The organism is Mycolicibacterium tusciae (assembly GCF_002086795.1).
GTDB classification, from domain to species: domain Bacteria; phylum Actinomycetota; class Actinomycetes; order Mycobacteriales; family Mycobacteriaceae; genus Mycobacterium; species Mycobacterium tusciae.
Genome location: NZ_MVIM01000004.1, coordinates 170,513 through 228,183, shown reverse-complemented (window position 1 = coordinate 228,183; position 57,671 = coordinate 170,513). Strand labels below are relative to the sequence as shown.

The window sequence follows — 57,671 nt, the reverse complement described above, 5'->3', positions numbered from 1 at the left end:
GCAACGTTCCCGGTGACCTGCACCAGCCGCCGCCCGTGCACACGTCGGACTACGTCGGCCGAGCACCGGGACCGCTGCGGATCGCGCTGTCGACCAGGTTCCCGTACACCGCCTTCCGGGCCAAACTGCACCCCGAGATCCGTGCCGCGATGGCAGCCACCGCGGCACAGCTCGAAGAGCTCGGGCACACGATCGTCGAAGCCGACCCCGCATACAACCTGGCCATGTCGTGGAGCTTCCTGTCGCGCTCGACCGCGGGACTGCTGGACTGGGCCGACCGCCTGGGATACGGCGTGGACCTCGACAAGCGCACGAAGGCCAACATGCGGACCGGCTGGATGCTGTCGCAGCACACGCTGCGCAGGGCGCGCGCCCGCGAGGCGGCGTCGCACCGCCGGATCGAGTGGATCTTCAACCTCGTCGACGTCGTGCTGGCACCGACCACCGCCCAACCACCCCCCAACGTCCACGACTACGACACCCTCAGCGGGTTGGCCACCGATCGCGCCATGATCCGGGCCTGTCCCGTCACCTGGCCGTGGAACCTGCTGGGCTGGCCCTCGATCAACGTGCCCGCGGGGTTCACGTCCACTGGTCTGCCGATCGGGGTGCAATTGATGGGTCCGGCCAACAGTGAGCCGTTGCTGATCTCACTGGCCGCCGCGCTCGAGGCGATCAACGGCTGGGCCAACAAGCAACCGGAGGTGTGGTGGACGCCGTCGATGGCACCGGACCCGGACCCGACCGGCCGTTCCATTGAGGAGATCAGGCCTGGCGAAGTGGCGTAGTGTCATCGCCCATGAAAGCGTGGCACTTGGCATACGCACTCCCGGTCCTGGTGGTGGCGGCCGGCAACGTGCTGGGGACACCGACGGCGGGCGCTGACAACAAGCGGCTCAACGACAGCGTGGTCGCCAACGTCTACACCATGCAGCACCAGGCCGGGTGCACGACCGACATCAAGATCAATCCCAAGCTGCGGCTGGCCGCACAGTGGCACACCAACGACGTCCTCAACAACCGGGCGCTGAACGGCGACATCGGTTCCGACGGGTCGACTGTGGCCGACCGCGCGCGCAACGCCGGCTACGCCGGACCCGTGGCCGAGACGACGGCCATCAATCCGGCGCTGGCGATCAGCGGCATCGAGTTGATCAACCAGTGGTATCACCGGCCTGACTACAACGCGATCATGTCGGACTGCTCGAACGTCGACATCGGCGTGTGGTCAGCGAATCTGATCGACCGCACCGTCGTCGTCGCTGTCTACGGCAAGGGTGACGGCGCACCTCCCGTGCAATCACCGAACCGGCCGTTCGGACAGCCGGGCGCCGGCTTCCCGGGCTGAAATCTTTGTTCGGGAGGATTCATGAGCATCAATTGCACAAGGGTCGCCGCGCTGACGTTCGCGGCGGCCGCGGTATCGGCCGGTATCGGCATCGCGCCGGCATCCGCGCAATCACAGACCGTCGTCTACGAGGTCACCGGATCAGGCACGGTGTACTCGATCGACCTCGACCCGGGCGGCCGCATCCCCGAAGACACCGCGACGCCGTTCACCCAGACCGTGTCGATCGGTCCCGACGTCGCATTGCTGCAAGTCGTCGTGGTCACCAAGACCGGTAGCCAGGGATGCCGTATCACCTTGGACGGCGCGGTGGTCGCCGAGCAGGCGCCGGGCGACGCGGCGCACTGCATCGCGTACCTGTGACCAACGGCGCCGGATCGTTCTTCCAGTGCTCAGAACCCCAGACGCCCGAGCTGTTTGGGGTCACGCTGCCAGTTTTTGGCGATCTTGACCCGTAGGTCGAGGTAAACCTTTGTGCCCAAGAGCTTTTCGATCTGCGTACGGGCCGCGGTGCCGACGTCACGCAGCCTGGCGCCGCCCTTGCCGATCACGATGCCCTTTTGGCTGTCGCGCTCGACGTAGAGAATGGCGTGCACATCGATCAAGTCGTCCCGCCCTTCACGTGGCTCGACCTCCTCGATGACCACAGCCAGTGAGTGCGGTAGCTCGTCGCGCACACCTTCGAGTGCGGCCTCGCGGATGAGCTCGGCCATCAACACTTCTTCGGGCTCGTCGGTGAGCTCGCCGTCGGGATAGAAAGCCGGACCCGGCGGCAGCTGTGCGGCCAGCACGTCGGTCAGCACGTCGAGGTTCTCACCGGTGGTCGCCGACACGGGAACGATCTCGGTGTCCCGGCCCACCAGCTCGCTCACCGCGATCAGTTGGGCGGCAACGCGATCGCGTGCCAGCTTGTCGGTCTTGGTGACGATCGCGACCAGCGTGGTCCTTGGCGCGATCGCGCGGATCTGCTCGAGGATCCAGCGGTCCCCCGGCCCGATCCGCTCGTCGGCGGGGATGCACAGCCCGATGACGTCGACCTCGGAGTAGGTGTCCTTCACCAGATCGTTGAGCCGCTGGCCCAGCAGCGTGCGCGGCCGGTGCAAGCCCGGGGTATCGATCAGGATGATCTGAAAGTTCTCGCGGTGCACGATGCCGCGGATGGTGTGCCGGGTGGTCTGCGGCTGGTTGGCGGTGATCGCCACCTTGGTCCCGACCAGAGCGTTGGTCAGCGTCGACTTGCCGGTGTTGGGCCGGCCGACGAAACAGACGAAGCCCGAACGAAACTCGGTCACTGCGGGTTACCCGCCCGGTCGGTGACGATGACGACGGCGTCCGCCGACAATTCACGTACCGCGGCTACGCCGGCGTCGTCGACACTTCCACCGACCAGCACGGCGGCCTCCAATCCGGTCGCGCCGCTGGACACCGCCGCCGCGACGGCGGCCTGCAGCGCGGTCAGCTCCAGCGAGTCCAAAGCGACCGGAGCGCCGGCGTAGGTGCGCCCGTCGAGGTCGCGCACCGCCGCACCGCAGGACGCCTCGGCCCGGCCCATCGCGCCACGCGCCAGCGTGACCAACTTGGCGTCCTCGGTATCAAGCTCACTCATCGTCGCCCTCCGGCTGTTCGTTCGGGCTGACGAGGACGGTGCCGATGTGGACACGTCCGCGATGATCCCGTCCGCCCTCGGCGAGCAGTCGCAGCCCGTCCCACGTCACTTCGGCACCCGGCAACGGGACACGGCCCAACTCGAAGGCCACCAGCCCGCCGACCGTGTCGACGTCGAGGTCCTCGTCGAACTCGATGTCGTACAGCTCGCCGAGATCCTCGATCGGCAGTCGCGCCGACACGCGGTATCGACGCTCGCCCAGTTCTTCCACCGGTGCGACTTCGTCGGTGTCGTACTCGTCGGCGATCTCACCCACGATCTCCTCGAGCACATCCTCGATCGTGACCAGTCCGGCAATCGCACCGTATTCGTCGACCAGCAGCACCATGTGAACGCGGTCGAGCTGCATCTCGCGCAGCAGCGCATCCAGCGGCTTGGAGTCCGGTACGAACACCGCGGGCCGCATCACCTCGGACACCTTGGTGTCGCGTCCGCCGTTGTTGGAGTAATACGTCCGCTGGACAAGGTCTTTCAGGTAGACGACACCAATGATGTCATCGACGTTCTCGCCGATCACCGGGATGCGCGAGTGTCCGCTGCGCACCGCAAGCGAGGTCGCCTGACCCGCCGTCTTGTCACTCTCGATCCACACCATTTCGGTGCGCGGCACCATCACTTCGCGAGCCGGGGTGTCGCCGAGCTCGAACACCGACTGGATCATCCGTCGCTCGTCGTCGGCCACCACCCCGCGCTGCTGTGCCATGTCGACGACTTCACGCAGCTCGATCTCGGACGAGAACGGCCCGTTGCGGAAGCCGCGGCCGGGAGTCAGCGCGTTACCGAGCAGCACCAGCAGGCGGCTCACCGGGGTGAGCACGATCGAAATCGCTTGCAGCGGAAGCGCAGCCACCAGCGCGATGGAATAGGCGTTCTGCCGGCCGACGGTCCTCGGTCCGACGCCGATCGCGACGAAGCTGACCACCGTCATGATCGCCGCGGCCGAGACCAGTCCCCAGCTCACCCCGAAATAGTCGTCGAGGAAGGCGGCCAACAGCACCGTCGCGCTGACCTCGCAGGCAATTCGGAGCAAGACGCAGAGATTGATGAAGCGCGGGCGCTCGGCCATCACCCTCGCGAGCCGCACCGCACCAGGCCGCTCGTCGCGCACGAGTTCCTCGACGCGCGCCATCGATACCGTGCTGATCGCCGCGTCGGTCGCGGCGAAAAGGCCGGCTACGCCGACCAATACGATCGCGCTGATCAACTGACCGAGATTGTTCACTGTTCGTCGAAGAATCGGGACTTGTCCAACAGGCGCCGATCCTTCTCGGACTGGCGGTCCTGGTGGTACGCGTCAACCTGGTCGGCGACCCACTCTTCAAGCAGTTGACGCTGCAGCGCGAACATCTCCTTCTCCTCGTCGGGTTCGGCGTGGTCGTACCCGAGCAGGTGCAACACGCCGTGCACCGTCAACAGTGCGAGTTCCTGGCCAAGCGAATGACCCGCCGCGGCAGCCTGATCGGCGGCGAACGGTGGGCACAACACGATGTCACCGAGCATCGACGGCCCCGGTTCGGCCGCGTCGGGCCGCCCGCCCGGCTCGAGCTCGTCCATCGGGAAGCTCATCACATCGGTGGGACCGGGCAGGTCCATCCACCGCATGTGCAGGTCCGCCATCGCCGACGTGTCGAGCAGCACCATCGACAGTTCGGCGGCGGGGTTGACTTTCATCTTGCGGATGACGAATCGGGCAATGCTGATCAGTTCCTCTTCGGAAACGTCGATGCCCGATTCGTTGGACACCTCAATGCTCATGGGCTTGTTCCGTTACCGCCGCGGCCGACTGACTGTGTTCGATGTCGCCGGCCTTCCGGCTCCAGAAGCACGTCGCTGCGCCCTGTTCATCAACTCGGGCTCCTCGGACTTCGCATACGCGTCGACGATGTCGGCCACCAACCGATGCCGCACCACATCGGCGCTGGTGAGCTCGGCGAAATGGATGTCGTCGACGCCGTCGAGAATCCGCATCGCCGTCCGCAGTCCCGACGAGGCGCCACCGGGCAGGTCCACCTGCGTGATATCCCCGGTGACAACGATTTTCGACCCGAACCCGAGGCGAGTCAGGAACATCTTCATCTGCTCGCTGGTGGTGTTCTGCGCCTCGTCGAGAATGATGAACGCGTCTGACAGCGTGTTGTGCGTCAGCAGGAAATCTTCTGTGACATATAGCGAGTCCTCAGCCGCCACTCGAATACAGACCGCCTCTTCAGTCCCGGCCGATTCGATGCGATCGATGTAGCGCTTGGGGTGACCGCCACCTGCTTCCTCGTACTTCGCGGCTTTCCGTCCGAGGCGAAATGGCTGTACACCCTGAGGAAGTCGGATATCGAGGATATGTGCATCATGCCGATGATGGACCTCGCGGCCACGCGCCAAACCTGGCTTCCGGCCCTCAGCTTTGCGAGTGCGGGTATAGACGACTCCGCCAACCGACCGGACGAGGAAGATCACGTCGTCACGCAGACGATCAGACACGGTGGTGAACTGGATTCGACATGTCCGCCCCTGTTGGCAGACCGGGCCGCCGTCAGAATCGAAAAGACCCTGCAAGACACTCAATCGGGTTTCAGCCGTATTGAATAGGTACTTCCTCGGGACGAACTTTGTGTCTGACCTGGCCCCTGCCAGACCCAAATCGCGCATCGCCTGCGTGATTGGATTCTTGATCGTCGTATCGCCGCAGTTGCCTGCCTCTCGGACGAGGACGTAGTCAATCTCAGACTTCCGCCTCACCGCAATCCCAGGAATTAGACGCACCAGCTCGTCGACGAGTTCTGGATCAGTGGTGGCAAATGACGGTGACGTCTTACTCGAGAACGACCCGTCACCCAACAGTAAACCGAGAGCGTAAGGATCGAGCGGCACCTGCTGCGGCTCGAAGTCCACCGGTTCACTTAACAGTGGAAGTTCGTAGCGATGGTAGTGGGCCGCGCGAAGATTGCCGATCATCTCTTTGGTCTGCACCACCCGTGCGGGCTTGCCCCGGCGGCGATCATCGCGCGTGTACACGGACCAGAGGTGGTCGCCAGAGGCCAACGTCGATGCGCCGTCTTGGGTGTGGACTCGGTAGATCTCTTTGAAACCCTGTGGGTAAACGCCAAGCACTTCGGTTGCTCGGCCGTCAGATCCGATGACGAAGTCGCCGACCTCGAGATCCCCGATGGCCTGGAAGCCCTCTGGCGTCAGCACCTCGGCGGATATTGGCTGCGCCCGGCCCCGCATATATGCCAGCGGGGCGACCTCAATGATGCCGGCGTTCATCAACTTTGGGATCGACTCGGGATCCATCATGTCGTAGAGCGCGTCGTAGAGCGGCCGCAGATAAGGGTCGATCTTCTCGCTCAACGTGCCGGGCAGGAACCCAAGGCGCTCACCGGCCTCCACCGCGGGCCGGGTGAGGATGATCCTGTTGACCTGCTTGGACTGTAATGCGTTGACGGCCTTGGCCATTGCCAAATACGTCTTACCGGTACCCGCAGGGCCGATGCCGAAGACGATGGTGTGCGCGTCGATGGCGTCGACATAACGCTTCTGGTTCAACGTCTTCGGGCGGATGGTCTTGCCACGCCGCGACAGGATGTCGAGGGTCAGTACTTCCGCGGGTGATTCATTGCCGGTTCCAGTGAGCATGGCGACGCTGTGCCTGACGGCATCGGCGGTGAGCCGCTGTCCGCTGGCGACGATCGCGATTAGCTCGGAAATCACCCGCTCGGCCAGCGCCACATCGGCGGGCTCACCGGACAGGGTCAGCGCGTTACCGCGGACATGGATGTCGGCAGCGAGGATGCGTTCGAGTGCGCGCAGGTTTTCGTCGGCGGATCCAAGCAGGCCCACGACGAGGTCGGGCGGAACATCGATGCTGCTGCGAACGGTCGCGTCGGAGTCAGCGTTCGTTTCGCTGGGCGTCACGTGCGGTTTTCTGCCTGCTTTCTGGTTTGGCCTGCTTGTTTGCCTGGGAGTACCCAGTTTACCGCCGGGTACCGATGCAACCCAATGGTTAGGCCGCAGCCCGGCTCATGACCAGCGCCGGGTGAGCACACCGAGCGCCCCCAGCGCGACCGCCGCCGCCGACGACGTACGCAACACCGTTGGCCCGAGCCGCACGACCGTGGCACCCGCTCCCGACAGCGCGGCGATCTCCTCGTCGTCGATGCCCCCTTCCGGGCCGACGAGCAGAAGCAGCGTCTCAGCATCGGCGACGGGCACCTCGGTGATCGGCTGCGTCGCGGATTCGTGTAGGACGAGCACCGGCGTGGTCGCCATGTCGCGCACCCGCTCCACCAGCTCCTTCGTCGATACCACGCCGCTGACATCGGGGATGTACGGCCGCCGCGATTGCCGTGCCGCCGACGTGGCGACGGCCCGCCAGCGGCGCAGCCCCTTGTCCACGCGGGCCTGTCCGTCCCAGCGCGCCACACAGCGCGCCGACTGCCACGCGACAAACGAGTCGGCACCTGCCTCGGTGGCCAGCTCGACGGCCAGCTCGGAGCGGTCCGACTTCGGGAGCGCCTGCACGACGGTGATGCTCGGAGTGGGTGCCGCAACGGTCCTGCGGTCGCACACGCGGGCCGTCAGCATGCCCTTGCCGACATCTTCGATGACGCAGCGGGCCACCGCGCCGGCACCGTCACTCAGGTCGAGTTTCTCGCCCGGCCGGATGCGCCGGACGTTCGCCGCATGGAAGCCCTCGTCACCGTCGACGACGGCGAGCTCACCTTCTGCGGGCAGCGCGTCGACGTAGAAGAGTGCCCCGGTCACGGTCTCTCAGCGACCGGTGAACGTTTCGCGCAGACGGCTGAAGAGTCCGCCACCGGACGAATTCGCATGCGCGGTCCGCACTTCGGCGGTGTCGCGGCTGCGCTTCTCCTTCAGCTTGCGCAACAGCTCGATGTCCTCGTGGTCCAGTCGCGACGGCACCACGACGTCGATGTGGGCGTGCAAATCTCCGCGCACCCCGGAGCGCAGGTGCGGCATCCCATGTCCGCGCAGCGTCGTGACCTGCCCCGGTTGGGTGCCCGCCGCGATCGTGATCTCGGTCGGGCCGTCGAGGATCGCGTCGACGGTGACGGTGGTGCCCAGCGCCGCGTCGACCATCGGCACCGAGATGGTGCAGTGCAGATCGTCGCTGTCGCGCACGAACACGTCGTGGGCCTTCTCGTGCACCTCGACGTAGAGGTCGCCCGCCGGCCCGCCGCCGGGCCCGACCTCGCCCTGTGCAGCCAGCCGGACGCGCATGCCGTCACCGACGCCCGCGGGGATCTTGACGCTGATCTCGCGTCGTGCCCGCACGCGACCGTCGCCACCGCACCGATGACACGGGTCCGGGATGACCTCGCCGATCCCGCCGCAAACCGGACAGGGCCGTGACGTCATCACCTGGCCGAGCAGCGAGCGCTGCACGGTCTGCACCTCACCGCTTCCGTGGCAGGTGTCGCACGTGACGGGCTTGGAGTTGCCGTGGGTGCCCTTGCCCTGGCACAGGTCGCAGAGGACGGCGGTGTCGACGGTGACCTGCTTGGTCACGCCCGTCGCACATTCGGAAAGGTCCAGCCGCATCCGCAGCAGCGAGTCCGAACCCGGCCGAACCCGGCCGATCGGCCCGCGGGAGGTGCCGCCGCCGCCGAAGAACGCCTCGAACACATCGCCGAGGCCCCCGAAGCCGCCGAAGCCGTTGCCTGCGGAGGCCGCCGATTCCAGCGGATCGCCGCCGAGGTCGACGATGCGGCGCTTCTCGGGATCGCTGAGGACCTCGTAAGCGGCGCTGATCTCCTTGAACCGCGCCTGCGCCTCCTCGTCGGGGTTGACGTCGGGATGCAGTTCCCGGGCCAGTTTTCGGTACGCGCGCTTGATCTCCGCGTCACTCGCATCTCGGCTCACGCCGAGCATCCCGTAATAATCGCGTGCCACGCTGACCTTGCCTGACCTTTCCTGCTGGTTCGTGTCTATTCGTCGCCGGTACTACCGGCTACCCAACACTTGCCCGATATAGAGAGCAACCGCGGCGACATTGGCGATAGTTCCGGGATAGTCCATTCTGGTGGGGCCCAGCACACCCATGCCGCCGTACACCTTGCCCGAACTTCCGTATGCGGTGGTAATCACCGAAGTTCCGGCCATCGCCTCGGCCTCGGTCTCGTGGCCGATCCGCACGGTGATCTTGCCGGCCTCCTGTTGCGCCGCCAGCAGTCGCAGCACCACAACCTGCTCCTCGAGCGCTTCGAGGACTGACCGCAGCGACCCGCCGAAGTCAGCGGTGTTGCGGGTCAGGTTGGCCGTCCCGCCCAGCACCAGCCGCTCCTCGCTGTGCTCGACGAGCGTCTCCACCAGCATCGTGGCCGACCGCCCGACGGCGTCGGCCAGCCCGCCGTTGCCGTTGAGCTGCGACGCCAGATCGGCGACCGCGATCGACGCGGCGGCCAGCGGCTTGCCTTCCAGCGCCTGGCCCAGCAGATCGCGCAGCTTGGCGACGTCATGCTCGTCGAGGGGATCGCCCAGTTCGACGATGCGCTGGTCGACGCGACCTGTGTCGGTGATGACGACAAGCAGCAGCCGAGCCGGTGTCAGCGCGACCACCTCGAGGTGGCGCACCGACGACGTCGACAGCGTCGGGTACTGCACGATCGCGACCTGGCGGGTCAGCTGAGCGAGCAGCCGCACCGCGCGGCGCAGCACGTCGTCCAGGTCGACGCCGGATTCCAGGAACCCCAGGATCGCGCTGCGTTCGGCCGACGACAGCGGCTTGACGTCTTCGAGTCGGTCGACGAACTCGCGGTAGCCCTTTTCAGTCGGCACCCGGCCCGAGCTTGTGTGCGGCTGGGCGATGTAACCCTCGGCCTCCAGTACCGCCATATCGTTGCGAACGGTCGCGCTGGAGACGCCGAGATTGTGGCGCTCGACGAGTGACTTCGAGCCGATCGGCTCCTTGGTGGCTACGAAGTCGGCGACGATCGCACGCAGCACCTCGAATCGTCGATCTTCGGCGCTACCCATGCGTTCACCTACCTTTCTCGTACCGTTTGATTCATTTTACGGGCATCATCAGCGGCGATACCGCACGGCGGATGATTGCGTTGCGAACCAGCCGTTTGCGATAGCCTCGGCGAGTGATGCGTTTGCCTCGGGGGACGACGCGGGGGTTGGTTGCGCGGTGATCTTCAAAGGCGTTCTCGACGGAAGGCCCTACCCCGATCACGGGCTGTCGCATCGACAGTGGGCGCAGATCCCGCCCCGACAGATCCGGCTCGACGAACTGGTGATGACGACGACCGTGCTGGCGCTCGATCGGTTGCTCTCGGAGGACTCGACGTTCTACGGCGACCTGTTCCCGCACGCGGTGAAGTGGAACGGCGACGTCTATCTGGAGGACGGGCTGCACCGCGCCGTGCGTTCGGCGCTGCGCAACCGGATCGTGCTGCATGCGCGCGTATTCGACATGGATGTGCCCATGTCCGAACAGGTATCGATCTAGCGGGCGTCGAGGAAGGCGAGCACCGCCGAGTACGCGGCGGTGATCCTCACCCGTCTCGGGCAAGCTCAGCTTGTTCATGATGCTGCGGATGTGCTTTTCCACCGTGCCCTCGGTCACCCAAATACGGTGCGCGATACCGGCATTGGACCGGCCCTCGGCCATCAACGCAAGGACCTCACTCTCGCGCTCGCTCAGCACGCTCAGCGGGTCGTCCCGCTTGCGCGCCGAGACGAGTTCGCGCAGATAACCGATGCGGTCCCCCGCGGCCAGCAGATCCATCGCATCGTCGACAGCGATGTGTGCGGACAGCACCATGATCGCGGTGCCCGGCAGTTCTTCCCGGATCTGTCGGGCGGCGTCCAGGCCCTCGCTGGTGTTGGTGGGCGGCATCCGGATATCGGTCACCACGAGGTCGGGCGTCATCGCGCGGACCAGGTTGAGCAACTGTCCGCCGTCGTCGGTCTGGCCCACGACCTCGAATCCGGCGCCCTCGAGCAGGCTGGCCAAACCGGCCCGCAGCAGGACGTCGTCGTCGGCCAGCACCACTCGCGTCGGCTCGGCCATCAACCCACTCCTTCCTCCACGCGTGGCGCCGCAACGTCTTTGCGGGGTCGGGCCAGTAGGACGATGCCGGTGAAAACCTGCCAGCCGATGATCGTGTACACACAGGCCCGTTCGACGAGGCCGATGTGCGAAAAGTCGGCCGCCCACCTGGCGTACGTGTGCAGCATCGCGGCGAGCACCAGGCCCGCCACTCCAATCATCACTCCGATGGGCAGATACCAGCGAGCCGACACAGCACGGCCAACCACCACCGAACCCACCACGATCGCCGCGTTTCCACCGCCTATCGCGAGAAATGCGCCAAACCCGTGCAGCCATTCGTGACCGTCGTTCCACAACGGCGAGAAGCCGTGCACGAATCCGACGAGGAAATTGCCGACGGCGTTCGTGGCCGTCAGCAACAGAAACGCCACGCCGGTCCGTCGTCGATGAACGGCGCGCACCGCGACCACAGCACCGGCGAGAAACAGTGCGCCCTGAAGATAGAAACCCCAGTTCATCAGCGTCGCGCGGGGTGACCATTCGGGAACGCCCAACACGCTGATGTACTTCGCGGTGTAGCTGTAGGACGGGATCGCGGCCGCCGCGATGGCCTCGAAACCGATGAAGATGACGGCCGCCGATATCCACAGCGCGGCGACAACGCTCAGCGCGCGCCGGGTGGTCACCGCCCTAACGGTAGATCAGCTGGGGCATGTCAGCGGGGCGGAATGCACCCGCCGGGCGGGATGCCCCGGCCGCATGCAGGTTAGGCTAGGCTAACTAATTGCGGGTTTCTCGCCACCTCTACGGAGGTCGGGCACGGCGGGGGCCTGTCGTGATCGGACACTCGCCGAGCAGAGGACTTTGGACATGGGAAGAGGCCTGCAGGGAGCCCTGCTGCGGAGCTTTGGGGGACGTGACCACCAGGCCACGGTCACCGAAGTCGTGCGGGTGGCGCCGCACTTCGTCCGGATCACCATGTCCTCACCGACGATCTTCCAGGACGTCGTTGTCGAGCCGACGGCGTTTCTGCGTTTCTGGTTTCCCGACCCCGAGGGCAGCGACAGCGAGTTCCAGCGCATCTACACGCTCGTCTGGACCGAGCCGGAGTCAGGCAGATTCGCGGTGGACATGGTCCTTCACGAGCCGTCCGGTCCGGCCAGCCACTGGGCGGCCAGAGCCGAGCCGGGGATGACCCTTCCCGTCGTCGCGCTGGGGTCCAAAGGATTCGCGGTTCCCGAAGAACTGCCCGCCGGCTATCTGCTCATCGGCGACTCGGCGTCGATACCCGCGATCAACTCGATCCTCGCGGCGCTACCGGACGAGGTGGACGTTGAGGTGTACCTCGAACGGCACTCCCCCGACGACGAACTCATCCCGATCAACGACCATCCACGTCGGGCACTGCACTGGGTGGACAGGACCGACGACCTCGCCCTCGCCGCGGCCATCGAGGACCGCGACTGGTCGAACTGGGCGGCATGGGCGGGACCGGAGGCAGGCTCGCTCAAGCACCTGCGTAAGCGCATGCGCGACGTGTTCGGATTCCCGAAGTCCGACCTGCAGGCACAGGCGTACTGGACGCAGGGCCGCGAGATGGGCAGCCGCCGCGACAACGAGGACAAGCCCGCGGCCGAAGAGTCCCAACACGGTGCCGTCGAGGAGAACAAGGCGGCACCCGTCTTCGCGGAGGCACCCAGGGGACGGTGGCGTTCGCAGGCCGCCAAGGATCTATTGGCTCCGGTGAAGCCGCAGCTGATCGCGACCGGCATTCTCGAAACGCTGATCACGCTGATCCAGTTGGCTCCCTTCATCGTTCTGGTCGAGCTGGCCAGGCAGCTGCTGGCGGACGCCGGTGACTCCGCGCTGCGCAGCACCCTGATCGTCTTCGTGGTGCTGCTCGGAACGGGCGCCGCGCTCAGCGCCGCACTGTTGTTGTGGCTGCATGTCGTTGACATGCGTTTCAACGCCGCTGTTCGTCGACGACTGATCGACAAACTCGCGCGGGTACCGCTGGGATGGTTCATCCGACGCGGATCGGGCGCGGTCAAGAAATTGATCCAGGACGACACCCTTTCGTTGCACTACCTCGTCACCCATGCGGTGTCCGATGCCGTCGCCGCCGTCGTCGCGCCGATCGCGGTGCTGGTCTACCTGTTCGCCGTCGACTGGCGATTGGCATTGGTGCTGCTGCTGCCGATCCTGGTGTACCTCGTCACCACGTGGACGATGGTGTACCAGAGCGGTCCGAAGATCACCGAGGCGTCGCGGTGGGCCGAGCGGATGAACGGCGAGGCTGCGGCCTACCTCGAGGGTCAGCCGGTGATCCGGGTGTTCGGCGGCGCGGCGGCGTCGTCATTCCGTCGTCGCCTCGACGAGTACATCGACTTCATCAACGTCTGGCAGCGGCCGTTCGTCGGCAAGAAGACGTTCATGGACCTGGCCACTCGGCCGTCAACGTTCCTGTGGCTCATCGCTTCCGCGGGAACCCTGTTCGTCGTCTCCGGCGTGATGGAACCGTTGACCCTGCTGCCGTTCCTGATCCTCGGAACGACGTTCGGTACCCGCCTGCTCGGCATCGCCTTCGGATTCGCCGGTCTGCGCGAGGGGATGCAGGCCGCCCGTCGCATCGCCGTGACCCTCGACGAGGACGAACTGGCCACCATGAACGCAGACGACGCCGCGGCGACGGCGCCTGCCGCCGAACCGGGAACCGTCACCTTCGACAACGTGGGCTTCGGCTACCGCCCCGGAGTCTTCGTCATCCACGGCGTCACGCTGGCACTGCGGCCGGGGACCGTCACCGCGCTGGTGGGCCCTTCCGGCTCCGGAAAGTCCACGCTGGCATCACTTCTCGCGCGATTCCACGACGTCGACTCCGGCTCGATCAGCATCGACGGGCGCGATGTGCGCACGTTGGAGCCCGACGAGTTGTACACGCAGGTCGGTTTCGTGTTCCAAGATGTCCAGCTCATCCGGGGCACGGTCCGAGACAACATCGCGTTGGCCCGACCCGATGCGAGCGACGCTGACGTCGAGGCGGCGGCGACGGACGCACAGATCCACGACCGGATCATGCGGCTGCCCAACGGATACCAGACGGAGCTCGGTGCGAGCAGCCAGCTGTCGGGAGGCGAGCGTCAACGGCTCACCATCGCCAGGGCGTTGCTCGCCGACACCCCGATCCTGATCCTGGACGAGGCGACCGCGTTCGCCGATCCCGAATCGGAATACCTGGTGCAACAGGCATTGAGCCGCCTCATCCACAACCGCACGGTGCTGGTGATCGCCCATCGGCTGCACACCATCACCGAAGCCGACCAGATCGTCGTCCTCGACGGCGGGCGTATCGCCGAGATCGGCTCTCACACCGAACTGCTCGCCGCCGACGGCCGTTACCGGCACCTGTGGGAGAGCCGAGGCGAGACCGGAACACACGCGGAAGCACTCACCGGAGAGGCCGCCCGATGATCGTCAATTTGATCCGGCTAGTCCCGCCCGGGTACCGCGGCGCACTCACGGGTTACGCAGTGTTGACCCTTGTTTCGGTGATCCTGCGCGCCACCAGCGCGCTGCTGCTGGTACCGCTGCTGGCCGCGCTGTTCAGCTCGACACCCGCCGATGCCCTGCCGTGGCTGGGCGCGCTCACCGGGGCCACCGTCGGCGGCTGGATCGTCGACATGATCCAGGCGCGTATCGGCTATCGCATCGGTTTCGCGTTGGCGAACGACACTCAGCACCGGATGGCCGACCGGCTCACCGACGTCCCGCTCGGATGGTTCACCACCGACAACACAGGGATGGCGCGTCAGGCGATCGCCGCCAGCGCACCGGATCTGGTGTCATTCGTCGCGAACCTGCTGACACCGTTTCTCGGCGCGATACTGCTGCCCGCGGCGATCGCGCTCGGGTTGTTCTTCGTCTCATGGCAGTTGGGCGTGGCGGCGGCCATCGCGCTGCCCCTGATGCTGGGCGCGCTGGTGGCCAGCCAGCGGATCGTGCGGGCGGCTGACGCCGCCGACGGTCGCGCGCACAGCGCGCTCACCGAACGCATCCTGGAATTCGCCAGGACGCAGCAGGCGCTGCGCGCCAGTCGGCGGGCGACGGCAGCGCGCAGCCAGACCGGCGAGGCGGTGGCCACCGCACAAGGTGCCACGATGAGGCTGCTGCTGTTCCAGATTCCCGGGCAGCTGATGTTCAGCGTGGCAAGCCAACTCGCGCTGATCGTGCTGGCGGGCACGATCACGACCCTGGCGGTGCGAGGTCAGATCGGCGCCCCGGAGGCCGTCGCGCTGCTGATCGTCACCGTGCGGTTCCTTGAACCTTTCAACGTGCTCGCCGACCTGGCCGGAGCCGTCGAGAACTCACGTGGCGTGCTCAACCGGCTGCGCAGCATCATCGACGCCCCCCGCGCGGCGGTCGACGGCGGCGTTGCCGCCACCGGAAACCGCGCGCCGCGAATCGAGTTCCGCGATGTGGCTTTCCGCTACGACGGTGCCGCAGACGCCGGTGACGTGCTCACCGGGCTCGACTTCGTGCTCGAACCCGCAACGACGACTGCGATCGTGGGCCCATCGGGTTCGGGTAAGAGCACGATCCTCTCGCTCATCGCGGGATTGCATGCTCCGACCCGCGGTCAGATCCTCGTCGATGGCACCGATATCGACGAACTCGATGCGGCCACGCGGCGGGCGCTGGTGAGCATGGTGTTCCAGCATCCGTATCTGTTCGACGGCCCGATCATGGACAACGTCCGCGCCGGACACCCCGACGCCCGCGACGACGACCTCCGAAACGCCATGGCGCTGGCCCGCGTCGACGAAATCGTCTCGCGCCTACCTGACGGCGAGTCCAGCCGGGTGGGTGAGGCGGGCGCGGCGCTGTCCGGAGGTGAACGTCAGCGGGTCAGCATTGCGCGAGCCCTCGTGAAACCGGCTGGAATTCTGCTGATCGACGAAGCGACCAGCGCGCTGGACACCGAGAACGAAACGGCCATCACCGACGCGATCAGAGACGATCCACGTGGCCGCACTCGCGTCATCGTCGCGCACCGGCCGGGAGCGATCCGCAACGCCGACAATGTGCTGTTCGTCGACTCCGGGCGCATCGTGGAACAGGGCGCCATCGATGAGCTGACCCGACGCGGCGGACGATTCGCCGAGTTCTGGCGCCGGCAACAGCAGAGCGCCGGCTGGCGCATCGCGGCCGACGCCTAGCTCACCCCGCGTACTCGCGCAGGCTCCAGTCCGTTGTCTGTCACGGCGCTTGATGGTCGCTCGGACGGGCCTCGCTCCGTGGCGTAGTCGGCACCGAGTATCCGGTCCGAGAGCATTCCAAGGCAGGACAGGTTGGGAAAGCCCGGCCCCTGGGTGAGCCCGGACAGCCCGGGCAGGAACAGCTTCGGCGTGACGCCGGTGATGGCCAGGTCGTCCCCGATGAACTCCTGCAGCGCGTCGCCGGTCAGCGGGCCGCCGAGGCTCAGTTCGAGCAGATCCAGCACATCCTGGCCCAGCAGCGGCAGGAACCACAGCGCGTCGGCGCCCGACCCGTCGATCACGAGATCGAATCCGTGCACGGTCTCGAAATTCTCACTTCCCTGATTCGTGCTGAGCGTCAGGCGGATTCGGCTGTCGCGTGCCACCGCATGCGCTACGCGGCCGCGAAGATGGCGAATCCGGTCGTCGGACAGCAGCGCATCCTGCACCCGCGCCGAGAACACGCCGCGGTCGGTACGTGCCAGCGCGTCACGGCGCTCGTTCAGCGTGAGGCTGGTCCAGCCGGCGGGGTCGGAGAACAGTTTGTTCTCGAAGAATCCCTCACCGCGGGTGAACAGCGTGACTCCGGGCGAGATGACGGTGATCGTCGAAACCCTGTGCCGGAAAAGCTCATTGAGTATCGATGCTGCGGTCTCACCTCCCCCGATCACCGCGACCCGCTCCGCGGAGATCAGCTCGTTGCCCGCGGCCCGGTGCCAGAACTGCGCGATCGAGAGCACCCGCGGGTTGCCCGGCAGGATCGACCGCTCGGGCTGACCCGGGCCGGTGATCATCACACCGTCCGCGAGCACCGCGTCATCCGACGTGTGCAGCGCCCAGCGGGGTGTGGCGGCGGTGCTGTCGACGGAGATCCCGGTGACCTCACCGGAGACGATGTTCATCTGACAGTTGGCCGCGACCCAGCGCAGGTACTGACTCCACTTGCGATGGGTGGGAGCGGGCCTGCCGCGGTCTACCCATTCGGCGAACTGGCCGGTCGAGATCAGGTATGCCTGCCAGCTGTGCCGCGTCATGCGCTCGTCGAGTTCGGCGTTCCGGCGGGGCACCAAAGACGAGCGGTACGGAAAGCCGACATCCTTCTCGGGGCTGGTGCCCAGGCGGTGCTGACCGTCGGTCCAGCCGCCCTCGGCCTGCCAGTTGGCGGCGACGCCGGTGCGTTCCACCGCAACGACTCTGGGCACGTCGACGCCCATGTCGTTCAGCTCGGCCGCTTTGGCGGCGACGGCAATGGCCTTGGCTCCTGCGCCGACGACGGCGAGGGTGGGCCTCATGGTGCAACCTCTCGTAGCGAGTCCTGCCACATCGACTGCAGGGTGGCGACGTCGTCGGCGGACAGGATCTCCGGCAGCGCGCGCCACTGAGTGCCCAGCACCGGCCGGTCCGCATCGCCGATCACCGCGGCCAGGATGGTCAACTCATGTCGTACAGCGAGTTCCGGTTCCGGCCGCGGCGAAACGCGCGCCAACAGTGAGCGATCGGGGATCAGCTCGCCGCCGGTGCCGACGTGCACTCTGCCGAGAAAGTTCAGCAGCACCTGCGGGTCGGCGTACCCCCGCAGCCGCTGCGCGGTATCCGGACGCAGGTAGCGCAGCAGCCCGAAGTCGATACCGTCGCCAGGCATCGCGTCGATCGCACCTGGCGCATTCATCCGCAGCGGATAGATGGCGGTGAGCAGACCGACCGTGTCGGAGGTGTCGGTGTCGCTCATGATTCCGTCCGCGCGGCCGTGCGTCTCCAGTGCGAGCAGGGGCGGTGGCTGGTCCTGACCCCGATGCGCACGCCACCGATCGATGGTCCGGGCGGCCGCGGCCGCAAGGATCTTCTGCGCGGGCACGGCACCACTGAGAACACGCGCCGACACCTCGGGATCGGTGAGCGACATGGTGACGACGACGTCGGCGATCCGGTCGGTCTCCGGCCGGAGGCGTCGCGTGCCCAGCACCGGATCGGCACCCTCGAGTTGGGCCGCCCAGAAGTCGCATGTGTCCAGTTGGGCGGCGCGCTCGGCGAGCAACCGGGACCACCGCCGATAGCTGGTGTGCTCCGTCGTGGGCAACGGATCCAGACCCGATTTGATGGTGTGCCACGACGCGTCGAGCTCACCCAGCACGATCCGCCACGATGCGGGGTCCAGCGCAAGCACATGTGCGACCAGCATGAGCACGCCCGGGCCACCGGGCTCTCGCAGCCACACCGCGGACATCATCGATCCCCGTTGCGGGTCAAGCCGTTCCACCGCATGTGCGGAATGCTCGGCGACCGCGTCGACCATGTCGCCCTCGACCCACACCTCGGTGAGAAACCCTGCGGGCTCGTGTTCGACAAGCGTCATCGTTTCGATGTCCAGGCGGCTGCGCAGGACCTCGTGCCCGTTGACGACGGCTTTGAGCATGCGGTCCAGGTCCGCGCGGGTGATCCCCGCCGGCAGCCGGACCGTCTCGGTCTGCGCCAGCCGCCGCGGTTGGCCGTGCTCGTAGAGCCAATGCACGTTGGGCGGCACCGGTATCGGCCCGGTTCCCTCGTCACCCCGACTGACGACGGTGACGGACTCGTTGTCGATCGCCGCGGCCAGCTCGCGGATGGTCGCACATTCCAGCATCAGCCGTGCCCGCAGGGGAATGCCGCGCCTACGCGCTCCCTGCACCACCGAAAGCGCGACGATGCTGTCGAGGCCGAGCTGAAGAAACTCCGCGGTGACATCGATCTCGACGCCGTCGAGTAGCTCGCTCAACACAGCGACGAGCGCGGCCTCGGTTTCGGTTTCCGGCGCCGCCGACGGACCGTCGTCTACCGTAAGCGCGGCCAGCGCGGCCTCATCGATCTTGCCGTGCGACGTCAGCGGCATTTGGTCGACGATGACGATGCTCTGCGGAATCATATAGCGCGGCAACCGCTTTGACAGCAGGTCTCGCAACTCGGCGAGGTCAGGCGCTGGTTCAGCGGCCGCATAGGCGATCAATCGCGGCCCGCCGCGAACCCGCTCCCGTACCGCGACATGTGCGTGACGCACCGCGGGATGCGTGTGCAGCACGGCCGAGATCTCGGCGGGCTCGACACGGAACCCACGGATCTTCACCTGCGCGTCGGAACGGCCGAGGAACTGTAGCGCCCCGTCGGGCCGGCGTCGCACCACGTCACCGGTCCGGTACATCCGCTCGCCGGGAACGAACGGGTCGGCCACGAATCGGCCCGCGGTCTCGCCAGGCCTGCCGAGATAGCCGCGGGTCAGTTGGCGACCGGACAGGTAGAGCTCGCCGGGCACGCCGTCGGGCGCGGGCCGCAGCCACGAATCCAGTACGTAGGCGCGGGTCGCCGACGTGGGCACACCGATCGTCGGCTCGGGATGATCGGCGATGGGCGCGACGACGGCTTCGACCGTGGATTCTGTTGGTCCGTAACAGTTGTAGGCCGTCATGCCCGTGCGAGAGCATTCGTCGCGGATCAGGTTCCACGCCGGAATGCCGATCGCCTCACCCCCCAGTGCGAGCACGCCGAGGGGCACCGTGGCGAGCAGTCCGACCGCGTGCAGCTGGGCGAACATCGACGGGGTCGTGTCGATCAGGTCGATTCCGTACCGCGCGATGAGCTCGACCAATGATTCGGCATCCCGTTGGACGTCGTCGTCGACGATGTGCACCGAGTGCCCGTCGAGCAGTGCCGCCAGCGGCTGCCAGGCCGCGTCGAAGGTGAACGACCAGGCATGCGCGACGCGCAGCGGATGGCTCAACCGGGCCGCTGCGGGCCGCAGAATGTGCCGGGCGTGATCCTCGGCGTACGCGAGCAGCGCCTGATGGGTGCCGATGACGCCCTTCGGTCGTCCCGTGGTGCCCGAGGTGAAGACGACATAGGCAGCCTGGCCGGGATGTGCTGCGACGGGCTGGAATCCGTCGGATTGCCCGGCGGCGGCGGCCGACATCAACACGTCGTCGACGATCACCGCCGCACCGCACTGGGCGAGGATGTCGGCGATCCGGTCGGCAGGCATGGCGGGGTCGAGCGGGACGATGACGGCGCCGGACTTCAGCACCCCCAGCATGGCTATCACGTATTGCGGGCCGCGCGAAAGCTTGATCGCCACCGGGTCTTCGACGCCGACCCCGCTACCCACCAGCAGGGCGGCCACCTGGTCGGCGGCCTCGTCGAGTTCGCGGTAGGTCAGCTCGCCGCCGGACCAGCTCAGTGCCCGCGATGCCAACCGGGTGTAGGCGACGTCGGTGAACCTGGTGTGCACCCCGGTGTGTTCGGGTGCCCCATCGATCTCGGTTCGCGGCTGCTCCCCGTCGAGCAGGACGCTGATATCGCGAAGCGGACTGTCCCACTTGGCGATCAACAGCGCGACGGTGTCGAGCAATCGTCGACCCAGGCTTTCGGGCGTCATCGACCCGAGTGCCCCGTCGACCACCTCGACGAGCACCGTCAGCTGGTCGTCGACCATGTGGGCGGCGAGGGTGACGGGAAAGTGCGACAGGCTCTCGAGCGCCGCCGGGCGGAACGTCGCGCCGTTGGCCGTGAACTCCCCTCCTCCGACCAGTCCACCGGGCGGGAAGTTCTCGTACACCAGCAGGGTGTCGAACATCTCGCCGATCCCGCCGAGCGATCGCAGTTCGGCATGCGGCAGGTAACTGTGGTCACGAAGCTTCGCCGCCTCGCGTTGCAGTGCAACACATTGCGCGCCCGCGCCGGCCGCGGGATCAAGCCGCACCCGCAGCGGCACGGTGTTGATGAACAGTCCGACCATGGTCTCGACCCCGGTCAGCTCGCTGGGGCGACCCGACACCGTCACGCCGAACACCACATCACTGCGATCCGTGAACGCGGACAACAAAGTCGCCCAGGCCATTTGCACCAGGGTGTTCACGGTGACCCCGCGCGAACGTGCCGCCTCAGCCAGCGCGGCGGTGGTGCCGGTGTCAAGCTTCAGCTCGGTGCGACGGGGCGACCCGCCTTCGGGCTCGACCGCGGAAAGGGTCGGCGACAGCAGCGTCGGACCATCCATACCGGCGAGGTGTTCGCGCCACAGAGTGCGGCTGGCGTCCTGGTCTCGCGCTGCGAGCCAGCCGATGTAGTCGCGGTACGGCCGCGGCGGCGGTGGCAGGACACCGGCGTCCCCGCCTGCGCGGTACATGCCGATCAGCTCACCGACGAACAGCGGCAGCGACCAGCCGTCGATGATGATGTGGTGCGCGACCACCACGAGACGCCAGTGCGATTCGGGCACCTCGATGAGCACGAAGCGGATCGCGGGCCCGCGCTCGAGGTCGAACGGGCGAAGTCGTTCGTCGAAGTCCAGCGCGTCGACCTCGTCGGCGGTCGCGGTGATCGTGCGCCACGGCAGGTCGACCCGGGTGGGGACCACCTGGACGGGGCGGCTCAGGTCACTGCGAAAGAAGCTGGCGCGCAGGTTGGGGTGCCGCGCCAGCAGGTGCGCGGCGCAGGTGCGCAACAACTCCGGATCCAATGCGCCGAAGATGTCGGCGGACATCGCGATCACGTAGGGGTCGTCGCCGCCTTCACCGTTGCTCAGTTGGGCCAGCGAGAACAGCCCCTGCTGCAGCGGGCTGAGCGCCATCACATCTTCGACGGCCACCTTGGCATCGGTCTTGGTGCCGGTTGGGGTCACTGCGCACCGTCGCGGGACGAGTTGAACATCGATGTCACCGCCGCCAGTTCGTCGGGCGACAGCCCCGAGGCGGCCATCGGCTCGTGGCGGATATCGGCGGTTTCGGGCACGCTGCCGACCGCATCGATGGTGGCCGCCAGTTCCTGGATCGCAGGATGCTCGAACACCATTCGGGCGGTCAGCGCCAGTCCCGCGTCGCACGCCCTCGCGGCCACCTGCACCGCGAGGATGCTGTCGCCGCCGAGGCTGAAGAAGTCGTCGTTGCGACCGACCTCGGGCAGGTCGAGTACATCGGCGAGCATTGCGGCGAGGACGCGTTCGGTTTCGGTGTGGGCGGGCTCAAACGGGCCAGCCGGACCTGTCGGCGCCGTCGGCTTGGTGGCTTCGATGTACTCCACCTCGCCGTTGTCGGACCAGCGCGCCCGCTTCCCTGTCGGTCGCAGGTGTGCGCCTTGCTCGTCGACGTGGTGGTCGTATACGTCGCCGATGACACCGACTGCCACGGGATCCCGCCATTGGTCGAGCACGCTGATGCCCGCCGCGGCACTGAACCCGTACACCCGTTGCCGTTCCTCGCGATCGGCGATCTGGATGTCGCGCAGCCGCTGATCGGGATCGTCGGCGAACGCGGCCAGCACACGGCCGAGCCAGCGGACCAACCGTTCCGCGGTCGTGCGCCGGTACAGGTCGGTGCGGTAGATGACGTGCCCTCGATAACCGTCGTCGCCGCCGGCTGCTCCGGCAATTCGAGCAGTGGCGAAGAAGTTGACCGACAGGTCGGCGTGCGCGACATCGAACGGCGGCTCGAGCGCAGTGAACACGGTGTCACCCTCGGCCGAGGACTCCACGACCTGCCCGGCGGGCAGAGCCTCACGCACGTGCACGACGACACCGAAAAGCGGGTTGCGAGAGAGTGACCGGGCCGGCCGGACGGCGTCGACCACCTGATCGAAGGGCAGGTCCTGGTGGGCGTAGGCGCCCAGCGCGGTGTCGCGGGCCTGCACCAGCAGTTCGCGCAGTGTCGGGTTGCCGGTCAGATCGTTGCGCAGCACGACGATGTTGATGAAGAACCCGACCAGTTGATCGAGCTCGGCCTCGGTGCGGCCGGCCACCGGAGTGCCCAGCGGGATGTCGTTGCCCTCACCGGCTTTGTGCAAGGCCACGGCGACGGCCAGCTGCAGCAGCATGAACTCGGTGACGCCCAGCTGCTGGCTCAGTTCGGTGAGCTGCGCGCGGATCGCGCCGTTGATGCCGAACTCGACGGCATCACCCTCACCGCTGAGCACCGGCGGGCGCTCGAGGTCGGGAGTCAGCCCCGGATCCTCGGGCAGACCTTCCAGCCGGCCGCGCCAGTAGTCACGTTGTGCCGCAACGGGTCCGTCGGTATCGGCCAGCAGCGCCGCCTGCCACGCCGCGTAGTCCGCATACTGGACGTTCAGCGGTGCGAACGACGGCGCCTGACCGGTCCGGCGGGACCGGTACGCGGCGAGCAGATCGTTGAACAGCACCATGGCCGACCAGTGGTCCGCCGCGATGTGATGCACCACGAGCGACACCACATGCGCGTCGGGTGTCGACAGCACCGTCGCGCGGACCGGCAGCGCGCCCTCGAGGTCGAATATGTGCCGCCGCTCGTTGTCGAGTTCGGCGTGCAGCCATACCTCGTCGTCACCGCGTGCCCGCCGCACCGAGACCGAGGCCTCGTCGGCGGCGTTCACGATCTGGTAAGGCACGCCGTCGATTTCGCGATAGGTGGTGCGCAGCACCTCGTGCCGGGCGACGACGTCACGCACCGCGCGGACGAACGCGTCGGCATCGCACGGCCCAGTGAGCCGCGCGGCGAACGGGATGTTGTTGACGGGGTTGGGACCGTCGATGCGGTACTGGAACCACATCCGCAGCTGCGACGCCGACATCTGCAGCGGCCCATCGTGCGGGATCGCGGCGAGCCGCGGACGCCGCGAGTCGGATGCCGACATCGAGTTGATGCGCTCGGCCAGCTTCGCGACCGTGCCGAGCTCGAACACCTCGCGGACGCCGATGTCCACGTGGCACTGCGACCGCACCGCGGCAACCAGTTTCGTGGCGAGCAGCGAGTGACCGCCGAGGTCGAAGAACGAGTCGTCCGCGCCGATCCGGTCGCGGCCGAGCAGTTCGGCGTACAGGCCGGCGACGCGCCGCTCAGTCCCCTCGGCGGGTTCGCGGTATTCGGCGCCCGCGCCGGCCCAGGAGTCCGCGTCAGGTTTCGGGAGCGCGGCGCGGTCGATTTTGCCGTGCGCGGTGATCGGGATCTCGTCGATCACCACGTATGCCGCCGGCGTCATGTAGTCCGGCAGTGCGGCCGCGACCCGAGCGCGGATGCGCTCGATGTCGACGTCGTCGGCGGCTCCGGCGGATGTGTCGGCGGGCGTGAGGTACCCGACGAGGCTCTTTCCGAGGTTCGGTAGCTCACTGACCACGACCACCGCCTGACTCACGCTGGGGTCGACGGAGATCGCGGCGGCGACCTCTCCGAGTTCGATTCGGAAGCCGCGGATCTTCACCTGTTCGTCTGCCCTGCCGACGAATTCGATGTCCCCGTCGGCGTTGCGGCGGGCCAGGTCGCCGGACCGGTACAGCCTGGCGCCGGGGGTGAACGGGTCGGCGACGAACCGCTCCGCGGTCAGCCCGGGCCGCTGGTGATAACCCCGCGCCACATGCGTTCCACCGATGTAGATCTCGCCGATCACGCCGGCCGGGACCGGCTTCAGCGCATCGTCGAGCAGGTGGATCTGCGTATTGATCTTCGGCGTGCCGATCGGCACGATGCGCGTGCCCTGCTTGCCCTCCACCTTGTAACGGCTGGCGTTGATCACCGTCTCGGTGGGGCCGTAGAAGTTGTGCAGCAGCGCGTCGAAGGTGCCGTGGAACTTGTCGGCGAGCTCACCGGGGAGCGCTTCGCCGCCGATCGGCACCCGTTGCAGGGTGCGCCACTGGTTCACGCCCGGCAGCGACATCAACAAACCCAGCAGCGACGGGACCAGGTGCATCGACGTGATGCCTTCGTCGTGCAGCAGATCGGTGAGATAGCCGACGTCGCGGAGACCGTCCGGACGCGGAATCACCAGTCGTCCACCGCATGCCAGCATGCCGAAGATCTCGCCGATAGACACGTCGAAGCTAGGCGAGGCGACCTGAAGCAGCCGCTCACGCTCGTCGATTTGGTAGTCACCCTTGAACCAGACGAAGTATTCGGCGACCGGCCGGTGCGGGACGGGCACACCCTTGGGCAGCCCGGTGGAGCCCGACGTATAGATCAGGTAGGCGGTGCTCTCTGGTCCGAGCGGACGGATCCGGTCGGCGTCGGTCGGGTTCGACACCGGGTAGCCGTCGAGCCCGCCGACGGCCTCGCGCAGTACGAGTTTCGGATCGGAGTCGGACAGGATGAAATTCAGCCGGTCCTCGGGATAGGTCGGATCGACGGGAAGGTAGACCGCGCCGGCCTTGATCAACCCGAGGGCGGTGATCACCAGTTCGGGAGAACGATCCAGCAGCACGGCGACACGGTCCTCGGTGCCGATCCCCTGTTCGATCAACCAGTGTGCGAATCGGTTCGCCGATTCGTTGATCTCGCGATAGGTGTAATGGCGTCCCTCGTAGACGACGGCGGGCGCATCCGGTGTCCGCGCGGACTGCGCCTCCACCAACGCGGCCAATGTCGTTGCCGGGGTGTCGAATTCCTCACCGGCAGAGACCTTGCGCAGCCAGTCGGCGTACGCCGGTCCCGTCAGGTCGAGATCGCTGATCGGCGTCCCGGGGTTGGCCAGCGCGCTGTCGAGCAGCACCACGTAGTGCTCGAGCAGCTGCCGGGCCAGTCCGGCGTCGAGAACCTCGACGAGGTATTCGGCCTCGACCTCGATACCCGCGTCGTCGAACTCGACCATGAACCCGAATGGCAGCTGGGTGAACTGGCCGCGCAACTCGGCTCGCTCACAGGTGATTCCGTCGGGATTGAAGCCGTGACCGTCGGCGCCACGCGCCCCGAACGTCACCCGCGTCATGCGCTCCACACCGTGACGGCGGTCGGGGTTGATCTCGGCGACCACTCGGTCCAGGTTGACCCGCTGATGGGCGAAGGCACCGACTGCGGTGTCGCGGGCGTCGGCGATCGCCTCACGGAATGTCTGACCCCGCTGTGGCCGCAGTCGCATCGCCACCGTGTTGCCGTAGTACCCGATGACGTCGTCGAGGTCGGCGGTCCTGTTGAGCACCGGCGCGGCGACGAGGAAGTCGTCGGAGTGGGTGTAACGGTGGATCAGCACACCGAATGCGGCCAGCAGCACCATGTACGGGGTGGCACCGGACTCCTTGGCCACGGCGGTCACGCGCTCCACGGTCGCGTCGGGCAGCCGCAGCGTGGTGCGCTGCGACCGGTAGTTCGTCGGGATCGCAGAGCCGTTGGGGCCGGGCAACTCCAGCGGCTCCGGCGGATCGGCCAGCACGGTGCGCCAGTACTCGAGATCGCCGTCGATGGCACCCGACGCCGGTGCCGGGATCGGAGTCGGCGCGGCGAGCCGCACACCGCGGTACGCGCGGGTGAGGTCGGCGAAGAACACCTGCCAGCAGCCGTCGTCCCACGCGATGTGGTGCGCGACGAGCAGCATGACGTGTTCGTCGGCGCCGGTGCGCACGACCGTCAGGCGCAGCGGCGAATCGGAACTCAGGTCGAAGGGTGCGCTGAATTCGCGCTGCGCCAGCACTTCCAGCCGCAACCTCCTGGAGTGCTCCGACATGTCGGACAGGTCGTGCGCCGACCAGCCCGGCATCAGGTCGTCATGGACGGTCGGCTGCGGCTCGCCGTTGGCATCCGCGCTGTACGTGGTGCGCAGCAGCACATGCCGCGCGGCCACCGTGTTCACGCCGTCGCGTAGGCGCGCGACGTCCAGTGCGCCCCTGATCCGATAGGACAGGCAAATGTTGAGGATCGCGCCGGTGGGGTCGGCCATCTGAACGAACCACATGCGACGCTGCCCGTCGGACAGTGCGGTGTCCGTCGGCTCGGCGGGCGTCTGCTCGCCCGACCGCAGACCCTTCTCGGAAAGCCTGCGCCGCAACAGCTCCAACCGACGGTCATCGGCGTGCTCGCGAATATCGGCGATGTCAGTCACGAGTCGTTTCCACCTTCTGTGATCGAGTGTCGAGTTCGGCGATGAGTTCGGCGCTGGTGATACCGCCAAGCAGGGCGCCCAGCGGCACCGATGCGCCGATCACCCGCCGCAACCGCTTGCGCAGATCAAGGGCGAGCAGTGAATCCAAGCCGAGGTCGAGCAGGGATGTTTGCCGGTCGACCGTCGCGGCGTCGATGCCGAGCACCGCAGCCACTTCGGCGATGACCCTGGTCGGCCCGTCGCCACTGGGGGTGCTGTCCGAGGGGGTCGCCCCGCCGGATTGCTCGACGGCCTGGCTGTCGAGGAACTTCCGCAGCCGGTCAGGGTCGGCGGACATGATCATCGGATCGGCTTCGTGCTCACGCAGGCTGGCGGCGACCGCAGACCCGGGTGCCATCGGCAACAGTCCCGAGCGCTCGATGGCGCTGACGCCGGCACGGGCCGTGATACCGCTGGCACGGCCGGGATCCGTGCGCCATAGCCCGTATCGCAGGGCGACGCAATGCTGGCCCTTGGCCCGCAGCTGACCGGCCATCACGTCGAGCATCCGGTTGGCAGCCGAGTAGGCTGCGTGGCCGCGGCCGCCCCACACCCCGGACACCGAGGAGCACACTAGGATTCGCGTATCCGAACGCATCGGCCACAAATCGGTCATGCGCGCGAAGCCGCCGATCTTGGCCGCCGCGGTATCGGCGAAGGACTCCGCGGAGATACTCGCGAAGTCGTCGAATCTCGCCGCCCCCGCCGCGTGGATCAGGAGCGACGCCCCTGTGCCGCCGAAATCCCGCGCGACGGCCGAGACCTGATCGGCGGAGCGCAGATCACACGGTGGGGCGACGATCTCGACACCGCCGAAACCGGCGACATCCGTCAGTTCGGCCACGGTCGCCGCGTCGACGCCCGTTCGACTGAGCAGCACGATGCGGCGAGCGCCCTGCTCGGCGAGATACCGCGCGAAGTGCAGTCCGACCGCCCCGGTACCACCGGTGATCACGACGTTGTCCAGCAGCCCGTCATCGAGCTTCCAGTCCCGGGCGGGAGCATCAGGCTCGGATAGCGCGCGGACGAAAAGGGCAGGGCCGGAGGCGCTGTCGCGGACCGCTCCCTCGTGCACACTGCCACGCGCGGCGTCGATGACCGCCGTCGCGGTGGCGTCGTCGATCTCCCAGGACGGTAGATCCAGATGGCGGAACGCTTGGTCGGGACGTTCATAACCGATGCTGCGGTGCATCGCGGCCAGTGCCGCCTGCGCCGGTAGCGCAACGGGTTCGTCGAGAAGCACGTGTTCGCCGCCGACCGTCACAAGGCATACGTCGCGGCACGACGTTCCTCCGGCATCGGCATAGTCGAACAGACCCTCGCCCACGATTCGTCCGATCTGCGCAGCGGCGACCTCGGCATCGGGGTGGTCGAGTAGTGGGGCGATCGCAAGGATGAGGTCGGCCTCGCCCGGCTGGGCGGGTTCCGCGTTGCCGTGCCGCGCGATGGCGGTCCGCAGCTGCGCCGACAGCGCACTACCCGGACCCACCAGGTCGACGACTGCGATTCGCCTGTGCGCACCCGTTGCGGCGAATACGCCACTCTGCTCCCACTTCTCGCTCGAAACGGTCAACCCGAACACGGGTGCAAGCGGTTCGGGTTCGGCCCACACGTGGACGTCACGCATCGGTGCATTGGGAAAGCCCTGGAGCACTGGCGTCCTCGAGTCGGCCCAGCCGGACCATCCGAACCCCGGGTCGCCGACCGCGACGGCCGCGATGCCGGCCGACAAGGTGTCGACGAGCGGTTCGTCGCGTCGACCCGATCCGACGATGAGCGAGGGCTCAGGCCCGTCGCCGGTCAGATCTTCCAGTGCGAACAGCAGCGACGCGTGCGCCGACATTTCGACGAACCGGGTTCCGCCCTGTCTGCGAGCCGCGTCGACGGCGCGGTCGAAACGCACCGTATCGCGCAGATTGCGGTACCAGTAGTGCGCGTAACCGGTCCCTGCCGGCACGGCCTGACCGGTGGCCGACCCGATGAATTGCATTGGTGCATCGCCGAACTGACCCTTGGGCAAGAGGACTGACAGGTCGTCGTGCAGCGCCTCCAACGCGGTGGTGTGGCCCGGATAATTCACGCCGAGCTCGCGGGCGAACAGACCCCGATCTGATGCGGTGGCCACCAGTGCGGTGACGGCGTCGCGCTGGCCAGAGACGACGACCGACGACTTCGAGTTGACCGCCGACACCTCGAGCCAGCCTTCGACGGTGGCGATCAGGTGCTCGGTCTCCCCGACCGAAATCCCCAGGGCGGCCATGCGATAGTCGCCCTGCAGGCGGTCGACCGCTTTCGCCCGCGCGATGACCACGGCGACCGCATCGGTGAGGGTCATACGCCCGGCGACGTATGCCGCGGCCACTTCACCCAGGCTGTGGCCGACTGTGATGCCGGGCGTCACTCCGCAGGATTGCCAGATGTGAGCCAGACCCACGGCGTGGACGAACTGTGCGCCCTGGATCTCGACCTGCGACCAGTCGCCACCAGGGGTGTGCGCGGTGAGGTACTGCAGCGGCGAAACGTGGCCGGCGGCGGCGAAAGCCGCAACGCATTCATCCACCTGGGCGCGGTACACCGGTGACCGATCGTAAGCATCGGCTCCCATCGACGGCCATTGGTTGCCCTGGCCGGGAAAGACGAAAACCGTTTTACCGGTGCTTGTTTCCGACGATCTCGCCACCATCGGGTGTTCGATTTCGGCGCTGAGCGCCTGCAGGCCCTCGATCAATTCAGCGATGCTCGCCGCGCGGACGACGGCGCGGTGCCGCCGCAGCCTGCGTGTGCGCAAGAGCGTGGCCGCGACAGCCGAGACGTCCATGCCGGGACGCAGGTACCGAAGGATAGCGTCGGCATCGGTGACGAGAAGTTCCTCGGCGTGAGCACTGAGGACGACGGGCACGCGGCCGTCGGGAAATCCGTTGGCGGGCATCAGGCTGCTTCCGGTACGGAGACGATGACGTGCGCGTTGGTGCCGCTCATCCCGAACGCCGTCACCGCGGCCAGCCGGTGCCCATCCGCCGCGGGCCACGGTGTGAGTTCGGTTGCCAGCCGCAGACCTTGTTTTTCCCAATCGATTTCGCGACTCGCCTCGGCTGTATGCAGGCTCGCAGGCACGGCTTCGCGCGCAGCGGCGATGAGCACTTTGGCCAGGCCGAGCCCGCCCGCGGCGGCCTGGGTGTGGCCGATGTTCGACTTCACCGATCCGAGCAATGCGCCGCGGCCAGGTTCGGTGGCCCCGTAGGTCTGGGCCAAAGAGGTGAGTTCGGTGCGGTCGCCGAGTCGGGTTGCGGTGCCGTGACCTTCGAGCATGCCGACCTGTTCGGCGCGGATTCCGGCTTGGCGCAGCGCACGTTGAAACAACCGCGCCTGCGCGGGGCCGCTCGGAGCCGTCAACCCGACGGAGCGACCGTCCTGGTTGAGACATGTCGCTCGAAGTTCGCCGAGTACGCGGTGTCCGTCGCGCAGTGCGGCGGAACGTCGCTGTAGCACGAACATCGCCGCGCCTTCGGCCCACACGGTGCCGCTTGCCTGCGCGCTGTACGGGCGGCAGTGACCGTCGTCGGACAGCGCGTGCTGCTTGGAGAACTCGACAAAGAATCCCGGTGACCCCATCACACAGACCCCGCCGGCGATCGCCATATCGCAATCTCCCGACCGAATCGCCTGCGCGGCAAGATGAACTGCGGTCAAGGTCGAGGAGCATGAGGTATCGATCGTCATTGCGGGTCCGGCCAACCCGAGCGTGTAGGCGATCCGCCCCGAAACAGGGCCGAGGGCGGTACCTGCCATCAAATGACCCGTGAGGTTGGTGAACTCGGCAAGATCGGGACCGTAACCCATTGTCGACGCACCGATGTAGCAGCCCACATTGTGACCGACGAGGTCGTCGGGGTTGATTGCGGTGTTCTCGAGTGCACGCCAGGCCACGCGCAACGCGACGCGTTGCTGCGGGTCCATCGCGACGGCCTCGCGTGGTGAGATCCCGAAGAATTCGGCGTCGAAAGTCGCACCACCGGAGAGAAATCCGCCGAGATCGTGTATCGGCTTGAACCCATCGCGGTGTGACCCGTCGAGCACCTTGCGCACTGACCAGCCGCGGTCTCGGGGAAACGGGCTCAACGCCTCGCGTCGCTCGGACAGCAACGACCAGTAGGCGTCCGCGGTATCGATGCCGCCGGGCGCCTCGATCGCCATCCCGGCGATGACGATCGCGTCCGCGTCGCTAGACGTCATTGACGAGCTCCGCGACGGCGTCGAGATGGTCGTTGATGTAGAAGTGCCCGCCATCGAAGAGCGACAGTGTGAACGCCCCGCCCCCGTGTGTGGCCCAGCGGCGCAGCATGTCCTCGCTCACCCGATGGTCGTTGCGGCCGCCGATGGTGTGGATGTCGGCGCGCAGTTGGACGTCGTCGCCACACGCGTAGCGGTTGAACGCCAGGTAGTCGGCGCGCACGGCGCGGACGAGCAGGTCGACGAAGTCCTCGTCGGCGAGCAGCCGCTCATCGGTGCCGCCCAGGTCGACCATGTTCGCGATCACCTCGGCCTCGGCGGTGGGTAGCCGTGGCGAGGTGGCGATCGTGCAGGGGGCCTGACTCGCCGACACCCAGAGGCTGCTCACGTCGGCACCCTTGGCTTCGGCGACGCGAGCGAACTCGAACGCGATCACCGCGCCCATGCAGTGGCCGAACAGTTTGATCGGCCCGAGTCGCGTCCATTCGCCGGCGTCGAAGAGCTGGACGGCCAATTCCTCGACGGTGTCCGGGGCGGGGTGAGTGAGCCGGTCCGCTCGCTGGGGGTACTGCACGACGTACACGTCGGCGCCGCCGGCAGCCAACGCCGCGGCGAAGGCCCGGTAGGCCGCGGCGGCGCCCCCTGCGTGAGGAAACACCACGGTCGCGCCGTCGCTCTTCCGGCCCGGGGATCGCTTGATCCAGGGCTGGAAGGCCAGTTGGCTCTGTTCGTCAATCATCGGCGGCTCGGCGATGGTTTTCGGTAGGTCGTTCGGGACGGCCTGCAGCACCGCAGCGAGAACCCACGAAACCCTCCCAGCATGAATTAGTGCAGGCTGTCCTAAGTTGGTGAGGTTACCCTAATTGAGCATGTCGGAGACTCGTACGTCCGGGGTGCGAGCGGGTGAGGTCGACCACGTTCACAGGCGTGCGGATGGCTTGCCACCTGGGCAGACGCGGTCGGCGTGAGTGCGCTGCCCCCGACGAGGGGCTGCCGGGCGCCGACGGTAGCGTGAGTGGCTAGTTGCCCGGGAAAGGATCAGCGGATGGATCTGGCAGGCGTCGGAGTGTGGAGTTCTCAGTTGCGCTACGGCGACGCCGGAGAGGCCGCCGAGGCCGCGGCCGAGCTCGAGGAGCTCGGATTCACCGCGCTGTGGATCCCGGACGTGGGCGGTCCCGTGCTCGACTCGGTGAGCAATCTGCTGGCGACGACCAAGAGCGTCGTGATCGCCACCGGGATCCTGAACCTGTGGATGCACGAGCCCGCGGACGTGGCGACCAGGTATGCAGAGTTGACGGCTCAACACGGTGAACGCTTTCTGCTCGGCATCGGCGTGAGCCACGCTCCACTCATCGATTCCAAGGAGCCGGGCCTCTACAAGAAGCCGCTCGCCGCGACGCGGGCATACCTGGATGCGATCGACGCGACCGACAACCCGGTGCCCGTTGCGAACCGGGTGCTCGCCGCGCTGGGTCCGAAGATGCTCGAGCTGTCTGCGACACGGGCCCGCGGCGCTCATCCCTATCTGGTGACGCCGGACCACACCCGCTACGCCCGTGAGCATCTCGGCGAAGGCCCGCTGCTGCTGCCCGAGCAGACGGTACTGCTGACCGAGGACAGGGACGAGGCACGAACGCTCGGAACGGATTGGCTGCGTGCGTATTTGGCGCTGCCGAACTATGCCAACAACCTGCTACGCTCAGGCTTCACCCAGGAGGACTTGACGTCGGTCAGCGATCGGCTGTTCGACGCGATCATCGCGTGGGGTGACGAGGCGACCGTGCTCGGCCGGGTGAACGAGCATCTCTCCGCCGGTGCCGACCATGTTTGCGTGCAGGTGCTGACCGCCGATCCAAGGGAATTCCCCCGCGAACAGTGGCGCCAGCTGGCCGCCGCACTGAACTAGCCGAACGTTCAGGCGGCGTTGGGTTCTGGCCCGCCGGGTTCGTGTGGGTTGAGGATTGGTTGGTAATCGGGTGGGCCGATGAGCCATTCGTCGTCGAACGGCGGGATATCCGGGGGTTCGTCGTCGGCGGGCGTGATGGGTTGGTCGTCTGGTGGGCGCAGGCGTTCGGGGCGGTGGTAGTCGTTGACCCGGGCCTGGCCGGTATCCAAGTGTGATGGTGGGATCCATTCCACCTCGTGCTCGGCGTTGATCTGGGTGGTCCACCCGCCGGGGCCGACCATCCGGTTATCCGGACCGCACGCCAACCCCAGCTCATCGACATTGGTCAACCCGTCATCAGCCCAATCCCTGGCCGCATGATGAACCTGACTGCCATAGGCGGGCACCGTGCACCCAGGTTTGGTGCACCCCCCGTCGCGGGCGATCAGCATCAACCGCTGCGCCACCGACGCCGTGCGCCGAGCCCGAAACAGGTCCAGCGCCGACCCGGTCGCCTTGTCGAACACCGCCAGAAACACGTTCGCCTGCGCAGCCATCGCGATCACGTCCCGGATCGGCACCACCGTGCTTCCGCCGGACACACCGACCCCGGCGCGGCTCTCCAAGTCCTGCAGGGTGGTGCGGATGATGATCGACGTCGGTAATCCGTTGTGCTGACCCAGCACCCCGCTGGCCAACACATTGCGCCCCACCGCCAGCAGCGCATCATGCTGACGCTGGGCCAGTGTTCGGTCATCGCTGTCGATCTGGGCCTGCGTCGGCGTGCCCGTGATGCAGGGGTTCTCGTCGGCAGGGTTGCACATCCCCGGTGCGGCCCACCTAGCGAAAATCGCTTCCAGCGTGGCCGCCAACTGCGGGGTGAGCTGTCCGGTCAGAGGCGTCATCTTGTCGCAGCCCTGCGGCCCCTTCGAAATCCCGCGACGACGCGCACGCTCGCCGTCATCGGGTTCCGGACCGTCCTGATCGAGCAGAAACAGGATCCGCTCGGCCTTGTCCCTGACCTCCTTGGGCCCCAACCCCACCGCGTGGCGCACCAGATCCACCTCGATCTGCGCCCGCGTCACGGTGTCCACCACAGCCGGGATCCGCGCCATCGCCTTGCGCACCACCTCGACATGCTCGCCGTTGATCAACCCGCGCTCCTGCGCCACCGCCACCGCGGGCAACACCGGCTCCAACGGCTGCCCGGTCAGCGTGCGCCGCGGCCCCAACACCGCGGCCTCATCGAGGCGACGACCGGCCTCTGAGGTCGAGATCCGAAACCGCGTCGCCAACACCTGACGCCACGACTTGGCCCCCATCTCCTTGGCCGTCGTCTCAGCCTGCAGACATGCCAGCAGGCGGTGACCCTGGGCAGGCAACTGACACGACAACGCCTCCAACTCATCCAGCACACCCACCACCTCACCGGCGGTCAACGCATCAACGGGCAGCGCAGCCAACTCATCGAGCGCGGCGCGCATCGCCGCCACCGCTGCCTGCACCGCCTCCTTGCTCATGCCTCGAACATACGTTCGAACTCTAAGAACTCTCTAGAAAATTTCCGAAGAGATCTCTGAGAGTTCACCCGGGCCGAGGATCACTGAAACTGCTTTGACACAAGGGGTTTCAGGGGCGCTGAGCTAGCCGCTCGTCAATTCGGAGAGCACGTCGGCGCTGTCCATCGCGGCGACCTCCAGGTACACCTCGGCGACCATGTTGAGCCGATCAGCATCCGGTTCCCGACTGACCAGTCGCTCTGCCAGATTCGACACGGATCGGGCCGCGAACATGTCCGTGACGAGCACCGTGGGCGTATCGAGCCAGTCCCGCACCCGTGCGATCACCTGGGTCGCCAGCACGGAATCGCCACCCAGGGAGAAGAAGTCGTCGTCGATACCGATCTTGTCGCCCGCGACGTCCAGCACCTCGCCGACGATCGCGACGAGCGCGGACTCCAGTGGCGTGGAAGCCGGGCGGTAGGCGTTGGCGGCCGGCCGTTCGGCTTGCGCCAACACTCGGGCGGCGGCCTTGCGGTCGAGCTTGCCGTTCACCGTGAACGGGATTCGATCGCTCACGACGACGATCTTGGGAATCATGTGGGCAGGAACAAGCTCGGCGAGGCCGGCCGCGACGGCGTGTGAATCGACATTCGGGTCGTCGCTACGGACCAGCGCGGCAAGCATATCCGGATCGCCCGGGATCACGGCGGCCACCGCCGCATCGATGTGCGGCACCCGTTTGAGCGCCGCTTCCACCTCGCCCAGCTCGATGCGGTGGCCGCTGATCTTGATCCGATGATCGATGCGGCCGACGAACTCCAAGGTTCCGTCGGGCTGGTAGCGGACGAGATCGCCTGTCCGATACCAGGTTCGACCGTCGTATTCGACGAACTTCTCGGCCGTCAGGTCCGGTCGCCCGCGATACCCGCGTGCGATGCCGCGTCCTGAGAACCACAGTTCGCCCGGTACCCAGTCCGGGCAGTCGGATCCGTCGGCGGCCGCCACCCGGCATGCGTTGTTCGGTAACGGCGTGCCGTAGGGAATCGAGGTCCAGTGCGCCGGCGGGTCATCGACCTCGCAGATCGTCCCGTGCACCGCGGTTTCGGTCGCGCCGCCCAGACCCGCCGCTCGCACTGCGGGCGCTGACTTGCGGAGTCCCCGAATGAGTTCGGGCCGTATCCAATCGCCACCGAGCAGCACCACCCGCAGCGTCCCCAACCGATTGCCGCCGACCGTGAGGAGCATGTCCAGCCAGCCCGGCATCCAGTTCAGGAACGTCACCGAATGCTTGTGGATCAGATCCGCCCAGACGTCCGGAGCCCGACGGTGCGCCTCGTCCACCACGACGACGGCACCACCGGCCCGCAGGATCGCGAAGATTTCCAGCACCGACATGTCGGCTTCCAGCGACGCCAGTGCCAGACTCCGGTCGGACGGACCGAGTTCGTAGCGGCCGTTGACGAATTCGATGGTGTTCATCACCGCGTCGTGCGTCAGCTCGACACCCTTGGGCTCACCGGTCGACCCCGACGTGAACAACACGTAGGCCAGGTCGTGCGGTTCGACCGGGGTGGGTTCAGCGTCGACGGCACGTTGCATCGCCGTCGAGGCGTCGATCACCGGCACAGCGGTCTCGATTGGATCGGCACCACCACAGAGCACAACGGACGCCACACCGCTCGATTCCAGGATGCGGGCGGTCCGGTCGGTCGGCTGATCGGCACCGATCGGAAGGTAGGCAGCACCGGCGGCGAGAATTCCGAGCACCGCGGGAATCTGCTCGGCGCACTTGGGACCGATCAACGCCACCAGGTCGCCGGGACGAACCCCGCTGCCGCGTAAGGCTTCCGCGACCGCAAGCGCACGGGCGCGTACCTCGCCGTAGGTCAGGTCGCCGTCGTCGCTGAACATCGCGGGTGCGTCAGGCGCAACCAGCGCATTGCGAAAGAACCCTTCGTGGATGGTCTCCCCGCTCGGCGGTGCGATGACACTGTTCACCGCGGCGCGGACGGCTCGTTGCGTCTCGGGCACCGCGGGCGGATCGGTTGCGTCCCACGCCGCGTCGTCGGCGGCCAGCCTGGTCAACTCGGCCAGGTGGTAGGCGAACATCGCGTCGGTGACACCGGGACGGAACGCGTCGACGCGGACGTCCCAGTTGATCATCAGACCGGTCGCCAGCGGCGTCGCCTGCGCATCGATGAGCACCTGCGGGCCTTGCGAAATGGTCCACACGGGAGCGCCGAACAGTTCGGTGACCTCACCGGCGAACAGATCGCCGAGTCCGAGCGCGCTGGTGTAGACGATCGGCGCGAGCGTCTGGTTGCCGCGGTGGCGTCCCAGGTCGCGCAGCACCGACAGACCCGAGTAGCTCGAGTGTCGAGCGGTGTTGTGCAATGTCTCCTGCACGGCACGGGTCCGCTCGGCGGGCGTGCTGGTGCGCGTGAGGTCGATGTCGAGCATCAGTGACGAGGTGAAGCAGCCGACCAGTTTCTCGACGTCGGGGTGGAACGGTTCCCTACCGAACATCGGCAGGTTGAGCAGGAACCGCGAGCTGCTCGACCAGCGCGCCAACGCATTCGAGTACGAGGCCGCGACGGCCATCGCGGGGGTGAACCCGCGACGGTGCGCTGCGGCGAAGAGTGCATCGCGTGTCTCGACATCGAAGGTGTGCCAAAGTCGGACGCTGCTGCGGGGGTCGGCTTGCTCAGCGAGCGGAACCAGCGGCAGCGCAGGCGATTCGGGCAGGTCGGGCAGGCGCTCGGCCCACCACCGGCGGTCCTCTTCGGAGGGTCCGGGGTCGGCCGCCGTCACCGCGGCGCGATATCGGCGGTACGTGTAACCCAGCTCGGGCAGTTCGCCGCCGCGGTAGAACACCGCGAGGTCGGCCATGAACTTGCGGTAACTCACCGCATCCGCGGCGTTCATGTCCATGTCCACGTGCAACCGCGTCCGCCCGTCCGGGCGCAACGACAGGCTCAGCTCGAGCACATCGCCGTCGAGCAGTTGGTGCGACTTCTGCTGCCGAATGGTCTCCAGTCGCTGCTCGGCCGCTTCGGCGTCCATCTCGCGTAGGTCGTAGACCGTGACCGTAAGGCCGCGATCACCGATCCGCTGGGTCCCGTCCGGCAGTATCTCCACCCGCAACATCGGATGGCGTGCAACGAGTTTCGCTGCCGCCGCACGCAGACGGGTCGGGTCGACGCCTGCGCCGTCGAACTCCACGTAAAGGTGTGACGCGACGCCACCGAGTTGCTGATCGTCGTTGCGGCCCAACCACATCGCGTGCTGCATCGGCGCGAGCGGGAAAACACCGTCGTCGTCATCGTCGCTCTCGATGGCCGTGTCCGCGGCCTCGGCGGGCTCGCCGGAGTGCTGCGCGACCAGCGCCGACCATGCCGCCACCGTCGGGTTCTCCGCCAGCGCGGCGAAGTTGACCGCGATCCCCTGCTTACGCCAGCGACCCGACAGCGACATCATGCGGATCGAGTCGAGCCCGGACGCGATCAGGTCGGCCTCGGGGTCGACCTCGTCGGGGTTCACGCCGAGAAGTTCGGCGACTTCCTTCCGAACGGCATGGACGGTGGCACCTCGGTCGTCTGTCGCCCCACCCGCAAAAGCCACGCTCTCCTCCAAATTAGGCTGCCCTAACTAACTCGGCGAGGCTACCTTATATTCGAGGTGCCGAACACACCTACCGGAGGGGTCCCACCCACAATGAGCACCGGTCTCGACCCTCAGCACAGCGATCTCACCACCGGTTTCGTTCCATTTCCCGCCGACCGCGCCGACGAGTATCGCCGCGCCGGGTTCTGGACCGGCCGCCGGCTCGATTCGATTCTCAGCGATGCCGCGGCCCACTGGCCGGACCGAGCCGCGGTGATCGATTCGGACGCCACCTATACCTTCGCCGAACTGGACGCGCGCGCCAATCGGATCGCGTCGGCATTGGCGGATCGCGGTATCACCCCCGGTGACCGAGTGATGCTGCAGCTGCCCAATTCGGCTGAATTCGCCGTCGCGTTGTTCGGGCTGTTGCGGGCGGGCGCCGTCCCGGTGATGTGTCTGCCGGGTCACCGCTATGCGGAACTCAGCCATTTCGCCGACGTGAGCGGTGCGGTCGGTCTCGTCGTCGCCGACCGGGTCGCTGGTTTCGACTACCGGGAACTGGCCCAGGCCCTGGTGAGCGAGAATTCCCGGCTGGAACACGTGTTCGTCGATGGTGACCCCGGTCCCTTCCAATCGTGGTCGGAGCTGGCCGATTTCGGCGGTCCGATCCGCGATCAGGCGCCGGTCGACCCGGGTACTCCCGCCCTGCTGCTGGTGTCGGGCGGCACGACCGGCCTGCCGAAGCTGATCGCCCGCACGCACGACGACTATGTCTACAACGCGACCGCGTGCGCGCAGGCGTACGAGATGACCGGCGAGGACGTGTATCTCGTCGCGCTGCCCGCGGGGCACAACTTTCCGCTGGGCTGCCCCGGCCTGCTGGGCTCGATGACCGTCGGCGCCACGACGGTGTTCACCGCCGATCCCAGCCCCGAGTCGGCGTTCGCGGTGATCGACCGACACAAGATCACCGTCACCGGACTCGTCAACGCGCTCGCCAAGGTGTGGACGCAGGCGTGTGAATGGGAGCCTGTGCTGCCGACATCGCTGCGCGTGGTCCAGGTCGGGGGGTCACGGATGACACCCGACGAAGCGCGTTACATCCTCGACGGGTTGACCCCCGGACTGTCCCAGATCTTCGGCATGGCAGAAGGAATGCTCAACTTCACCCGCATCGGCGATCCCGTCGACGTCGTTGTCAACACCCAGGGAAAACCGATGTCCCCCTTGGACGAGATGCGAGTCGTCGACGAGGCGGGCCGCGAAGTCGCCCCAGGCGAGGAGGGCGAGCTGCTGGTGCGCGGCCCTTACACGCTCAACGGCTATTACCGCGCTGAGGAGGCCAACGCACGGTCGTTCAGCCCGGACGGTTTCTACCGCTCCGGGGATCGGGTGCGCGTCTTCGCCGACGGCCCGAGGGCGGGCTACGTGGAAGTCACCGGACGCATCAAGGATGTCATTCACCGCGGCGGTGAAACAGTGTCAGCTTCCGACCTGGAGGAGCACCTGTTTGCACATCCGGCGATCGACGCCGCGGCCGCGGTTGCCCTACCCGACGACTACCTTGGCGAAAAGATTTGCGCTGCAGTCGTCTTCAGTGGACGCGCGATCACGCTCGCCGAGCTGAACCAGTTCCTCGACGAACGGGGCGTTTCCGCACACTCACGACCCGACGTGCTCGCGCCGATGCCGACGCTGCCCAAGACCGCGGTGGGCAAGGTCGACAAGAAGAAGGTCGTGGCGCAGCTCGCGTCGTCCTGACCCTCTCGGCGATCAGGACACCGGGACTTCGCAGGACTCCTGCGCAGCCTCCGGTGATGCGAGCAGCTCGGTGATTCGCTCTGACACGGCGGCCGCGGTGGGGTATTCCCACAGCAGCGTCGGCGGCAGCGGCAGCCCGGTTTGCTTCTCCAGCTGACGCAACAGTCCGACGGTCATGATCGAGTCGACACCGATCTCCACCAGAGGCAACCCGGTGTCCACGTCGTTTTCCGAGAGACCCAGCTGGGCCGACACAGCGCCGACGACGCACTCGATGACGCGCTTCGGGTCGGGTTCGCCGTCGTCTCCCACAAAACTGCCCGCCGCCGAATCCGCCGGGGCCGACTCATCGTCCTCGACGGGCGCCACATCGGCGAGCATCGGGACGGCGGTGGCTCCCGGGAGAACCGGGAGCACAACGATATTCGGCTGATCATCGCGCATCGCCAGATCGAGCGCACGGACCGCCTCGTCGGCACCGATGGAGCCCATGCCGAGCGCGTCCAGCTGAGCGGCGACGAAGCCGGACGTCGAGCCCATACCCAAGCCTCGCCATGCGGTCCAGGCGATGCTCACGGTGCGGTCGCCGAGACGACGGCGATGACGGGCCATGACATCGAGGAACGAGTTCGCGCACGCGTAGGCACCCTGTCCGGGGAAGCCCGCGAGGTAACCGCAAGACGAGAACAGGATCATCCAATCCAACTGCTCCGGCGGGAAGACCTCGTGCAATGTCAAGGTCCCGTCCACCTTGGGGCGCATGGCCATCTCGAAATCTGCGGTACTCGTGTTGACAAGCAGCGCACCGGCTTCCACGCCAGCGGCATGGATGACACCCCGCACGGGTGGCAGATGCCGCAGCGCGACGCGCAGCGCCTCGACGGCGTCGGGCGCGCCGATGTCGAGCGGCATGACGTGGACCGACACCCCCCGCTCCTCGAGCGCGGCCACTGTGCGAATCAGCTCGGATTCCGCCGCGTCCCGCCACTCGGCACGGTCCAACATGCCTGAGCGAGACAGCAGAACGATGCGCCGAGCGCCGATGTCGGCGAGTCGCTGCGCCATCCTCAGGCCGAGAACGCCCGTGCCGCCGGTGATCAGGTAGGTGCCACCCGGCGAAGACTGCATGGGTGTCCCGGTCCCCCGGCCCGCGCAAGCCAGTCGCGCAACCTTGGTGTCGCCGTCGCGGATCACGACGACGGGATGACCGCGAAGCGACGCGAGAGCGCCGACCGGTAGGTTCGCATCCCCCACGTCGAGGACACCGCCGAAGATCTCGGGATGCTCGGCGGCCGCGACGCGGGCAAGCCCCCACAGCGGGGCGTGGACGACATTGCCGCCCTCGTGCACACCCTGGGTGAGCACCCACACGCGGGCCTTCGCCCCGCGATCGAGTAGGTGCCGCAACGTGTGCATGACGATCTGGACCGACTTCTGCGGGGTGTCGTGCGCGCGGGGCAGGACCAATACCACCGCGTCGCGGTCCAATTCGCGGGCGGCCTCGGCGATCTCGCCCGGTTCGGCATATGTCACATGCGGCACGTCAGCGGCGGAGAGATCGCGGGTCACGAAGTGCCGGGTGTCAGCGTCACCGCCGACGACGAACACCGCGGACGGCCGTTCGCCTTGGCCCCACGGGACCGAATGCCACGTGACGTGGTGAAGCATCCGCGAAAGATCGCTTCCGGCAGGGCTTTCGAGTTCCTCGAACGACATCCCGGTGAGCGATGCGTGCACAGTGCCCGACTCGTCGGCGATCAGCACATCGGTCGTGGTGGTGCTGGGCCGGCGTCGAACCTGCAGCACCGCGACCGCCGGCGGACGGCCGTACACCTGCACACGCTCTATCCGGGCAGGCATCCGCAGCCGTGGTGGTCCGTCGAAAATCGTGGAGGCCGCGGATGTCGCGGCATCGAGCAGCGATGCCCACGTCGCAGGCGCGGTCCGATTGCCGTGGGCGGCGACCCGCGCAATCAGCTCGTCGTCACCGCCACCCGATGTCGCCGCCGGAGCGGCTCCGCCACCCGATGTCGCCGCCGGAGCGGCTCCGCCGCCCGATGTCGCCGCCGGAGCGGCTCCGCGGCGCAAATCGAGGATCTCCCAATCGAATCCCATCGCCGCCACCCCCAGCGTCGCCAGGGTGTCCACGATGTGATTCGGCGCAAGGATCTCGACACACCGCTGCCGCGCGGCGGACTCGTCGAGCACCTGTCCGAGCAGATCCTCGATGTCGTCGTCGGCGGCGGCGACCGCGCTGCTGTGGGTGAGCCACCCGCCGTCGTCGGCCGGGTCGTCGTCGTCCACCATCCGTGTCGACAGTGTCAGCCCGCGGTCCTGCAGGACCACCTGCACATCGCGGGCGCGGCTCGGCGCCACGGGTGTGCGCAGGCGGACGTCCACGAGATCGGTACCCGACCGGTCAGAGCGCGTGTTCAGGTTGGCGACCGCGGCTAGGAAGGTGTTCAGAATGACCGCGGCAGGAACGATTTCCGTATTCTGCACGGGATGGTTTCCCGGATACGGCCGGTTGTCCACATCCAGGCGGGTCTGCCACATGGTGGATGCGACGGCGCCTGTCACATCCATCCGCCCACCCAGCAGGGTGTGGCTGTCGACGTCATGCACACCACGACCGCCGGGCGGCGGCGTCGGCGTGCGCCAGAAGCGGCGGTGCTGCCACTGCGTGACAGGCAGCGAGTCCGCCCATGGCGTGCGGGCACCGATGCCGTGGCGTACGGGGGCGCCGTTGCAGTACAGGGTGCCCACCGCAGTGGCCACCGATTGGATTTCCGGACGTTCGCGGCGGAGCACCGGAACGACTTCATGCTCGTCGATGCCCGCATGCGTCAACGTCTCCACGATCGAATGCGAGACGACGGGGTGGGCGGACACCTCCAGGAACAGCCGATGGCCGTCCTCGGCCGCTGCGGTCACCGCTTCCGCGAAGCGCACGCGATCACGAAGGTTTCTCACCCAGTAGTGCTGGTCGCGAGGTGCTGTCGACCGCGGATCGGTCAGTGCCGTTGTGTACAGGGGGATTTCGGCGGGACGCGGTGGCGGCAGCTCTGCGGTGAGTCGGCCGAGTTCGGCGGTCAGCGCATCCATCGCCGGACTGTGGAACGCCACGTCGGTGTTGACGCGGCGGATCATCACGCCTTCGTCGGTCCAGATCTGGCAGATCTGCTCGACGGCGCTGATGGTGCCGGACACGACGGTCGATGCGGGTGAAGCACTGATCGCCGCAACCACACCGCGTTGTCCCTCGAGTCTGCGTTCGGCTTCGGCGAAGGGCAGGCGCACCAGTGCCATGGCGCCGTTGCCCATCACCGACTGGAATCCCCGCGCCCGGTAACACGCCACCGCCGCGCCCACCGTCAGGTCGAACACGCCTGCAGTCACACACGCGGCGACCTCACCCACCGAGTGCCCGATCACGGCGGCGGGCGTCACTCCCCGCTCGCGCAGCACCGCGGCGAGGCCCACCTGCATCGCAAACGTCAACGCCTGCACGCGGTCCGTACCGCCGAGTTCGCCGGTGCGCAGCGCATCGCGCGCACAGAACCCCAGCTCTTCGCGGAACACCGGATCGATCGCGTCGATGATCGCGCTGAACGCGGGCGCACGTTCGAGCAGTTGTTGTCCCATACCGGCCCAGTGCGATCCGTGGCCGGAGAACACCCACACGGCATCTTCGGTCGCGAGAGCGTTGCCGGTCACTACCAATGGATCGGGTTCGTCGTTGGCGAGCGCGTCCAGTCCGGCCACCAGACCGTCGATGTCCTCCGCCACCACCGCGGCCCTTGCCGATTCGTGCGAGCGGCGCGCCCACGCCGTCGCCGCGACGCGATCGAGTCCCTTGTCGCCGGCGCGCAAATGGTCAGCCAGCGCCCGGGCCTGGGTGCGCACCCGCGCCGTTGAGCGCGCCGATATCGGGACGACCGTCGGCGTTGCTGAGACCTCGGCGGCAGGAGGTGTCTCGGGAAGGGGGGCTTCCTCGAGCAGTATGTGAGCGATCGTGCCGCCGTAGCCGTAGCTGCACACTGCGGCGCGGCGCGGTGCGTCGCCGGTGCGCTCCCACGGTTCGACGACGGTCGGCACCCGCAGGCCGCTGTTGGCCCAATCAACGGCGGGGGTAAGCGTTTTCACCCCGGCGGTCGGCGGGATCGCTTCGTGGTACAGGGCCAGCGCCGCCTTGACGAGGCCGACCACGCCCGCACCACCTTCCAGGTGGCCGACGTTCGGCTTCACCGATCCGATTCGGCACGGCGCGTCCGCCCGGCGATCGACTCCGTAGACGGATGCCAACGCCCGCACCTCGGTGGGATCGCCTGTCGGCGTTCCGGTTCCGTGCGCCTCGACGAAGTCGACGCTCGCGGGTGGTACACCGGCCGACTTGCACGCCCGCGCGAACATGTCGGCCTGAGCGTCGCCGTTGGGCGACATGATGCCCACCGTCCGACCGTCCTGCGCGATCGCGCCGCCACGCACCAGGGCCAAGATCCGATCACCGTCGCGCACCGCGTCGGTCAGCCGTTTGAGCACGACCACGGCCGCGCCCTCGCCACGCCCGTAACCGTCGGCACTGGCGTCGAAGGTCTTGCAGCGCCCATCCGGGGCCGTCGCCCCCGCCTCGTCGAGCACCCGCGTCAGCCCTGGGCCGATCAGCGCGCTGACACCGCCGGCCAGCGCCAGCGACGTCTCACCGGAGCGAAGCATCTGGCAGGCCTGGTGCACGGCCACCAGCGATGCGGCGCACGCGGCATCCAGCGCGACGCTCGGCCCGCGCAGATCGAGCAGGTGTGACACCCGGTTTGCGATGCCACACAGGGATGTGCCGATCCCGGTCCATGCCTCGATGCCCGGCAGGTCCTCCATGATCAGCTTGCCGTAGTCGTCGGAGTTGACGCCCATGAGCACGGCGGTGTCGGTACCCGCCAACGTGCGCGGCGGCACACCCGCGTGTTCGAGCGCTTCCCAGCTCACTTCGAGCGCCAGCCGCTGCTGGGGATCCATCAGTTCCGCCTCGCGCGGTGACACCCCGAAGAACTCGGCGTCGAACCCGGCCAGGTCGTCGAGGAAGGTGCCCCACCGCGTGGTTTCCTTCAGCACCGCCGCGTTGCGCGGATCCCGGCGCAGATACGGTTCCCAGCGCTCCTCCGGCACCTCTCGTACGTCGCTTCGGCCTTCGATTAGGAACGTCCAGAACTGCGCCGGGTCGTTGATGCTGCCCGCCAGCCGGCAGCCGATGCCGATGATCGCGACCGGCTCAGGGGTAGTTGCCACGTCAACGAAGCCCTGAGTGCTTGAAAGTCTGGGTAGCCTTGCCTAACAAACCCCGCATCATGGTGGCTATCCTGGCACATGAGGCACCGAAATTGGTCCCTACGCAGGGCCTACACCGTGATCATGAGCGTGGCGCCGATCACGTTTCCGCCGACGTCGGTGAACGCTCAAAGAATGGTGACAGCCAGCGGTTCATCGGTGCCGGTCACCCGGATGTCGACCTTGGCGATCTCCGATGTCGGAATGCTCGTCGCGGCCGACAATCCGGCGGCTTCGTCTCCGGCGGGGCGCCACGAACCCACGACCATCTGCCCGCCGCTCTTCGTCGTGACGACGATGTCGTAGCTGTCGACGTCGCGCGACCAATCCTTGGTGTACTCGCAGGCCCAGTTGAGCTCGGTCCCCCACTTCTTCTCCGTGACGGCGAGTTGGGCGGTGAGACCGGGACGCGACCCAGGCTGCATCGGTGACATCGCCACCGTCTGCACCGACGTCGTGCGTGGAAAGACCGTCGCCCCCACTACGCCGCCGACGATCGCCAACGCCGCAGCTGCCGCCACCACCACCGCGATGGCCCGCCCGGACCGCCGCTGCCGCTTCGCCGAGGCGGCGGAAAACGACGCCACGTTGTCCGGGCGATCCCCGGCCGGCGGACTGCCCGCGAGGTCGGTCAATGCCAGGGCCTCTTCGGGGCTGAGCACGTCGAGAATGTCGGGCATCCCGGCCAGTTCGCCGAACTCGGCGTTTCGCTCGGGGTTCGTGGCGAGATAGTTCTCGTAGGTCCGCTGATCGTTCGGGTTCAGCGCGCCGAGCACGTAGGCGGCATCCCATTCCGCGAGATCGTCGTCGGGCTTGTTCTCAGTCACGGCCAACCCCCCTTTCCTGCAACGCAATTCGTAACGCACGTAGCGCGTAGTGAAGTCTGGATTTGACCGTGCCCTCGGGAACCTGTTCCTGCTGGGCGATATCGGCCACGGTCTGGCCGAGGTAATACGCGCGCACGATGGCGTTGCGATGATCGCTGGACAACGACTTCAGTGCGTCGGCCAGGACCCACTTGTCGACCGCGGGTCCGATCGCATCCAGCGACGGCCGCTCGGGGAGGTTGTCGCTCTGCAGTTCCCGCGTGAAGCGCGCGCTGCGACGGTCGTCGATGACGAGATTGCGCGCGACGGTGAACAGCCACGCCCGCGCCGATTCGCTGGACTGTTCGAGAATCTCGGGCTTTCGCCACAGCCGCAGCAGTGACTCCTGCACCACGTCCTCCGCGAACGGCATGTCGCCCCGCGTCAGACGCAGTACATAGCGCTGCAGATCCCTGCTGTGGGCGTCGTGGATCGCCCGCAGCAGCTCGCCCTGATCAGGATCGGTCATATGCGATGCACCGGCGCATTCCTCGCTTTCCGTCGTCGCCCAACACAACGGATCACCATCGCAAAATCGTTCAATCGTCAGTCAAGCAGAGTGCGGACCACCGCGTCGGCCAACAGGCGACCCGGGTCGGTGAGGATCAAATGGTCGCCGTCGCGGATCAGCAGCCCGTCCTCGATCACGGTCTGGGCCCGATGCCGTTCGGCCTCATTCAAGGCCGCCATCGGCAGGCCGGCGCGCAACCGCACCCGCAGCATGACGTCCTCGGTGTGCAGCGCGCCCGCGTCGAGCCGCTCGAAATCTGCCACGGGCAACGTCCCCTCGGCGAGCAGCTGCGCATAAGGGTTGGGATGCTTGACGTTCCACCACCGGGTGGTGCCGACGTAACCGTGCGCACCGGGTCCGGCGCCCCACCATTCGCCACCGTTCCAGTAGCCGACGTTGTGCCGGCACTCGCCGCCGGGCAAGCACCAGTTCGAAACCTCGTACCAACCCAGACCCGCCTCCGACAACCGCGCGTCTATCAACTCGTATCGATGCGCGAGCTCGTCGTTGTCGGGTGGACGAACCTCGCCGCGGCGAACCCGGCGGGCCAGCGCCGTACCGTCCTCGACCACCAGCGCGTAGGCGGACACGTGGTCGACCTTCGCCTCGACGGCGGCGTCGACGGAGCGCAGTAGGTCGTCGTCGGTCTCCCCCGGCGTGCCGTAGATCAGGTCAAGGTTGACGTGCTCGAAACCCGCCGCGCGCGCGTCGCACGCCGCTTCCAGAGCCCGCCCCGGCGAGTGCACCCGATCCAGCACCGCCAGCACGTGCGGTGCCACCGACTGCATACCCAGCGACACCCGGGTGAAGCCGGCCGCCCGCAGGTGCTCGAACAGCTGGGGGGAGGTCGACTCGGGGTTCGCCTCCGTCGTGATTTCGGCCTCATTTGCGAGCGTGAAATGCGCGCGGATGGCGTCCAGCACCGACGCCAGACCGGGGCCACCGAGCAGCGAGGGGGTGCCGCCACCGACGAAGACGGTCTCGACGACGGGAGTGGAGCCAAGCCGATCGGCGGCCAGTGCCAGCTCCGCGCGCAGCGCCGCCAGCCAGCTGTCGGGATTCGTTCCGCCCAGCTCTGCAGGGGTATAGGTGTTGAAGTCGCAGTAGCCGCAACGCGCGGCACAGAACGGAACATGGACGTAGACGCCGAACGGACGGCCCGGCGTCAGCGCGAGATCGGGCAGCTCGCGCACGCCTGCCGTCGGGACTGTCATGCAGCCAGTTTCCCAGATAACGCCTTTTGCTCACGGTGAGCGCAAATCTGGCCCGGTTAGGGCATTTGTCGGTGCCCGTGGCACAATTGGCAACGTGAAGTCCGGCCGCATCTTCCCCCACCGCGTATCGCTGGTGGTGCGGCGTCACGTCGACTTCAAGCGCGTCTGTACCTGTTGTTGTCTGCCCTGACGCGCTGACCTGCCCACCTGTACTTGCAGCTGGCCGCCGGATCTGCGCCGCCGGTCAGCCCACCGGTGAGACGCGCGGTCCGGCTCCACAAAGGAGCCAAACCACATGACAACAGCCGAATCAAAGTCCAAGCCTGTCAAGCGCCCACGTGGCGAGGGTCAGTGGGCGCTCGGATACCGCGAGCCGCTCAACCCGAACGAACAGTCCAAGAAGGACGACAACCCGCTCAACGTTCGGGCGCGTATCGAGAACATCTACGCCAAGAACGGCTTCGAGTCGATCGACAAGGGCGACCTGCGTGGCCGTTTCCGGTGGTGGGGTCTGTACACCCAGCGCAAGCCGGGCTATGACGGCACCTGGACCGGTGACGAGAACACCGACATGCTCGAGGACGAGTACTTCATGCTGCGCGTCCGCAGCGACGGCGGTGCCCTGACCGCGGCCGCGCTGCGCACACTGGGCGGCATCTCCACCGAGTTCGCGCGCGACACCGCCGACATCTCCGACCGGCAGAACATCCAGTACCACTGGATCGAGGTCGAGAACATGCCCGAGATCTGGCGGCGGCTCGACGAGGTCGGACTCCAGACCACCGAGGCGTGTGGCGACTGCCCCCGCGTCGTCCTCGGCTCGCCGCTGGCCGGCGAGTCGCTCGACGAGGTGATCGACGGAACTCCGGCGATTCACGAGATCGTCGAGCGCTACATCAACAAGCCCGAGTACTCGAACCTGCCGCGCAAGTTCAAGACTGCGATCTCGGGTCTGCAGGACGTAGTGCACGAGGTCAACGACGTGGCGTTCATCGGCGTCGAGCATCCCGAACACGGTCCGGGATTCGATCTGTGGGTGGGCGGCGGTCTGTCCACCAACCCGATGCTGGGCCAGCGGGTCGGTGCCTGGGTGCCGCTCGACGAGGTGCCCGACGTGTGGGAGGGCGTGGTCAGCGTCTTCCGCGACTACGGATACCGACGGCTGCGGTCCAAGGCCCGGTTGAAGTTCCTGATCAAGGACTGGGGCGTAGAAAAATTCCGGAAAGTTCTCGAACAGGAATACTTGAAGCGCCCCCTTCTCGACGGGCCCGCCCCGATCCCCGTCACCCGCCCGATCGACCACGTCGGCGTGCAGAAACTGAAGAACGGCTTGAACGCCGTCGGCGTCGCACCGATCGCGGGCCGCGTTTCGGGCACCATCCTGACCAAGGTGGCCGACCTGGCCGAGGCCGCGGGCAGCGACCGGATCCGGTTCACGCCGTATCAGAAGCTGATCATCCTCGATGTTCCCAGTGAAAAGGTGGCCAAGCTCGTCGAACAGCTGGATGCGCTGGGCCTACCCGCGCAGCCGTCACACTGGCGGCGCAACCTCATGGCCTGCACGGGCATCGAGTTCTGCAAGCTGAGCTTCGCCGAGACCCGCAGCCGTTCGCAGGTGCTGGTTCCGGAGCTGGAAAAGCGGCTCGAGGACATCAACGCCCAGCTCGACGTGCCGATCACCGTCAACATCAACGGCTGCCCGAACTCATGCGCGCGCATCCAGGTGGCCGACATCGGGTTCAAGGGCCAGATGGTCAGTGAGGACGGAGCCGGAGATCCTCCGGTCGAGGGTTTTCAGGTCCACCTCGGGGGAAGCCTGGGTCTGGACAGCGGGTTCGGCCGCAAGTTGCGTCAGCACAAGGTGCTCTCGACCGAGCTCGCTGACTACATCGAACGAGTCGTTCGCAACTTCGTGAAACATCGCGAGGCCGGCGAGCGTTTCGCTACGTGGGCCGTACGAGCAGACGAGGCGGATCTGCGATGAACGCTTACGCGAAGTGGAAGGACACAGATGACTGACGTCATTTCAGAGGTTGACCTAATCGCGTTGGCAGAACGCGGCGCGGCGGAACTCGAGGGTGCGAACGCCGACGAACTGCTGCGCTGGACCGACGAGAACTTCGGCGGCAACTACGTCGTCGCGTCGAACATGCAGGACGCCGTCCTCGTCGATATGGCCGCGAAGGTACGACCGGGCGTCGACGTGCTGTTCCTCGATACCGGTTACCACTTCGTCGAGACCATCGGCACCCGTGACGCGGTCGAGGCGGTCTACGACATCAACGTCGTCAACGTCACGCCGGAGAACAGTGTCGCCAAGCAGGACGAGTTGTTCGGCAAGGATCTGTTCGCCCGCGAGCCCAGCGAGTGCTGCCGGATGCGCAAGGTCGAGCCGCTGTCCAAGGCGTTGCGCGGATACTCGGCATGGGTGACCGGCATCCGCCGCGTCGAGGCGCCGACGCGTGCGAACGCGCCACTCATCAGCTGGGACAAGGCTTTCGGATTAGTGAAGATCAACCCGATCGCGGCGTGGTCCGACGAGCACATGCAGGCGTACATCGACGCCAACGATGTGCTCGTCAATCCCCTGGTTTTCGAGGGCTATCCGTCGATCGGCTGCGCACCGTGCACCGCGAAGCCCGTCGAGGGCGCCGATCCGCGCAGCGGTCGCTGGGCGGGCCAGACGAAGACGGAATGCGGACTGCACGCGTCGTGACGGTTCCGGCTCCCGCCAGCCGCCCGACGCTCGTCCTGGCGGCACACGGCAGCGTCGACCCGCGGTCGGCCGCGGTGACGCATGCCGTCGCGGGCCGCATCCGGCGGCTGCGGCCCTGGCTCGACGTTCGTGCCGCGTTCCTGGAGAAGACCGACCCGAACCTGCGTGACGTGCTGACCGGCCTTCGCGACGGCGTCGTGGTGCCGTTCCTGCTGGCCGACGCGTATCACGCGCGGGTCGACATCCCGGAGATGATCGAGCAGTCAGGTGCGCGGGTCGACCAGGCCGAGGTGCTCGGGGAAGATCCCGCCCTGCTCTCCGTGTTGCGGCAGCGGCTGTCCGAGGCCGGGGTGTCGCCGGACGAGGAGGGCCTCGGTGTTGTGGTCGCGGCCGTCGGATCGTCGAACGAGGCGGCCAACGCGCGAACCGGGGACGTGGCGTGTGCGCTCGGCATTGGAACCCGTTGGGCCGGTGCCGAAGTCGCGTTCGCGACCGGACCATGGCCGAACGTCGCCGACGCGGTGGAGCGGCTGCGGGCCGACGGCGCCCGCAAGCTTGTGATCGCCCCATGGTTCCTGGCGCACGGCATCATCACGGACCGCGTGGCGTCCTATGCGGCAGCTCACGGCATTCCGATGGCCGAGCCGTTGGGCTCACACAACCTGGTCGCCGCCACGGTGCTCGACCGTTTCGACGCGATGAGCGTCGTCTCCGCCGCCGCCTGACGGTAATCGGGTATCGCCTCCACTCGCGCCCGCCTTGACCCTCGCGTCGCCACCGTGCTAAGCAGTTGCTCAGCATGGTGGGCGACGCGCTCCCCGTGGGCGACGAGAAAGGTCAACGATGACATCGACGGTGACACTGCAGACGGTTCTGGACGAACTCACCGCACGGCCGGGCACTGGAGAGAAGATCTCGGTCATCAACCCGGTGACCGAAGAGCAGATCGTCGAGTTCACCGACTGCGGCGCGGAGGCCGTCGATGAGGCCGTCGCGCGAGCGAAGGCCTCCTTCGAGTCGGGCGTGTGGTCGGAGCTGCCCGGACGCGCGCGGGCCAAGATCATGTGGAAGCTCGCCGATCTCATCGACGAGCACGCCGACGAGATCGCGCACCTGGATTCGCTCAACACCGGTATGCCGCTGATGCAGGCGACGCTGGGTCTGCCCAACTGCGCCGAGTTCTTCCGCTACTACGCCGGCTGGTGTTCCAAGATCAGCGGCAACGCCTACGACGTGAAGACCGCGGGGATTGCCACCGACACGTGGGTCGACATGCACACCTACACGCTCAAGGAGCCGTATGGCGTTGTGGGCCTGATCTTTCCGTGGAACGGCCCGATCTTCAACGCATGCGCAAAGCTCGCGCCCGCGCTGGCCGCAGGCTGCAGCATGGTGGTCAAGCCCGCAGAGGAGACGCCGCTGTCGGCGATCCTGCTCAACCGGTTGATCCACGAGGCGGGCGTGCCCGAGGGCGTCGTCAACCTGCTGACCGGCTACGGCCACACCGCGGGTGCGGCGATCACGGCGCATCCTGACGTCGAGAAGGTCGCCTTCACCGGCTCGACCGAGATCGGCAAGGAAATCGTGCGGGCATCGGCGGGCAACCTCAAGAAGGTCATGCTCGAACTCGGTGGCAAGTCGCCGGTGCTGATCTACGACGACGCGGACCTGGAGAAGGCCATCTTCATGGCGTCGATGGGAATCTTCGTGCACTCCGGTCAGGGCTGTGTATGCGGCTCACGCGTATTCGTCCAGCGCGGCGTCTACGACCAGGTGCTCGAAGGCATCTCCAACATGGCCAACTTCGTCAAGCTCGGCGGACCTGACGAGGAGGGATGCATGAGCGGCCCGCTGATCAGTCAGAAGCAGCTGACCAGGGTCATGGGTTACATCGACGAGGGCAAGTCCGAGGGTGCCGAGGTCGTCACGGGCGGCCACCGGCTCGACCGCAAGGGCTACTTCGTGCACCCGACCGTCCTGACCAACGTCAACCGTGACATGCGGCTGTATCAGGAGGAGATCTTCGGGCCCGTGGTCACGGTCCTGCCGTTCGACGACGACGACGAGGCCGTCGCGATGGCCAACGACACGACGTACGGCCTGGCGGCCACCGCGTGGACCAACAACCTCAGCCGCGCGCATCGGCTCGGCAAGCGGTTGCAGGCCGGAACCGTAACGATCAACTGCCAGTTGGTATTCGACCACGCGGTGCCGTTCGGCGGGTACCGGCAGTCCGGTTGGGGACACGAGTTCGGCCAGGAAGGTATCGACGCCTACTTGAAGACGAAGTCGGTCTGGGCACAGCTCTGATACCGATGCGGCGGTGACCACGCCGCGGACAATGTGCGTACCCCGGCACCGAACATGCCACGATGTGGCATGGCCGGTCCCCGGGGCGCAGCAGCCGGCGAAACGCGACTGCCCAGGCCCACCACCGCTGACGTCGCGCGTCTGGCGAACGTGTCGACGGCCACGGTGAGTTACGTCCTGAACGACGTCGAAGGGCACCGCATTTCCGAGCGGACCCGCGACGCCGTGATCCGCGCCGCCCAGCAACTGGGTTACCGGCCGAACCTGGCCGCCCGCAATCTGGCGCGGGGTAAGAGCGGGGCGGTGCTCTACGTGGTTCCCCGTATCGCCGTCGGCGACATGCCCCTGCAGGCGGGCAGCCGGATGACGGCCGATCTGGCACGCGCAGGGCTGCTGCAGATCCAGATCTTCGAAACCGAAGACGACCGCAACATCGTCGACGCGATCGAGAACATCGATCCCGTTGCCGTCACGAGCCTGTTCCCGCTGCCCGACCGAGTCGTGCAGGCAATGAAGTCGGCCAACATCCCGCATATCGAGATCGGGACGCTGCCCGCACTGGGCAATCCGCCAGAGTCCGTGGGCGAGATACGAATTGATCATCTGGTCTCGCGTGGCCATCGCGAAATCGCCTTCGCGCGCGCCGGCGCGAAAAGGTGGCGGGCCCTGGGTGACTACTGGCTGGGCGGGGTCCTGTCGGCGGCCACCGCGAGACAATTGCCTCCCGTTCGTGTCGCCGACGTCACCCATGAGAACGTCGAGGATGTCGTCACCACGTGGGTACGCGAGGGCGTCACCGCGGTGTGCGCACAGAGCGACGAGGTGGCGTGCCTGATCCTTTTCGGCGTGCGGGAGGCGGGTTTGAGGTGCCCCGCCGATTTGGCGGTGATCGGGGTCGACGCCGCCCCCATCGGAGCACTGAGCTCGCCACCACTGACGACGGTCGAGTTCAATCCGAGCGCGGTCGCCGATGTCGCCATCGCGGCGCTGCTCGCCGAACTCGACTATCCCTCGCCACCGCCACCGCAGGCGGCCGACATCACCCGGCTGATCGTGCGCGCCTCGACCTGATCAGAGGCTGATGTAGACCGCCTTGGTGTTGAAGTACTCCTCGATGCCCTTGCGACCGCGCTCGCCACCCCAGCCCGATTGTTTGTGCCCGCAGATCGGCATCGCCGGATCCGCGCCCAGGGCGCAGTTGACCCAGACCTGTCCTGCGTGAAGCTCGTTCGCGACTCGGTGGGCACGCCCGAGGTTCTCCGTCCAGATGGCGCCGGCCAGCCCGTACTCCGTGTCGTTGGCGGCAGCCAGAACCTCCTCCTCCTCGTCGAAGGGGATGACGCAGCCGACCGGCCCGAAGATCTCCTCGCGGATGAGCCGCATATCGGGCGTGGTGTTGGTGATGACCGTCGCCTCGTAGAAGTAGCCCTTGCGGTCCAGGTACTTGCCGCCGGTGATGATCTCGGCACCCTTCGAAACACCCTCTTGCACAATGCCTTCGACACGCTGGCGCTGTTTGTCGCTGATCAGCGGTCCGAGTACCGAATCGGGGTCCTCGCTGCCTCCCATCGGCAGCATCTTGGCGAACCCGGCGATTCCCTCGACCACCTGGTCGTAGATGCCGCGCTGAACGTAGATGCGCGAGGTGCAGGAACAGTTCTGCCCCGATCCGGCGAGCAGACCAAGGCTCGCGTTCATGATCGCCTTGTCGAGATTGGCGTCCTCGAACATGATCAGGGGCGACTTTCCGCCCAGCTCGAGCGTGAGGCGCTTGAGGTTGCCGGCGGCCGCCTTGACGATCAGCCTGCCGACCTCTGTCGACCCGGTGAACGAGATCTTGTCGACGTCCGGATGCGCGGTGAGCGCCGCACCGGTGGTCTCGCCGTAACCGGTGATGACGTTGAGCACGCCGTCAGGCAGGCCCGCCTCGCGGAAGATCTCCTCCAGCTTCAATGCGGTGAGCGGCGTCTCCTCGGCGGGCTTGAGCACACAGGAGCAGCCGGCCGCCAGCGCGGGCGCGACCTTGAGCATCGCGACGAAGAACGGCCCGTTCCAGGGGATGATGAGGCCACACACCCCGACCGGTTCGAGCTGGGTGAAGTTGTGAAAGCTCTCGTAGTGGCCGAGCAGGCCATCGGATACGACGCTGCTGGACTCGCCGTGGATCTTGCCGACCCAGCCGGCGTAGTACAGCAGCATCTCCATCGACACCTTGATGATCTGCTCACCCGCCACCTTGTTCATGCCGTTGTCACGGCCCTCGAGCAGGGCGAGCTCGTCGGTACGTTCCCTGATGATCTCGGCAGCGCGGAAAAGCACCTCCGCGCGACGCGCGGCGGGCAGCTTGCGCCACACCCCGGAATCGAAGGTCTCCCGCGCCCTGGCGACGGCCGCGTCGACTATTGCCTGGTCTGAGTCGACGACCTCGAAGATCTGCTCTTCTGTCGAGGGGTTGAACACCGGAATGGTCGTAGTCACTGTTCGTCAAACCTTTCGCCGCGCCCCGGGAACACGGTCGTCCATGCCGTGCTTAAGCGCATAACCACGCTAGATTATGCGCCCGAGCAGGTCGATGTCCACTAAGGGTCCGACGGCCCAATCCGGGTTCCGGCGCGGCTCGACTAGGCCGAGGTCAGTGTCTCGTCATCGTCGGCGGCGTCGGGATTAGGCACGTCCGTGCCACCGGGGATCGACGGGATGCGGGTGGCGCGGACGTAGACGGTGTCACCCTCCTTGAGGCCGAGCGCCTCGGCGTCGCCGCGGGTGATCTGCGCGGTGAACGGTGTTTTGTCCGCAGCACTGGTCAGTTCCACGCGAACTTCGAAGCCGAGCATGACAATTCGGTCAATGATGGCCCGGACCACGCCTGTCGCCTGAATGGAGTCATCGCTCGACGCGATGGCCATCTCGGGGTTACGCCCCACCCGAATGTCGTGCGGTCGCACCAGGCTGCCGTTCAGCGATGACACCGCACCGAGGAACGACATCACAAACGCATTGGCAGGTTCGTCGTAAACCGTGGTGGGAGAACCGACTTGCTCAATGCGGCCCTTGTTCAGCACCGCGATCCGGTCGGCGACGTCCAGTGCCTCGGATTGGTCGTGAGTGACCAGCACAGTCGTGACGTGCACCTCGTCGTGCAGGCGGCGCAGCCATGCGCGCAGGTCTTCGCGCACCTTGGCATCCAGCGCGCCGAACGGCTCGTCGAGCAGCAATACCTGCGGGTCGACGGCCAGCGCGCGCGCCAACGCCATGCGCTGGCGCTGCCCACCGGAAAGCTGGTTCGGATAGCGAGTCTGGAATCCGGCGAGCCCAACGACCTCGAGAAGATTGTCCACCTTCTCTTTGATCTCGGCCTTCGACCGCTTCCTGATCTTCAACCCGAACGCGACATTGTCCCGCACTGTGAGGTGCTTGAAGGCGGCATAGTGCTGGAACACGAAGCCGATACCTCGCCGTTGCGGAGGAACCGCCGTCACGTCGCGGCCATTGATGATGATCGTGCCGGTGTCGGGCAGATCCAGGCCGGCGATGGCACGCAGCAGTGTCGATTTGCCCGAGCCGCTGGGGCCGAGCAACGCGGTCAGCGAGCCCGACGGCACCTCGAAGTCGACGTTGTCCAGCGCTGCGAAGTCGCCGTAGCGCTTATTGGCGCCCCGCACGGTGATCGCGTTAGTCATGTCAACGTCTCCTCGGGCCTATTTGCTTGTCTTCTCGCGGCGGGCGTCGAGGATCACCTGGGCGATCAGCACGACGATGGCCACCGCCATGAGCAGTGTCGAGATGGCGTACGCCCCGTACTCCGCGCCGCGGGCATGGCGATCGGATACCAGCAGGGTCAGCGTCTGCGAAATGCCGGGCAGGTTCGACGACACCATGACCACCGCGCCGTATTCCCCGAGCGTGCGTGCGACGGTCAGCACGACGCCGTACATCAGACCCCACTTGATCGACGGCAGGGTGATCCGCCAGAACGTCTGCCACCCACTGGAACCCAGCGTCGACGCGGCTTCCTCCTGGTCGGTACCCAACTCGTGCAGCACCGGTTCGACCTCACGGATGACATACGGGATCGTCACGAAAATGCTGGCGAGCACGATCCCGGCGAAACCGAAAATGATCTTGATGCCGAAGTCGTTCTCGAGAAAGCCGAACACACCGGTCGATCCCCACAGCAGGATGAGCGCAACGCCGACCACCACGGGTGACACCGCAAACGGCAGATCGATGACCGCCTGCAGCACGCTCTTGCCGCGGAACTTGTTGCGCGCCAACACCAGCGCGGTCGGCACCCCGAAGACGACGTTGAGCGGCACCACGATCGCGACCACGATCAAAGACAACTGCAGTGCGGAAATAGCCGCCGGGGTGGTGATCGACTCGAAGAAGGCGCCGACTCCCGGCTCGAACGTCCGCCACAGGATCAGTCCTACCGGCACGACAAGCAGGACCACGACGTACCCGAGCGCCAGGAATCGGAGCAGGTACCGCGTGGTGCGGGACAGGATCATGCGGCCAGCTCCTCCCGCTTCGCCGCCCGCGATCCGATGGTGCGCAGAATGAAGAGGACGACGAACGAGATGACGAGCAGCACAATGGATACCGCTGCGGCACCGGTGCGGTCGTCGAACTCGATGA

Annotated in this window: 39 protein-coding genes and 1 pseudogene (2 of these 40 running past the window's edge); 14 read left to right on the top strand and 26 right to left on the bottom strand. The window is 66.9% G+C overall.

The genetic code is table 11. From position 1 onward, the window contains the following. The 3 genes in view from BST47_RS09630 to BST47_RS09620 are tightly spaced (at most 21 nt apart) and all read left to right on the top strand, a layout consistent with a single transcriptional unit that may run on beyond the window. Positions 1–788, top strand: the 3' portion of a protein-coding gene (locus BST47_RS09630) for an amidase (protein WP_083125304.1). 703 nt of this gene lie to the left of the window's left edge; only the last 788 of its 1,491 coding nucleotides appear in the window; its start codon lies off the left edge, out of view; it ends in the stop codon at positions 786–788. An 11-nt stretch (positions 789–799) separates the two neighbouring features. Then, the gene (locus BST47_RS09625) at positions 800–1,348 is read left to right on the top strand and encodes a CAP domain-containing protein (protein ID WP_083125303.1); all 549 of its coding nucleotides are present in this window, start codon (positions 800–802) and stop codon (positions 1,346–1,348) included. A 21-nt stretch (positions 1,349–1,369) separates the two neighbouring features. Next, entirely contained in the window at positions 1,370–1,711 is a 342-nt protein-coding gene (locus BST47_RS09620; protein WP_083125302.1) for an MmpS family transport accessory protein, read from the top strand. Positions 1,712–1,740: 29 nt separating this feature from the next. Here BST47_RS09620 and era read toward each other — a convergent pair whose 3' ends face one another. The 8 genes from era to hrcA form a co-directional block, all read right to left on the bottom strand. Further along, entirely contained in the window at positions 1,741–2,640 is a 900-nt protein-coding gene (gene era / locus BST47_RS09615) for a GTPase Era (RefSeq protein WP_083125301.1), read from the bottom strand. After that, positions 2,637–2,954, bottom strand: coding sequence for a cytidine deaminase-like protein (locus BST47_RS09610; protein WP_083125300.1), 318 nt, complete (start codon positions 2,952–2,954; stop codon positions 2,637–2,639). The genes era and BST47_RS09610 overlap by 4 nt, the downstream gene beginning before the upstream one ends. Then, complete coding sequence (locus BST47_RS09605) at positions 2,947–4,236, bottom strand: hemolysin family protein (protein ID WP_083125299.1); 1,290 nt, start codon at positions 4,234–4,236, stop codon at positions 2,947–2,949. Before BST47_RS09605 ends, BST47_RS09610 begins: the two co-directional genes overlap by 8 nt. Then, a complete protein-coding gene (gene ybeY, locus BST47_RS09600; protein ID WP_083125298.1) occupies positions 4,233–4,769 on the bottom strand; it encodes an rRNA maturation RNase YbeY in 537 nt (178 codons plus the stop codon). The genes BST47_RS09605 and ybeY overlap by 4 nt, the downstream gene beginning before the upstream one ends. Before the next feature lie 12 nt (positions 4,770–4,781). Beyond that, positions 4,782–6,923 carry a PhoH family protein gene (locus BST47_RS09595; protein WP_083125297.1) on the bottom strand — a complete coding sequence of 714 codons (2,142 nt, stop codon included), beginning with the start codon at positions 6,921–6,923 and terminating at the stop codon, positions 4,782–4,784. A 105-nt stretch (positions 6,924–7,028) separates the two neighbouring features. Next, positions 7,029–7,772, bottom strand: a complete 744-nt coding sequence (locus BST47_RS09590) for a 16S rRNA (uracil(1498)-N(3))-methyltransferase (protein ID WP_083125296.1) — start codon at positions 7,770–7,772, stop codon at positions 7,029–7,031. Positions 7,773–7,778: 6 nt separating this feature from the next. Then, positions 7,779–8,921, bottom strand: coding sequence for a molecular chaperone DnaJ (dnaJ, locus tag BST47_RS09585; protein ID WP_083125295.1), 1,143 nt, complete (start codon positions 8,919–8,921; stop codon positions 7,779–7,781). Positions 8,922–8,972: 51 nt separating this feature from the next. Further along, positions 8,973–10,004 (bottom strand): heat-inducible transcriptional repressor HrcA, encoded by a 1,032-nt coding sequence (gene hrcA, locus BST47_RS09580; protein WP_083125294.1) that lies wholly within the window; start codon positions 10,002–10,004, stop codon positions 8,973–8,975. Positions 10,005–10,161: 157 nt separating this feature from the next. Between hrcA and BST47_RS09575 the strand changes: the two genes are divergently transcribed. Further along, complete coding sequence (locus BST47_RS09575; protein ID WP_083125293.1) at positions 10,162–10,482, top strand: type II toxin-antitoxin system VapB family antitoxin; 321 nt, start codon at positions 10,162–10,164, stop codon at positions 10,480–10,482. On the opposite strand, the pseudogene BST47_RS09570 reads toward BST47_RS09575, so the two are convergent. Together BST47_RS09570 and BST47_RS09565 are read right to left on the bottom strand one after the other, a co-directional pair. Beyond that, positions 10,479–11,046, bottom strand: a pseudogene (locus BST47_RS09570) (response regulator transcription factor). The gene BST47_RS09575 and the pseudogene BST47_RS09570 sit on opposite strands and share 4 nt — an antisense overlap. Then, on the bottom strand, positions 11,046–11,714 hold the full coding sequence (locus BST47_RS09565; protein WP_083125292.1) for a DUF998 domain-containing protein: 669 nt from the start codon (positions 11,712–11,714) through the stop codon (positions 11,046–11,048). Before BST47_RS09565 ends, BST47_RS09570 begins: the two are co-directional and overlap by 1 nt. A 184-nt stretch (positions 11,715–11,898) precedes the next feature. Here BST47_RS09565 and BST47_RS09560 point away from each other — a divergent pair, with 184 nt between their 5' ends. Next, on the top strand, positions 11,899–14,499 hold the full coding sequence (locus BST47_RS09560) for an ABC transporter ATP-binding protein/permease (protein ID WP_083125291.1): 2,601 nt from the start codon (positions 11,899–11,901) through the stop codon (positions 14,497–14,499). Beyond that, entirely contained in the window at positions 14,496–16,244 is a 1,749-nt protein-coding gene (locus tag BST47_RS09555) for an ABC transporter ATP-binding protein (RefSeq protein WP_083125290.1), read from the top strand. Before BST47_RS09560 ends, BST47_RS09555 begins: the two co-directional genes overlap by 4 nt. Here the strand turns inward: BST47_RS09555 and mbtG are convergent. The 6 genes from mbtG to BST47_RS09525 are packed head-to-tail and all read right to left on the bottom strand — an operon-like array spanning position 16,241 to position 32,079. Beyond that, positions 16,241–17,575, bottom strand: coding sequence for an NADPH-dependent L-lysine N(6)-monooxygenase MbtG (mbtG, locus tag BST47_RS09550; protein ID WP_083125289.1), 1,335 nt, complete (start codon positions 17,573–17,575; stop codon positions 16,241–16,243). The two genes, BST47_RS09555 and mbtG, sit on opposite strands and share 4 nt — an antisense overlap. Further along, positions 17,572–21,873 carry a non-ribosomal peptide synthetase gene (locus tag BST47_RS09545; protein ID WP_083125524.1) on the bottom strand — a complete coding sequence of 1,434 codons (4,302 nt, stop codon included), beginning with the start codon at positions 21,871–21,873 and terminating at the stop codon, positions 17,572–17,574. The genes mbtG and BST47_RS09545 overlap by 4 nt, the downstream gene beginning before the upstream one ends. Before the next feature lie 47 nt (positions 21,874–21,920). Then, positions 21,921–27,071 carry a non-ribosomal peptide synthetase gene (locus tag BST47_RS09540; RefSeq protein WP_083125288.1) on the bottom strand — a complete coding sequence of 1,717 codons (5,151 nt, stop codon included), beginning with the start codon at positions 27,069–27,071 and terminating at the stop codon, positions 21,921–21,923. Beyond that, positions 27,064–30,039: a mycobactin polyketide synthase MbtD gene (gene mbtD, locus BST47_RS09535; RefSeq protein WP_083125287.1), complete on the bottom strand. Its 2,976-nt coding sequence runs from the start codon at positions 30,037–30,039 to the stop codon at positions 27,064–27,066. Before mbtD ends, BST47_RS09540 begins: the two co-directional genes overlap by 8 nt. Next, entirely contained in the window at positions 30,039–31,343 is a 1,305-nt protein-coding gene (locus tag BST47_RS09530; RefSeq protein ID WP_083125286.1) for a beta-ketoacyl [acyl carrier protein] synthase domain-containing protein, read from the bottom strand. The genes mbtD and BST47_RS09530 overlap by 1 nt, the downstream gene beginning before the upstream one ends. Beyond that, positions 31,333–32,079, bottom strand: a complete 747-nt coding sequence (locus BST47_RS09525) for a thioesterase II family protein (protein ID WP_083125523.1) — start codon at positions 32,077–32,079, stop codon at positions 31,333–31,335. The genes BST47_RS09530 and BST47_RS09525 overlap by 11 nt, the downstream gene beginning before the upstream one ends. 306 nt (positions 32,080–32,385) lie before the next feature. On the opposite strand from BST47_RS09525, the gene BST47_RS09520 reads away from it, so the two are divergent. After that, positions 32,386–33,246: an LLM class F420-dependent oxidoreductase gene (locus BST47_RS09520; RefSeq protein WP_083125285.1), complete on the top strand. Its 861-nt coding sequence runs from the start codon at positions 32,386–32,388 to the stop codon at positions 33,244–33,246. A gap of 8 nt (positions 33,247–33,254) precedes the next feature. Here BST47_RS09520 and BST47_RS09515 read toward each other — a convergent pair whose 3' ends face one another. Both BST47_RS09515 and BST47_RS09510 read right to left on the bottom strand, forming a co-directional pair. Next, entirely contained in the window at positions 33,255–34,745 is a 1,491-nt protein-coding gene (locus BST47_RS09515) for an HNH endonuclease signature motif containing protein (protein WP_083125284.1), read from the bottom strand. A gap of 123 nt (positions 34,746–34,868) precedes the next feature. After that, a complete protein-coding gene (locus BST47_RS09510) occupies positions 34,869–38,348 on the bottom strand; it encodes a non-ribosomal peptide synthetase (RefSeq protein ID WP_083125283.1) in 3,480 nt (1,159 codons plus the stop codon). Between the two features lie 93 nt (positions 38,349–38,441). Here BST47_RS09510 and BST47_RS09505 point away from each other — a divergent pair, with 93 nt between their 5' ends. Then, positions 38,442–40,094: a (2,3-dihydroxybenzoyl)adenylate synthase gene (locus BST47_RS09505; protein ID WP_083125282.1), complete on the top strand. Its 1,653-nt coding sequence runs from the start codon at positions 38,442–38,444 to the stop codon at positions 40,092–40,094. Positions 40,095–40,106: 12 nt separating this feature from the next. Here the strand turns inward: BST47_RS09505 and BST47_RS09500 are convergent, their stop codons facing one another. The 4 genes from BST47_RS09500 to hemW all read right to left on the bottom strand — a co-directional run bounded on the left by BST47_RS09500 (position 40,107) and on the right by hemW (position 48,007). Then, entirely contained in the window at positions 40,107–45,377 is a 5,271-nt protein-coding gene (locus BST47_RS09500) for a type I polyketide synthase (protein WP_083125281.1), read from the bottom strand. Positions 45,378–45,544: 167 nt separating this feature from the next. Further along, a complete protein-coding gene (locus BST47_RS09495) occupies positions 45,545–46,243 on the bottom strand; it encodes an anti-sigma factor (protein WP_083125280.1) in 699 nt (232 codons plus the stop codon). Beyond that, entirely contained in the window at positions 46,236–46,751 is a 516-nt protein-coding gene (locus BST47_RS09490; protein ID WP_083125279.1) for a sigma-70 family RNA polymerase sigma factor, read from the bottom strand. The genes BST47_RS09495 and BST47_RS09490 overlap by 8 nt, the downstream gene beginning before the upstream one ends. A gap of 77 nt (positions 46,752–46,828) precedes the next feature. Then, entirely contained in the window at positions 46,829–48,007 is a 1,179-nt protein-coding gene (hemW, locus tag BST47_RS09485) for a radical SAM family heme chaperone HemW (protein WP_083125278.1), read from the bottom strand. On the opposite strand from hemW, the gene BST47_RS31605 reads away from it, so the two are divergent. The 6 genes from BST47_RS31605 (at position 48,006) to BST47_RS09460 (ending at position 54,104) form a co-directional block, all read left to right on the top strand. Continuing rightward, on the top strand, positions 48,006–48,197 hold the full coding sequence (locus tag BST47_RS31605) for an Ms4527A family Cys-rich leader peptide (RefSeq protein ID WP_420094025.1): 192 nt from the start codon (positions 48,006–48,008) through the stop codon (positions 48,195–48,197). The genes hemW and BST47_RS31605 overlap by 2 nt on opposite strands. Positions 48,198–48,302: 105 nt before the next feature. Continuing rightward, positions 48,303–49,991: a nitrite/sulfite reductase gene (locus BST47_RS09480; protein ID WP_083125277.1), complete on the top strand. Its 1,689-nt coding sequence runs from the start codon at positions 48,303–48,305 to the stop codon at positions 49,989–49,991. 27 nt (positions 49,992–50,018) lie between these two features. Continuing rightward, complete coding sequence (locus BST47_RS09475) at positions 50,019–50,723, top strand: phosphoadenylyl-sulfate reductase (protein ID WP_083125276.1); 705 nt, start codon at positions 50,019–50,021, stop codon at positions 50,721–50,723. Continuing rightward, positions 50,702–51,448, top strand: a complete 747-nt coding sequence (locus tag BST47_RS09470) for a sirohydrochlorin chelatase (RefSeq protein ID WP_083125275.1) — start codon at positions 50,702–50,704, stop codon at positions 51,446–51,448. Before BST47_RS09475 ends, BST47_RS09470 begins: the two co-directional genes overlap by 22 nt. Before the next feature lie 130 nt (positions 51,449–51,578). Then, the gene (locus tag BST47_RS09465; protein ID WP_083125522.1) at positions 51,579–53,033 is read left to right on the top strand and encodes an aldehyde dehydrogenase family protein; all 1,455 of its coding nucleotides are present in this window, start codon (positions 51,579–51,581) and stop codon (positions 53,031–53,033) included. A gap of 69 nt (positions 53,034–53,102) precedes the next feature. Then, positions 53,103–54,104 carry a LacI family DNA-binding transcriptional regulator gene (locus BST47_RS09460; protein ID WP_083125274.1) on the top strand — a complete coding sequence of 334 codons (1,002 nt, stop codon included), beginning with the start codon at positions 53,103–53,105 and terminating at the stop codon, positions 54,102–54,104. Here BST47_RS09460 and BST47_RS09455 read toward each other — a convergent pair whose 3' ends face one another. The 4 genes from BST47_RS09455 to cysT all read right to left on the bottom strand — a co-directional run. Next, positions 54,105–55,511 carry an aldehyde dehydrogenase family protein gene (locus BST47_RS09455; protein ID WP_083125273.1) on the bottom strand — a complete coding sequence of 469 codons (1,407 nt, stop codon included), beginning with the start codon at positions 55,509–55,511 and terminating at the stop codon, positions 54,105–54,107. It abuts the gene before it with no gap. Positions 55,512–55,654: 143 nt separating this feature from the next. Next, entirely contained in the window at positions 55,655–56,713 is a 1,059-nt protein-coding gene (locus BST47_RS09450) for a sulfate/molybdate ABC transporter ATP-binding protein (protein WP_083125272.1), read from the bottom strand. An 18-nt stretch (positions 56,714–56,731) separates the two neighbouring features. Next, positions 56,732–57,544: a sulfate ABC transporter permease subunit CysW gene (gene cysW / locus BST47_RS09445; protein WP_083125271.1), complete on the bottom strand. Its 813-nt coding sequence runs from the start codon at positions 57,542–57,544 to the stop codon at positions 56,732–56,734. Next, positions 57,541–57,671, bottom strand: partial view of a sulfate ABC transporter permease subunit CysT gene (cysT, locus tag BST47_RS09440; protein WP_083125270.1) — the end only. Its footprint extends 748 nt past the window's final position; the window shows 131 of its 879 coding nt (coding positions 749–879); its start codon lies beyond the right edge, outside the window; its stop codon occupies positions 57,541–57,543. The genes cysW and cysT overlap by 4 nt, the downstream gene beginning before the upstream one ends.

What these genes read in the sequence shown, in the direction of transcription:
- BST47_RS09625 (WP_083125303.1), top strand. Translation starts at nt 800, where the DNA reads ATGAAAGCGTGGCACTTGGCATACGCACTCCCGGTCCTGGTGGTGGCG.
- BST47_RS09620 (WP_083125302.1), top strand. Translation starts at nt 1,370, where the DNA reads ATGAGCATCAATTGCACAAGGGTCGCCGCGCTGACGTTCGCGGCGGCC.
- BST47_RS09610 (WP_083125300.1), bottom strand. Translation starts at nt 2,954, where the DNA reads ATGAGTGAGCTTGATACCGAGGACGCCAAGTTGGTCACGCTGGCGCGT.
- ybeY (WP_083125298.1), bottom strand. Translation starts at nt 4,769, where the DNA reads ATGAGCATTGAGGTGTCCAACGAATCGGGCATCGACGTTTCCGAAGAG.
- hrcA (WP_083125294.1), bottom strand. Translation starts at nt 10,004, where the DNA reads ATGGGTAGCGCCGAAGATCGACGATTCGAGGTGCTGCGTGCGATCGTC.
- BST47_RS09560 (WP_083125291.1), top strand. Translation starts at nt 11,899, where the DNA reads ATGGGAAGAGGCCTGCAGGGAGCCCTGCTGCGGAGCTTTGGGGGACGT.
- BST47_RS09555 (WP_083125290.1), top strand. Translation starts at nt 14,496, where the DNA reads ATGATCGTCAATTTGATCCGGCTAGTCCCGCCCGGGTACCGCGGCGCA.
- mbtG (WP_083125289.1), bottom strand. Translation starts at nt 17,575, where the DNA reads ATGAGGCCCACCCTCGCCGTCGTCGGCGCAGGAGCCAAGGCCATTGCC.
- BST47_RS09545 (WP_083125524.1), bottom strand. Translation starts at nt 21,873, where the DNA reads ATGGCGCTCAGCCCGCTGCAGCAGGGGCTGTTCTCGCTGGCCCAACTG.
- mbtD (WP_083125287.1), bottom strand. Translation starts at nt 30,039, where the DNA reads ATGCCCGCCAACGGATTTCCCGACGGCCGCGTGCCCGTCGTCCTCAGT.
- BST47_RS09530 (WP_083125286.1), bottom strand. Translation starts at nt 31,343, where the DNA reads ATGACGTCTAGCGACGCGGACGCGATCGTCATCGCCGGGATGGCGATC.
- BST47_RS09525 (WP_083125523.1), bottom strand. Translation starts at nt 32,079, where the DNA reads ATGATTGACGAACAGAGCCAACTGGCCTTCCAGCCCTGGATCAAGCGA.
- BST47_RS09520 (WP_083125285.1), top strand. Translation starts at nt 32,386, where the DNA reads ATGGATCTGGCAGGCGTCGGAGTGTGGAGTTCTCAGTTGCGCTACGGC.
- BST47_RS09515 (WP_083125284.1), bottom strand. Translation starts at nt 34,745, where the DNA reads ATGAGCAAGGAGGCGGTGCAGGCAGCGGTGGCGGCGATGCGCGCCGCG.
- BST47_RS09505 (WP_083125282.1), top strand. Translation starts at nt 38,442, where the DNA reads ATGAGCACCGGTCTCGACCCTCAGCACAGCGATCTCACCACCGGTTTC.
- BST47_RS09490 (WP_083125279.1), bottom strand. Translation starts at nt 46,751, where the DNA reads ATGACCGATCCTGATCAGGGCGAGCTGCTGCGGGCGATCCACGACGCC.
- BST47_RS31605 (WP_420094025.1), top strand. Translation starts at nt 48,006, where the DNA reads ATGCAGCCAGTTTCCCAGATAACGCCTTTTGCTCACGGTGAGCGCAAA.
- hemW (WP_083125278.1), bottom strand. Translation starts at nt 48,007, where the DNA reads ATGACAGTCCCGACGGCAGGCGTGCGCGAGCTGCCCGATCTCGCGCTG.
- BST47_RS09480 (WP_083125277.1), top strand. Translation starts at nt 48,303, where the DNA reads ATGACAACAGCCGAATCAAAGTCCAAGCCTGTCAAGCGCCCACGTGGC.
- BST47_RS09475 (WP_083125276.1), top strand. Translation starts at nt 50,019, where the DNA reads ATGACTGACGTCATTTCAGAGGTTGACCTAATCGCGTTGGCAGAACGC.
- BST47_RS09470 (WP_083125275.1), top strand. Translation starts at nt 50,702, where the DNA reads ATGCGGACTGCACGCGTCGTGACGGTTCCGGCTCCCGCCAGCCGCCCG.
- BST47_RS09460 (WP_083125274.1), top strand. Translation starts at nt 53,103, where the DNA reads ATGGCCGGTCCCCGGGGCGCAGCAGCCGGCGAAACGCGACTGCCCAGG.
- BST47_RS09450 (WP_083125272.1), bottom strand. Translation starts at nt 56,713, where the DNA reads ATGACTAACGCGATCACCGTGCGGGGCGCCAATAAGCGCTACGGCGAC.
- cysW (WP_083125271.1), bottom strand. Translation starts at nt 57,544, where the DNA reads ATGATCCTGTCCCGCACCACGCGGTACCTGCTCCGATTCCTGGCGCTC.